Below are 57223 nucleotides of genomic sequence, written 5' to 3'. Positions count from 1 at the left end.
TCGGCCGTTGATTGGCCTGCAGGGCCGCAAGGAAACACCCTCGATCATCAAATCCCAAATAGTTGGCGTAGTAATCCGATTCCGTAAGAATAATGTTGATATCGGCCAGCGTGCGCCGGAGCCCGGCAAAGTGTAGCGGCTCCGTGTTCGCGATGACACCGTCGAAATCGAAGAGGATGGCGCGCAACGTCTGCATGTCGAATTCCAATACGGGTTGAGTTTATTTGAGCATAGGCGGGGCGCATTATAGCACAGAGGGCGGCGATACAGGATCGTATCGCCGCCCTCTGATGAACCCGAAGAACGTGAGTCTGAGGATTACGGTTTCAAGCGAAGGCGCTTTTCAGCGACCCATCCCTTGACGCCATCGTCGCTGCGGACAGAGTAGACCCATCCGTTCTGTTGGAGGTCGCCGTCAAGAATGGTGAGGCCGGTTCCCGGACGAACGGTCGGGCCAGGCTTCGTGCCGGCAGGATCTTGAGATAACGCGATCATGCCGCCGGCGAGCGCAGGGTCAACCGCAACCGTGACGCGCTGACCTTCTCCGAACATCGGAGACAAGGACGCGGGTGCCGGCGGAGCTGTCATTGCCGGATTCGTCGGCATTGCAGACGGCGCTGGTATCGCGCTCGGTGCTGCGGGTGCTTCGATAGGGGCTGGTGCCGAGGCCATTGGCGATGACGAAGGCGGAGTCGCGGGCATCGGAGCGTTTGCCTGCGGACCGGCCGGAATTGGGGCCGGCGCATCAGACGAGGCTGGCGCTGGCGGTGCGATCGGCGCCGGTCTCGTGGCCATCTGTGGGGCCGGAGTTTCGCCTAGGAACTGATTGACCCAGTCCATCACCATTTCCGGCTCCATGGCTACATAGGCGCCACCGCCGATGAGGGCTAAGAGCAGAATCCAGAGGACGGGACGTCCGCCTGATTTCTTGGGTGATTTCATGGGTGAGGACGAACGGGTATTTGACGTTTGTTCCAATTCTTCTTCGGTGAACTCTAAATCCGGCTCCGGTTGGCGGGCAAAAAAGAGATTGGACAACACATTGCCTGCGAACGACGGACCCCCAGCGACTGCGAACATCGGGCACCTCCCTGTAGCGATCATCGGGACACGGTCATATTCTGTGAAAGTACTTATCACCTAGGTCCGATGGAGTCAATTTTGTGGGGAAATTATACCAGCGGGATGAGCCGTTGGATCGGCGCGGACGCGTCAGCAGGATTGTCGTTGTGAACAGGAAAGCATCTGATCGGGCCGGCTCCCTGAGCGAAACACGGTGAGTCCTTTGCATCCGAGGCGATGGGCGAGTCGGAAGGCCTTCGCGACGTCTTGAGGCGTCGCCGTGGGCAACGCGCCAGAAAAGCTGCGCGGCGGTTTCCGTCACGGTGCCCGTAGGGTTTCTTGCGGGGTATCGTTGGGCCAAGATGGTGTGAGCGTGAGTAGAGAGCGGGTGAGATAACACGGAGGGTGGCCTCTTGGCCATGATCCTCATTTATAGTCTGTTTCGGGTCAGGGGCGAATCGAGTCGCTGATTCTTGCCTGCCACTTGAATCTCGGGCGGACCGTTCGGCAGAATGCCCGTCGAGACACACACGAATAGGCTAGCTGATGAAGTCGTATCGAGAGGAACTCTGGTTCGAGACTAAGACGCGCCGCGCCTATCTCAATATTACGCCTCAGGTCGAAGCCGTGCTCAAGGCGAGCGGAGTGACGGAAGGGTTGGTGCTGGTGAACGCGATGCATATCACCGCCAGCGTCTATATCAACGACGACGAACCGGGACTGCTGCGAGATTTCGATGATGTGCTCGAACGACTTGCGCCGCACGACGCGCGGTATCGGCACAATGAGACTGGGGAAGACAACGGCGATGCCCATGTGAAACGCCAACTCATGGGGCGTGAAGTCGTGGTGGCGGTAACGGATGGGCGGCTTGATTTTGGTCCCTGGGAACAGATCTTTTACGGTGAATTTGACGGATGTCGAAGGAAGCGTGTGTTGGTGAAAGTGATTGGTGAATGATGGGTGCCGTACCCCGTCATTGGTGCCGGATGCAGGGTCGCGGGAACTGTCTTCGCCCTTGCTCCAGCACAGATTCTTTGGCAACATGGAGATCGTGTGATGTCGGTGAGCAAGAATCTTTTTCCGGTTATCTGAGGAGCGTCTGATGTTGGCTTGGTCTCGTCCCGATCCGCTCACCCGCGACCTCATCCATTTGATCAATGCGCGCCGGCATGATCACGGCGACACCGATGCGGCGATTGATACGTTGCAAGCTTTTTTAGAGCAGGGACGCGAGTCCGATTTACTGACCGTCTTGGCGGCGCTCGATGAGGAAATGGCCGAGTGGTTGTTCGATCTGCTGGCGGAAGCCAGCTGTACCTTGGCCCTGGATGAATCGACGGAAGAAAAGCCGGTCTACGCCACGATGGCGGCGTTGGAACTCCCGCTCCAAGCGAATCTTACGGCTCCACTCAAGCTCAAAATCGATCCTATCGCCACGGCGGAGTTGCTCCATCGGCATCTGCGCTTGTCGGCCGGCACGGTGGTGCGGGTGGAATCGAGGCTGTTGACCGATGCGACCCTGGAACCGCTCAATCTCCAGATGCTGCACGATCATTTGACGTCGGTAGCAGATTCGGAGCGGACGCAAGCGATCGCCGCGCGATTGTATCCGCCGGTGGAAAATACCGCGTTCTTGCTCTTCGAGATTATCGGCGCGTCCGATCCTGGGTTGCCCGATTCCTGGGAGGACCGGCATCGGCGGGCGATTCTTGAAGGGCTGGTCGAGCAATGTCCTGAACTGGCGCTGGCGCCGGATACCATCGAGGTCCCGGTCTACGCGGCCTATGCGATGTTCGATGCGCAGAATGCGGTGCGTATCCATCATCTGGCCGATGAAACCGCGGCAGTGTGGCGGGATTTGGATCCGTTGGTCCGGTCGAGGACGGTCGTGCATCTGCATACGCAATGCGGCAACGGTGTCTATATGCCCGTGTGGACCGATCTGTTCGATCCGGAACTGCCGGAGGAGCATGGCCCGGTCTGGACGTCTCCTGATGTCTGGGTGTTCACGGCCGACCTGCCGATCGAATGGCCCGGCGAAATGCTGACGAACCGATTGTTGGCAGAGGGCTGTACGAGGTTCGAAAATCACATCGTCGAAACGTCGGAGAATTAGTCTCCGCACGATCGTTCTGCCTGGCGCGTTGTTCGAAATCTCACCTTTCGATGCTTTTCTTCAGATGTTGCCCTATCCTAGGCCTACATCATGCCGAAACCATCGCCGTCATCAAGCCGCCTGACCGCCATTCTTGTGACCATAATCGGGCTGGGACTCGTGTGGGGGCTGGTCTGGGCGAATATGCCCACCAAAGATCAACTCCATGCATCCGCAGTCTCGTCCCGATCCATGAAGGTCGCTCCTCCGACGCCCGCGCTGGATCTGAGTATTCCAGGGGTGCCGGCCCCGGATGCGCCGGGATCGCATCGAGTCGTGGTCAACGGTGCGGAGATCATTCAATCTGAGCAGGGTGTGAGAGGGGCAGGCGTTGCGTTAGATCCGCGCACAAAGCAAATCGCGGAGATGAAATGCGAAGCTGAATTGCAGCAGGCCTGTCCGGATAGTCTGCAAGGCGAGGGGCGCCGACGCTGTATAGAGCGACGGGCCAAGCAGCTTCCATCCCTCTGTCAGTCGGTGATCCGTCAGCAGCTCGTGCGGTGGAAGGAACACTCCGGCCATGCGCTGGCGTGCGCGGAGGATGTGAAGCGCTTCTGCCGCGAGGTGCCGTCAGGCGAGGGGCAGATGTTGCAGTGCTTGCAGGACCACGCCCAGGATGTGTCGGATGGGTGCTACGCGACATTACCCAAAGGCGCACTCACTCTCAGAAACTAGCCGTTCAGACTGAACCGCTCAACGATATCTTTCAGATTCCAGATCATTCGAACTGGGCGAACCGGGGCTACGCGACCTACTGCGCCGGTCCTATGATGTCCCGGTGGGTGGGATGTTGTTACCTGGCCAGTCGCTGACGGCCCCGATGCTACATCGGTTGTTCCGTGGCCTCATGGACAGCGATGGTGATGACGGTTGTATTGTCGTCTCCGCCAGCCTCATTGGCGAGGGCGACCAAGCGCCGGGTTGCGCCGATCATGTCATCGGTGTGTGTCAGGACATTGAGGAGCCGCGCTGTCTCGACGCCTTTTGTCAGGCCATCCGAACAGAGCAAGAGCCGGTCGCCTTCCTGTAACTCTGCCTCGCCGATGGTGATGTCGACTTCCGGTGCCACTCCCAAGGCGCGGGTCACGAGGTTGCGCCGTGGCGATTGCTCGGCTTCGGCTTCAGTCATCAGGCCAGCGCGCACCTGTTCAGCCACCCAGGAGTGATCGGTTGTCAGGGGCTGAATGGCACGGGCGCGGACCAGGTAGAGGCGGCTGTCACCGACATGAGCGAACGACATCAGTCGGTTGGTGAGCAGTACTGCGACGACGGTCGTTCCCATCCCGGCCCAGTCAGGATTTTTGTGTCCCTCACGATGAATGACGCGATTGGCATCGCAGATCGCGCTGAGGAGACGATTTCCTGATGGCGAAATGGTTGGGTCGGATTGACCGATCATGGGGAACGCAGCGTTCTGTGACGCTTCATTGATATGACGGTGAATGGTTTCAACTGCGAGGCCGCTGGCAATCTCGCCGGCCTTACTGCCGCCCATGCCGTCGCAGACAAGGAAGAGGCCTAAGGTAGTGTCGGTGCAGCAACGGTCTTCATTGTGCGATCGTCTGCGACCGATATCAGAAAGTGCACTATGGGTAACGGCAAGCGGCATGGGCATCTTTTTCTAGCGGACTGCTGAACACCTCGGGCGATGCCGAAAATATGGCTGACGGTTTTCGTATGAGAGCGATGCGACCGGCCTTCGAGAAGGACTTCGGCGACGGCAGGGAGCGCCGCCGACTGATTTTTTCAGCATCCTGTTAGACGGTCTGGCCTTGCAGGCACGCGCGCAATTCCTGGGCGACCTCGGATGCCCGTCGAAACCGTAAGGCTGGATCTTTTTCGAGCATTTGCTTGAGCACCAGTTGGAGGGCCGAGGGAATATCAGGACGAATGATCTTTATGGAGGGGTGAGGATTATGGGCAATCGCGAAGAGCAAGGCGGATAAGTTATCCGCCGTGAAGGGGGGACGGCCGCTCAGCATTTCAAAGAGGACGACTCCCAGCGAGAAAATATCGGATCGTCCATCGACCTTTTTCCCGGCAATCTGTTCCGGTGACATATAGGTGGGGGTGCCGAGCACGATGTTGGTTTGCGTCTTCGACGACGAGGCCATTTTCGCAATGCCAAAATCCATGACTTTCACCGTCGCGCCTTTGGTGATCATGATATTGGCCGGCTTAATGTCGCGATGCACGACGCCTTGTTGATGGGCATAGTCCAGGGCCTCGGCGACGGTGGCAATGATTGGAATCAGTTTGTCGAGCGGCAGCAGGTTGGGTTTGCGCGCCCAGTGCTTGAGCGTGGTGCCCTCCAGCACCTCCATGGCGATGTAGCCGAGGTCCTGCTCTTCGCCCGCGTCGTAAATCGTGACGATATTGGGGTGTGCGAGCCGGCCGGTCGATTCCGCTTCGCGGAAAAACCGGGATTTCACTTCCCGGAGCTTCTCCGCATCGTCGACCTCATCGAGTCGCATGGTTTTGATGGCCACGAATCGTTGAATCGTGGGGTCTTTGCCGAGATACACGACCCCCATGGCTCCGCGTCCAAGTTCCTTCAGGACTTTGTATCGTCCAAGCATGGCGGGGGGAGATCCATTGTCGAGCGAATCTGCGGAGGCTGAGTCAGAGGTATCGGATGGACCGGAACTTTCAGAAGTGTCATGACTCTCGTCGGCGGTCTGGGGCGTCTTCTTTCGACCGCGTGTCTGTGCAGGGGCGGTGACGTAGAGATGGAGGGCCTCGATATTGAGTAGCCAGGCGACAGTCAACCAGAGCCCGGTGATGACCAGCGCGGTGGCATAGCCGAGGCTGTATCGCTGGATGCCGACTTCTTCAATCAGCGTTTGTCCGGCTACTTGGATGGTCTTGTCCCCGACAATGAGGACGACGATCGTGATCAGCGGAAGGATGATCCGGCTGAGAAAGGTGAAGCCGCGTCCGTTGTCCGGCATGTGGCGAAAGGCATGAAAGGCCAGAATCCAGAGCGAGAGGAGGCCGGTGCCTTCAACGACCAGGCGAATCGTTTGTGGTCCTGTCATGCTGAGGAAGGTTAGGGGGAAGTGCTCGGCAAACGGCAGCTTGCTCAGGAGCGGACCTGCAAAGAGGGCCACGAATGAGACGATTGCGAACTGAATGAGCCAGCTGGATGCGTGTGTCATGGATAGATTCAGTGAGAAGCTGCCCAAAGTCTAACGGATAGGTCTGAAGAGTCAACGAATAGCGGGAAACGCACAGGGAGCGCGGGTTAGCAGGCTGCGGAAAAACTTATGAATGAGTAAACGTGGCAATGAGGCTTGTATTGGCATCGCGGCTTCAGCATCCCGCTAGAGCCTGGCGACGGCATCTTTGAGTTTCGGAAGCAGATGATCCGGCACATGCAGCGAGCCCTTCCCGGTTCCAACTTCGATATCGGGCTTGGTCATACCGTGAAAGTCGCTGCCGCCCGTGACCAAGAGCCCCAATTGCTTCGCGAGACTCAAATAGGCGCGGGTCTGTCGTGGGGTGTGGGTGCTGTAGTGGACTTCGACTCCGTCCAGGCCCTGCCCTTTCAACTGACGGGCTAAGTCAGTCAGCGTACCTTCGGGTGTTTTGACCCAGGTGGGGTGCGCGAGGACTGCCAGCCCTCCGGCATCCTTGATCCAGCCGATCGCATCGACAGGGGCGGGGAGGTCTCGCGGGACATAGGCGGCTTTGCCTTCGGCGAGAAATCGATCGAACGCTTCCTTGGCTGTTGTCACGACCTTCTTCTCCATAAGCACCCGGGCGATATGCGGGCGGCCTACCGAATCGCTCCCTGCGACGGCTCGCACTTCATCGTAGGTGATGTCGATGCCGGCAGCTTGCAGCAACTCGATGATCTTGGGATTGCGGCGATGCCGGCCCTCTCGAAGCGTCATCAGGCGTGCGTTGAGTTGGGCATCCTCCCATTTGAGAAAGTAACCCAGGACATGCAGTTCCGACTCACCGTGGCGTGAGCTAATTTCGATTCCTGGGATGATCTCAATGCCGAGTTCCTGTCCCGCCGTGATGGCTTCAGGAAGGCCGGTGGTGATGTCGTGATCAGTGATGGCCAGGGCAGAGACGCCTGCCTCATGGGCGAGTCTGACTACTTCAGCTGGGGACTGGCTGCCGTCTGAATGGGTCGTGTGTAGATGGAGATCGATACGGCTCATGTCGAGGGAGCCGATCGCAGCGGCTTGCGGGCTACCAATTGTGCGGTATAGGTCGAGCGCGGACCTTCCACGCCGTCGTGAGCCCCTTCATCGTAGTGCAGGATTTGAAGTGTCGATGTCATACGCAGCAGTTCATTGTGGGCCAGGCAGAACTCCCACCGGCGCGGATGTTTGTGATGGGTGTAGTTATCGATCGTAAAGGTTTCATAGATCAACAGGCCGCCGGGTTTGAGGGCATCAATGAGAAAGGGAAAGAGCGATCGATGCAGATAGAAAAAGACGATGACGACATCGTAGGTCTCATGGCCGAATCCGGGATCGAACGGCGCCGGTTGCTCCAAGTCGATTGTTCTGGTCTTGATCGGAGGGAGTGCGGTTGCTGCAGCGGCTGCAGCGAGTTGGGTAAGAGCAGCTTCGTCGCGGTCGATGGCATCGACGTGATACCCGCGAGCGGCGAGAAAGAGCGAGTGCCGCCCTCCGCCTGCCGCCACATCCAAGGCCCGGCCTTTGGGAAGTCGGTGTAGTTGCTCGACCAGAAACGAGGCTGGTTTCGGCTCGATATGGCTGAGTTGTTGCGCGAGCCTGGTGCGGTTGATCCTGATGCCGACGGAGCGGGTGACATGCGGAATGGGCGGGTGCAGTTTACGGATCCAGAGGTTTGCCCGTTTGATGGGAAAGTCTGTAAACAGCATGGCCAGGAATCGTTCCGCCAGAGTTTCTAGTAAGCAGGCTTCCTGCGTCGTACCGATCTCGACGAGGCGTTGTGCGATCTTCGCATAGTCGATGGTGTCGACGAGATGATCCGAGTGGCCGGCCGGCTCGAAGGCCGCATCCAATTCCACATCTACTGCCAGTGGCTGGGGCTTCGCCCGTTCTTCTGCTGTGACGCCGCAGCGGCCACGGAATTCCAGCCGTTCAATGATGATGTGTGCTGACATGCGGGCATTGTCGAGGATCGGATTTCAAAGAGTCAAGGAGGGCGGGTATGCTCCGGCTGCCTTTCTTGCTCGCTGCCCGCGCACCGGGGATCGATTTAGATGTGAAATCATTGGCGGTGCTCGGTCAATGCGCGCAGGGAAAGCCAACCGAGGCACACTCTTGGGGGAGGGGTAAGAAGAACCGGATATGTGCAATTGGATCGCCTTCGTGCTCGCTGTCCGCTTTCTTTCGTCTTGAACGGTACGTGTCTTGTCGCGTGTCGTATGTGGCTGTCAAACTTCTCCTGCGTTTACTTGCCGGACTCGTTCAGCCGGGACGCTGAGTGCCGCTAAGAGATAGTCTTTCAATTCGGTACTGTATGGCTGGGCGGCAAGGGCTCGCTGCATGCACAGCAGCCAGGCGTCGCGTTCCTCGTATCCGATCGAGAACGGTTTGTGCGCGTCGGGAATGCTGATCGGCCCATAGTGTTGCTGAAACAGCTTCGGGCCTCCAAGCCAGCCGCTAAGAAAATAGGTCAATTTCTTGCGCGCGACAGTGAGATCCTTGGGGTGCATGTTCCGGATGGTCTGAGCTTCTGGCAGCGTATCCATGTTGACGTAAAACTCGTCCACCAGCTTTGTGAGGCCCTCAAGCCCGCCTGCCGCCTGGTAGGGGGTGAGATCGACGCGATTGTCTTGCTCGTTGTCTGTCATATCATATGAATATGTAATGATGGTCAGCTAATAGAGGGAGTTTTTGAGATCGCGCCTGTCCCACTGGAATTTCCGATGAAAGTGCAAGGTTCGGAACTATCCCGCATTTTCTTGCGCAGTAACAAGGAAACAAGGTGATTGTGCTGTCATCTGGATATTTCAAACGGCGAACAATCTAGGAGTTCTGCGGCAGCTCGCTGGGTCGTCCGCTCAAGGCAAAGATTTGGGTGAGGACTTCATCTCTTCCTGCTGAGCGTCTCATCAAACGACATGACGTCGCCGGTTGTAATGAAAGCTTTCACGATCCACGCCGGCACAAGGTTGGCCAGGCCCGAGTTCTCCTCGAATACGACGCGAGGGCGCTTCGTGTGCTCGCTTACCGCGATTTCTTTATAAGGAATAAAGGACGAGACGACTCCGACTAACATTTCCTGGCGCACGATCTCGGCGCCATCGGTGGAAACGTCACCTGTCTTGGACATCGGGACATACACAACGGGGCCTCCGCTGTTCCCGGGGAAAACAAAGAGGTCGGCGAGAACCATCAACGGGTCTGCTCGACCGACCATGCCTCGTCGAGCAATAGGCTTGTAATGATCGACAGACCTGAGTCCCATGGGGAATCCCAGCGCGGCGAGGGGGGTGCCAGCTTCAACCTGGGGTTCCTCGACGAATCGGTCTAACGGAATGGCTTTGACTGGAGATTCCTGAACAATTGGCAGGAAGCGTACGGCGAGATCGTGCTGCGGAGATAGGAACCAAGATCCGACTCCTATCTGTGCAAGGTCAGCGTCCCTCACTAATTGTGTTGATCCACCAATGCGGTTGAGGCGGTATACGAGATCGGAAACCAGCTTCTCGTCAGAGTCGATCACCACATGCTTTGCCGTGACAAGGATCAGATGGTTCCGACTGGAACGTACAATGAAGCCAGTGCCTACCGGGATCTCTTTGTCGGGTGATGGTCTCCGTTCGATCGAGACGACGGTCTCAAGCACTCGCTGATCAAACTGTGAGGTGCGGAGCACAGGGGGCGGAGCCGTTTGTGCCTGGCAGATTTCCTGGGATATGGTCAGCATGATTGCGGCCACGACGAGGGGTTCTCGGAGTCCATGGAAGTGCATCGTGTTTTAGCCAACTAGTAGGTGAACTGGCGTAGGATACATCGCTACCTAATAATATAGGCGTGCGATTCTTGCGGAAGGGTGTTCACTTGTCAACCTTTCCCATTGTCTGATTGTCTGATTGGTGTCCAATACAGATTTGCATAGTTCCATTATGCATAAGCAAGAAGATGGCCTTGGAACCGCGGCCATCTTCTGTTGTGCCCGCGGGGCCTGGCTCGGGCCTAAGCTGAGCAGGCGATCAGTGTGTGCGTATTTCAGAGTAGGAAGATTCCCATGCGCCCTCTCAAATTCTCGTCTATTGACTCTGTTTTCTGCCGCTTTCTATAATGACCGATCGGCGCAATGTATAACCAGCTGATTCATTGAGAGAAATGGCTGAGTTCACACACTTTAACGAGTCGGGCCGGGCGCGGATGGTCGATGTCAGCGCGAAAGACTCGACCGAACGGGTCGGGACTGCGCAGGCGACTGTCTTGATGCTTCCGGCCACGCTGGAGAAGATTCAGCGCGGGAAGATCGCCAAGGGCGATGTGCTGGCGGTAGCCCAGGTTGCCGGGGTGATGGGGGCCAAGAAGACCCCAGACCTTATTCCCATGTGCCACCCTCTCCTGATTACCAGCGTCGATATCTCTTTCAAAGAAGAATCTCAGCCGAACCAGGCAGGCCTCTGTGCCATCCATATCTACGCCACGGTCAAGACTACGGGGCAGACCGGTGTGGAGATGGAAGCGATGACAGCAGCGTCCGTAGCGGCGCTCACCATCTATGATATGTGCAAGGCGATCGATCGCGGGATGAGCTTCACGAATGTGTGCTTGCTCTCAAAGTCAGGCGGTAAGTCGGGAACCTATACGAGGCCTGACTGAAATCATGGTTACGATCAAGCTGTTCGGCATGACGAAGGTGCTGGCCAGGAATCAAGGGTCTCTCTCTCTGGCCTTGACGAATGGGCGGCGAGTGAAAGATTTGGTTGAGATTCTTGATCGCGAATATCCGCAGGTCGGGGAGTTGATTCATAAGAAGAAGGTCCTGGTGTCGGTCAATCAGGAGATTGCCCACGAGGAGACAGAAATCAAAGACGGTGATGAGATTGCATTGCTTCCTCCATTCGCAGGTGGATCAGGTATGGAACCGATAGACGAGAGCCAGTTCGTTCGGGTGCAGCGGGAGAATTTCTCCATCGACCAAGAGCTTGATCGGGTGAAGAGCCGGTCGAAGCGGATCGGCGGGATTGCGACGTTTCTGGGGATCGCCCGCGATCGCTCGAAAGGTCGGGATGTCGATAGCATCACCTTCGAGCATTACGAAGGGATGGCGGAGAAGAAGCTACGTGAGATCCGCGAGCGGGCGCTGAAAGATTTCGACATTTTGGAGTTGCTGATCATTCACCGCTACGGCGAAATTACGATCGGTGAGAATATCGTGCTGATTATCGCCGGTGCCGAGCATCGGGCGGAGGCGTTCCAGGCCTGCAAGTGGGCGATCGATGAGTTGAAGCAGATTACTCCTATTTGGAAGCTCGAACGCACGCCCGAGGGTGAAGTGTGGGTGGAAGAGCATCCGTAGTTTGTCGTGCGCAACGGGCGATGAGTTACACGCATGTCGCAATTGCCTGACAGTTTCTCTTCTTTCAAAAAAGTAGTGGATACCCACGACCGCCCACTGGGCAGTTTGCGGCTCTCCGTTACGGATCGGTGCAATCTTCGCTGCCAGTACTGCATGCCGGAAGAAGACTATGTCTGGCTGCCGCGCGAAGATGTCTTGAGCTTCGAGGAGATGGCGACGCTGACCGGCTATTTTGCCGATTTAGGCGTCGATAAGGTCCGGCTGACCGGCGGTGAGCCTCTGTTGCGTCGTGATTTATCCCGTCTCGTTCGTCTGCTGCTCCAAGACCGGCGGATTTCGGAGATTGCGCTTACCACAAATGGCATTTTGCTCGCGGATAATGCGCAGGAGTTGTACGAGGCCGGGCTGCATCGTGTGACGGTGAGTCTGGATACGCTGCGCCCCGAACGGTTCCGTCAGCTGACGCGGCGGGATGAGTTTGCGCGCGTCATTGAAGGGATTGAATCGGTCGGACGAGCGGGCTTTACCGGGTTCAAGCTCGACACCGTGGCGATCCGGGGATTTAACGATGACGAGCTGGTCGCCTTGATCGAGTTTGCGAAGCACTATCGGGCCGAGGTGCGATTCATTGAATATATGGATGTCGGCGGGGCCAATGATTGGGCGATGGCGAAGGTGCTGTCGCAGGCGGCGATTCTTGAGACCTTGACGCAGCACTATGGCCCGATCGTTCCCTTGCCGGGGCGTGGGACCGCGCCGGCCCAGCGGTTCCTGTTGCCTGACGGAACCACCTTCGGCATTATCGCGTCGACTACGCAGCCGTTCTGTGCGACCTGCGACCGAAGCCGCGTGACTGCCGACGGGATGTGGTATTTGTGTCTCTATGCGGCGAAGGGAACGGACCTTCGGCAACCTATGCGCGCCGGTGCCAGTCCTGACCGGATGCGTGAGTTGATCGGCGCAGGGTGGCAAAACCGGCGCGATCGGGGGGCCGAATCTCGCAAGGCGTTGGAAGAGGTCGGGTTGCGCAACGGCAAGCTCATCGGCATCGATCAACTCCGGGGCGATCCGCATCTGGAAATGCATGCCCGTGGCGGCTGATCCTCGGTCCGCACAACCGATGTCTGTGCATTACCCCGGTAAGGGGCTTCATGTTTGAATTCAACCTGCTGACCTTTCTCACCGTCGGATTTGTCCTTGGGCTGCGCCATGCCCTCGACGCCGATCATTTGGCGGCGGTGTCTACGGTCCTGGCGGAGCGTCCCTCCATGCGCGCCTCCGGTCTGGTGGGTCTTTGGTGGGGAGTGGGGCATACCCTGACCCTGCTGATTGTCGGTGCTGTGGTATTGGTGTCAGGAATTCATATTCCTGAACCATTGGCTCTGCTGGCCGAATGTGGGGTGGGGCTCTTGCTTGTTGTGTTGGGCGGCACGCTGGCGCTCAAACTGTTTCGTGAGCGATGGCATCTCCATCGTCACGTCCATGACGGCGAGCCGCATGTGCATTTGCATAGCCATCAGCGGCGTGAGGATCATGCCCATCCGCATTGGACCAGGCAGTCGCTCCGGCCGCTCTTGATCGGGATGGCCCACGGAGTGGCAGGGTCTGCAGCCTTGATGCTGGTGATCGCCTCGAATACCAGCGGCATCGCGCAGGGGTTACTCTACATCGCGGTGTTTGGTCTCGGTTCAATCGGCGGTATGCTGATGATCGGGCTGACGCTGAGTGTGCCGGTCATCTATTCACAGGCTGTCGGCCAGCGGGCATTTTTTGCAGTGCAAAGCGCGGCGAGTCTGGGGAGTGTCGGGCTTGGATTGTGGATGTTGTATCGATTGGTTCTCTCTCCGGACGGCCTCTAGCTCCCGTTCCTCTTTACGTGTTTCCCGTTGAATTGCGCGTGCGTCATTTTGGCGGCTATGCTATTCTTCGGTGCCCTGTGAGGGGTGTGTGACGTGCGCGTCTGATCGTGATCGTTCGAGCGAAGAGGATACGACTATGGCCTGGTTTAAAAAGCAGAAAACGACCGGCTCCGAAGTGCCGCCGCGATCCAAAGGCGCTGAAGGGATGTGGCTCAAGTGCAACCACTGCCGGGAAATCGTCTATCGCAAGGAAGTCGATCGGAACAACAAGGTGTGCCCGAAGTGCGATTATCATTTTCCCATCTCCGTGATGGAGCGGATCGCGTTGCTCGTCGATCTTGGCACGTTTAAGGAGTGGGATGCGGAGTTGGAAGCCAAGGATCCCCTCAATTTTCACGACACGAAGTCCTATCGAGATCGGGTCAAGGCGCAGCAGGAAAAAACCGGACGCAAGGATGCCTTAATGATCGGCGAAGGATTGGTCGATGGACAGCCGGTCGTTTTCTGTGTGTTCGACTTCAGCTTTATGGGCGGCAGCATGGGATCGGTCGTCGGGGAAAAGTTTTGCCGGGCAGTCGATCGCGCACTGGAGAAGAAGCGTCCCGTGGTCTTGGTGACCGCGTCGGGCGGCGCGCGCATGCAGGAGGGCATTCTCTCGTTGATGCAAATGGCGAAAACGTCGACGGCCGTGGCGAAGCTGGGTGAATCCAAGCTGCCGTTTATCTCCATCTTGGCTGATCCGACCTTCGGGGGAGTGACGGCGAGCATTGCGATGCTGGGCGATGTGATTATTGCGGAACCGAAGGCCTTGATCGGGTTTGCCGGCCCCCGTGTGATCGAGCAGACGATCAAGCAGCAGTTGCCCGATCAGTTTCAGCGGGCGGAGTTTCTCCTTGAGCATGGGATGATCGATATGATCGTCGAGCGGAAACAGTTAAAAGAAACCCTCGGCACTCTCGTTGCTCATTTCTAGTGCAGTGCATCCTGCCCGGCTCAGTGCATGACCTATTCATCCGCCATCGAGTATCTCTACGGACTCCAGAAACATGGAATCAAGCTGGGGCTTGAGACCATGCGGACGCTCTTGGGCCGGCTGGGCCATCCCGAGCGCCGGTTCCGGAGTCTGCATATCGGCGGCACCAACGGCAAAGGGTCGACGGCGGCCATGACGGCGGCCATGCTGCAGGCGGCCGGTTATCGGGTGGGGTTATACACGTCTCCGCATCTCGTCGATTTTCGCGAGCGGATCCGTGTCAATCAGACCATGATCGCTGAAGCGCAGGTGGCGGAGCTCACTGCACAGCTTCAGGCGAGCGTGCCATCCGGCCTGACCCCGACGTTCTTTGAGCTGACGACGGCGATGGCGTTTCTCCATTTTGCCGAGTCCGGAGTCGATGTGGCGGTCTTGGAAGTTGGGATGGGCGGCCGGTTCGACGCAACGAATGTGGTGGAGCCAGTGGCTTGTGCGATTACCACGATTGCGCTGGACCATCAGGAATATCTTGGCACGACGGAAGACGCTATCGCATTTGAAAAGGCCGGGATTATTAAGCCGGGCATCCCGGTCGTCGTGGGTCGCATCGACGGGCCGGCGTGGGAAGTGATTCGTCGGACGGCGATGGATCGCGAGGCGCCACTCACGCGACTGGGGACCGATTTTTATGCAGCCAGTGCTGGGCTGGGAGCCGTGTCGTATCGCGGACGATCCAGGGAGTTCGACGGATTGACCAGTGCGCTTGCCGGACGCCATCAGCTGGATAATGCTGCCTGTGCTCTGGCATTGCTCGACGCGGCCGAAGGGCGTGGGATATCGGTTGATGAGGCGGCGGTGCGCCGGGGGCTGGCGTCGGTGCTCTGGGAAGGGCGATTGGAAGTGGTGGAGCGAGGTCCGGTTCTGTTGCTCGACGGAGCCCACAATCCGGCCGCAGCCCATGTGTTGGCCGAATATTTGACGGAGTGGTGCGCATCGCGACCGGAGTCTCGGTTGATTCTTGTCTTGGGCATGATGCGTGACAAAGATCACGCGCGCTTTGTCGAGCCGTTCTACCGGCTGATCTCTGAAGCGATATTGACGCAGGTGGATATGGCCCGTTCGGCGTCTGTGGAGGAACTGCGAGAGACGGTTGGATTCCGGTTCTCTCCGTGTCACGTCGCTCCGTCCACGGCGGATGCGCTGGCGCTGGCAAAAGCCCGGGCGACCGTGCAGGATCTGATCTGTGTCACCGGATCGCTCATGCTGGTGGGCGAAGTGAAAGCGTTGGTCCGCGGCTGTGGCTTGTCTCCGCTCAGGGGTTAGCATGGTGAGTGGACGGTCATGGACAGCGGGCAGACTCTGTGTTTTCGCGGTGGTTTTTCTGTTCTGCTTTCCCTGTCTCGTCTGGGCTAAATCCAAGTCGGTTGTGCCGGGTACCTCGGCATCCGGTTCTGCTCCTCTCGATGTTACGGCCAATCGAATCGACTATCGGCAGGACCAAGAGGTATACGAGGCGGATGGGTCTGTGGTGATCCTGCAGGGCACCATGCGTCTGACCGCCGACCACGTCACGATTGAAGCGCTCTCTGGGGTGGTTCACGCATCGGGGCACGTGCATTTGACGGATCCGCAGGCCGACGTGACGACGGAGCGGATGGACTTCAATGTGAATACCGAGGCCGGTGTCATTACCCATGGGCAGCTCTATGTCCCTCAATCCAATACGCTCGTGGGTGGGCGTCTGCTGCAGCGGTTCTCCGAATATCACTATCGTGTGAAGGAAGGGGCGTTTACGAATTGTGACGCGCAGGACGGGGAGGTGCCGGCCTGGCGGTTCAAGTTTGACGATATGGATTTGAACGTCGGAGACACGTTGGCGTTGAAAGGGGCCTGGCTGTGCGTTGCGGATGTGCCGGTCGTTCCGTTTCCCACGATCACCTATCCCTTGTCGAACCGGCGGAGCGGGTTTTTGGTCCCTCAGGTGGGTTTCGATAGTCGATTCGGCGTACACCTCCAGGACAGTTTCTACTGGGCGATCAATCCGAGCCAGGACTTGACCATCGCGCCGTCCTACTACAGTAAGCTTGGCTACGGGAGCGATGTAGAATATCGCTATGTGATCGACCAGAAATCCCGGGGTCAGTGGTACGTGAGCTATCTGCAGCAGACTGCGCTGCCGAATGTCACCGGGGTCGATCAGACCAGTTCGGATGTGAAGCAGGCGCGCGCGCTTATTGCCGGGACGCACACGCAGCAGTTTACCGAAACGCTGCTGCTACGGGGGAATGCGAATTTTGTCACCGATCCCAACTACCTCCAGCAGTTGAGTAACTCAGGCAGCCAGCGAGCCTTACCCAGCAACGAGTCGAACCTGCTGCTGAATCAGCGGCTGCCGTACGGCAATGCGTACATCCTCGGGCAATACCTGCAACCGCTTCAGTCCGGAGGAAGGGATACCTTCCAGCGGCTTCCCGAGACCGGCTACACCTTGCCGAATGTCCCGCTCTTTAACTCGCCCTTGTTGTTCGGGATGGAAGGGGACTTCGTCAATTTTTACCGGGAAGAAGGGTTCTCGTTGAATCGCGTGAATGTCGTGCCGGGGATTTCCACTGACGTCATTGATTTGGGGCATGTCGTGGGTCTGACTCCGCAGGCGAAGTTTCGTGAAGTCTACTATACCCGTGGCGCGCAATCTGATGCGTCGCTCCATCGAGAAACTTTCTGGGCCGGAATCGATGCCACGTCGAAGTTGAGCCGGCGATTCGGCTTGGACGGTGGCGGCAGTCTTCTTCATACGATTGAGCCGACGGTCATGTATGAATATGTGCCGGGGACCGATCAATCGAAGATCGCGCAGATCGATCAAATCGATGATCTGCCGAAGAAAAACCTTCTGACCTATGCGCTGCGCAATCGTGTACTGGAGCACGATGGAACGAATACCTTCAATTGGCTGGATCTGACCGTCGCGCAGAGTTACCATGCCGGGGCGGTGCAGACGAGAGCCCGCGACTTCGGTCCGGGTGTGACTCCGCCGCTGGGCTCCCTCACACAACCGTTGCAGCCTGCTACGGTGGCGGTGCAAGGTCGAAAATTCTCCGATGTGTGGATGCGGGCGGTCATCGGCAATACGGCTCCGCAATTCACTCAATCGCAAATGGCAGCTCAGGCGTTCGGGCGGGGAGCCGGAAACTTCGGGACGCAGCGCCCGACGATCAATCAGTATCTGACGGTTGATGCGTTTTTCGATCCCTATCGAGGGCAATTGAGCCAGTGGAATACGGATCTTCGAATTCAAGAATCGACCAATTGGTATCTTGAAGTCGGGCAGCGGTTTTCCCGGGATGGCAATCGCGAGCGGCGGGGAGATATCTGGAACCCTATTTCGTTCAACGAAGTGTATGCCCCGACGCCGGAGATTCAGTTTGCGACGGCGGGAGGCGGGTTCAGAACTCCTTGGGGATGGACGATCGGGGCGAAGGGCTACTACGATCTCAAGACGAAAAGGAGCCCTGAGTATGACATCGTGGCCTTGTATCAGAACCCCTGCAAATGCTGGTCTCTTGGCCTGTTCTATCTTCAATTCCCGGATCGGGCGCAGTACAACTTCATGCTGAATCTGACCGGTATCGGTTGGACGGAGAACTTCGGGACCCAGGTGATGCGGTCAATCCTCAGTCCGCTGCTATGGGGCGAGCGCGGATTGCCATGGGCCTCGCCGACTGGTCCCTACGGACGGTTTCAGTCTGGCGCATCGACGGGTGGCGCTCCGGGGCGATGATGGCGTCGTCCGATGAATCTATCTGAGTGAGTGCGGTCCGCACCTCATTTGACACCCTAAATGGGGGTGGGGTACGATGCACTTCTTGATTCTTATCGTCGGTATCTTAGCTGAAGGAGGTTCCGGACGTGGCTGGTGATACATTAAAAGTTGAAGATTCCACCTGGGATGCAGACGTGATGAAGGCCAGTGAGCTTGTCATGGTCGATTTCTGGGCCGTCTGGTGCGGACCTTGCCAGATGGTGGCGCCCATTGTTGATGAGCTGGCCAAGGAATACGCCGGGAAGCTGAAAGTCAGGAAGCTGAACACCGATGAAAATCCTGAAGTCGCCGGGCGGTATCAGGTGATGAGTATCCCGACGATTCTGTTTTTCAAAAACGGCCAGGTTGTGGAAAAGCTGGTTGGGGCGCGTCCGAAGCGTCAGTTCAAAGAAACGATTGATTCATTGTTGGCCCAACACGCGGGGACCGCGTAGGGCGTTCGCACGCACGCAGCCATGCTCACCGAGCTGCGCATCGTCAATTTCGCTATTCTAGAAGAGCTCAGCCTACGGTTTGAGCCTGGCTTTACCGTTCTCACCGGAGAAACGGGGGCTGGAAAATCCCTTCTGATCGATGCCATTGCCCTGCTGGTCGGCGGACGAGCGTCCGCCGACCAGATTCGTTTTGGGACGGAAGAGGCGTCTCTTGAGGCGGCCTTTCATCTGCCCGACCACCATCCCCTCCAAGCTCGTCTCCGAGATCAAGGAATCCTGGGCCCTACAGATTCAGAGTTGATTGTGCGGCGGGTCATTGCCCGATCCGGACGTAACCGGGTCTACCTCAACGGAACCATGAGCTCGCTGCATGCTCTGGAAGAACTGGGCGGTACGCTCGTGGACTTGCACGGGCAGCATGATCAGCAATCACTCTTGGCTACGGCAACACAGCGTAGCGTCGTGGATGCCTTCGGCAATCTCCAAGAACGCTGTGCCGCGTATCAACAAGGGTATGAGGCCTGGAAGGCGGCCTGCGAGGAGCGCGATCGATTGATTCGTGAATCCCAGCATCGGACGCAGCGTGAAGAATTACTCAGGTTCCAATGTGCCGAATTGGACGAAGCTGCGTTGCGGGAGGGAGAGGACGAAGACTTACAAAACGAGCGTCGTCGCCTCAGTTCGTCGCAGCAGATCGGTGCGTTAGCCGCTGAAGCGATGGAGCGGGTGAATGCGGAAGGGCAGGGTATCTTGGCTCAGCTGGCATTGACGGAGCGGGCCTTGGGTCAGTTGCTCCAGATTGATTCTACAATTGGAGAGCTGACTAGGCTGACCGTTGAAGCCAAAGTGGTGTTGAAGGAAATGGCGGGGCAGTTGCGGGACTATGCTGAGCGAGTCGAAGCCAATCCTGAAAGACTGGGCGTGATTGAGGATCGGTTGGCGGTCCTCCAGAAATTAAAAAAGAAGTTCGGTGGGTCGTTACCAGAAGTACTGGGGGCTCATCAGAATATCAAAGCTGAATTGGAACAATTGCAAGGCTCCGATGAACAATTGGTTCAACTGCGCCAACGCATCCATACGCAACAGGCCGATCTGGCGCTTCTGGCGAGGCAATTATTCGTAAAGCGTGGGGAAGCGGCCAAGCGCATGGCCAAAGTGGTGCGTCAGGAACTCGAGGCGCTGAAAATGGGGCAGACTGTCTTCGAGATCCACGTGACCGCGGATGCCGGCGAGCTGGAGTTCGGTCCTGAGGGGATTGATCAGGTGGAGTTTCGTCTTTCGACGAATGCAGGGGAACCAGCAAAGCCTCTCGCAAAAGTCGCCTCAGGCGGAGAGTTGTCCAGGGTCATGCTCGCGTTGAAAACGGTGCTGGCAGAGCGAGATCACGTCCCTGTACTGATCTTTGATGAGATCGACACCGGAGTGGGCGGAGCGGTGGCTGCGGCCATCGGCAAGCGCCTCCGTGGGTTAGGCCGCTATCATCAGGTGTTCTGTATTACCCACCTTCCTCAAGTCGCCGCACAGGGGCAGCAGCATCTCTGCGTCGAGAAGTCGCAGGACGGCAACCGGACTGTGACAGCCGTGCATGCGCTGATTGGTCAGGGACGGGAGAATGAAATTGCCAGAATGTTAGGCGGATTGACGGTCACGAAGAAAGTACGTGAAACGGCGGCAGAACTTATTGCCGATGCCGGGGAATGATGAAGCGGCCGGGGTGATTTTTCTACTGGCCGGACACGCCGCTCGGCGTGGTCGCGATCGCCATGGCTGGAAGCGATGCCTTACATTCGGTCGCGACCCGGGCAAATTGATCCGCCAGCATAGGATCGAAGTAGGTATTGGCCTGAAGGGCAATTTGCTGGATGGCCTGATCCACCGGGAGTGGTGATCGTCCAGGGACTTCAGCGGTGAGGTGATCGAACATCTGGGCGATACTGACGATTCTTGCCAACAAGGGAATGCCTTCCCCCTGAAGTCCATGTGGATAGCCTGATCCATCCCATCGCTCATGATGATAGGAAATAATCTGACCGACTTCAGCCGGATACTCTAGCGGAAGAATCATCCGTGCGCCGGCTTCGCAATGTTCTTTGGAGTAGGCGCTTTCTCCGGAAGGCAGAATCGGCTCATCAGAATAATGATAATTCTTGAGGCTGACCTTGCCGATATCGTGTAGGAAGGCGCCGATAGCCAGGGACTTTTGCTCGGCGAGCGTCAAGCTGAGGCGATTGGCGAGCAACGTGGCGTAGAAGCTGACGCGGCTGCAATGATTCAGCAAGTGCCGATCCTTGGCTTCTAGGAGATCTGAGAGCAGGGGGAGAATGTCTGGCGAGCCAGATGGGCTATCTTGCTCCTCCCGCTTACCAATCGCGAAATAGCTGGTCTTCAAAGTCTCCCACGCGCGCCGTCCTTCTTCATCCCCGGCCCATAAGGCAGCCGAATTGGTCAGGACCTTCCGGAGGAGGTCGAGGCGTTGTTTTTTCTCAAGTGTCTGGCTGATGAGGGAAATCAGTTCGGTGACATTGAATGGCTTGAGCAGATAGCCGGCGGCGCCATGGCGAATGCCTTCCATGGCGGACTTCAGGCTTCCGTAGCCGGTAATGATGATAACTTCGATATCGGCGTGATCGTGCTTAATATCCTGCAGGAGGTCGATGCCCTGGCGATCGGGGAGTTTCTGATCTAGCGTAATGAGGTCGATGGATTCATGGCTCAAGACGTTGAGTGCGGCCTGCGCGTTGTCGGCTGAGCGGATGTTGAAGAAGGGCCGCAAGATGACTTTGAGCGCATCACGCGGTCCGGCCTCGTCATCGACAACAAGAATCGTCGGTTTTGTTTGTGATCCGTCTTGAGAAATTTTTGTGTCCATCATGCTCATGTACCCCCAACTACGTAGCCTGTCAAGCAATACTTGTTCCTTTTCAGGCACTTACTCGGGATGATCAATCCGCAGGGGGGAGTCTACGTAGAAAGTCTATATGTAGATTACTTGAACGTTTGACTACGTAGCTGGCTGGACGAAAGAGTTTCGTCTCTGTGTTGAAAATGACGCGGTCGATACAGGGAGGTGTGTTATTCCTGCACGGGAGGATCTGGCTCTTGGCTGTTCCCACTGTCCGGTCGGCCAATTCCTAAGGTGTCCATCCGGTATTTCAGCATCCGCCGGCTGATTCCTAAGAGATTGGCTGCGTGGGTCTGGACATAGTTTGTTCGTTTTAAGGCATCGAGAATGATTTCCCGCTCGAATTCCATGACCGCTTTTTCAAGAGACATCCGGCCGGCAAGGGTGTCATCGCGGAGTGAGGATGATCGCGAGTCGCTTTTCATGATGGTCGGCAGATGTTCCTGGGTAATCTGCGGGCAATTCTGCGACCAGATGAAGGCCTGCTCGATGATATTTTCCATTTCCCGGACATTTCCCGGCCAAGGATAGCGCGTCAGGACCTCTAGGGCTTCTTTCCCGAATTCGATATGCGGGCGTTTCTCTTCCTCGACTCGTTTGGCAAGGAAATGCTTGGCGAGCAGGGGAATGTCTTCTCCACGTTCACGGAGCGGCGGAAGAAACAGCGAAATGACGTTGATGCGGTAGTAGAGATCTTCTCGAAATTGTCCCTTGCGCACCATGTCTTCGAGATTTCTGTTAGTGGCGGCGACGATTCGGACATCGACCTTGATCGATTGGACGCCGCCGATTCTCGTAAACTCCCGTTCTTGGAGCACTCTCAGGAGCTTGGCTTGCGTCATGGCGCTGAGATCGCCGATTTCATCCAGAAACAAGGTGCCGGTATTGGCGAGTTCAAATTGCCCGACACGCCTGGCTGTGGCATCGGTAAAGGAGCCTTTCTCGTGGCCAAAGAGCTCGCTCTCAATCAGCGTTTCCGGGAGGGCCGCGCAATTTAGCGCAATAAAGGGCCGTTCACGTCGCCCGCTATTGTAGTGCAGGGCTTTGGCGACGAGCTCTTTTCCGGTTCCGCTTTCGCCGGTAATTAGCACCGTGGTTCGGCTGTCCGCCACTTGTTCGATCTTCGCGTAGATTTCCTGCATCCCCTGGCTCTTGCCGATGAGGTTGTGAAAGGCATAGCGCTGGACGACTTGCGCTCGGAGTTGTTTCACTTCCCGTTCGAGCGCTTGCGAGCTCAGCGCTCGATCCACGACAATGCGCAATTCTTCGACATCAAAGGGTTTGGATAAATAGTCGGCGGCGCCCAGCTTCATCGCATCGACGGCGGTTTTGACAGACTTGGTGCCCGTGAGCATGATCACGGGCGTCATCCGGCTTTCAGAACGTAGTGTTTCCAACACGGCCAGTCCGTCGGTCCCTGGGAGAACGACATCGAGCAGAACCAGATCGGGCCCTTCTTTTCTAAACGTATCGAGACCTTCCTGGGCATCCGCAGCCTGGAGGATTTCGTAGTTAGGCTCGAGCACCATCTTCAGTGACGTTCGGACGCGGGCTTCGTCATCGATCAAGAGAACGCGTTTTTTCATGGCTGGACTTTCCACAGTACTCCTAGTCTATTGGGAGGGCCGGAAGATTCACGGAAAACGTGGTTCCCACTCCCTCGGTGCTCTCGACCTGAATTTCACCGTGATGCTCTTGGATAATCTGATGCACAATCGTCAATCCCAAGCCCGTCCCCGCATGCTCACCGCTGGTGTGCTTCGTGGTGAAGAACGGATCGAAGATATGCTCCAGATTGACCTTGGAAATACCCGGACCACTATCTTCAATCTCAATCTGGGTCCACACCGCTGTCCCCGGTTTCGTGATGCGGTGCGTGCGAACCCTCAGCTGCCCGCCACCGTCGCCCATTGCGTCGATGGCGTTGAGCAACAGGTTCAACAGGACCTGCTTTATTTGTTGACGATCTAACATGACACGAGGAAGCTCAGACGCCAACTGTTTTTCAATCTTGATCCGCTTGCTGTCCGCCTTTACTTCGATGAAGTACAGGCAGGAGGTCACGATCTCGTTAAGATCCTCATCCGTCAACTTCGGCTCCATGTAGCGGGCGTAGTCCAGAATTTCCTGAATCAGCCGTTCGATCCGGTGCACGTCGTCCAGCACGATGCGGCTGAAGTCATGAATAAATTCCGAGTCGTCCTTTCGTTCCGGGGCCAACTGGATAAAAGTTTTGATCGACGTCAGGGGATTCCTGATTTCGTGAGCAAACCCGCCGGCGATGATTTCCAACGAGCGGAGTCGGTCGGTGCGGCGCATGAGCGTTTGAGACTGGTGGAGATCGTCGTTCACCAGGATGGAATCCAGGGCATTAGCCCCGCTCTGTGCCAGAGCGGTGAGCAGGTCCCGTCCATCCGCATGATCGAGCGGACGGCCTGAGGGGATACCTAGCAACGCCACGGCGATCAATCGGCTTTTGTTGAGAAGCGGGATGGCCAATGACGAGTGGACTGCCTGTAAGGCGGCGGCTAGTTTCGGCGTGATCGGGGGGATATCCGCTACGTCTGCAATCGAGAGAATATGATGTTCACGGGCGAGTGATTGAATGAGCGGATGAGCCGAAGCCAAGGAGGGAAACGCCGTCGATGAGTTCGACATGCCGAGGGTCATCATACGCTCATATTGATCATGCTCACGATCCAGCAAGTACAGCGCGCCTTGGTGGGAGGAGGTCGCGTCACAGAGTTCGAAAAGAATGCGCTCGGCGATCACGGTGCGGTCCGTGAATGTTCCCATATCCTGGGCAAACCGGGTTAGTCTCTGGAGGGGAGTGAGCGTGATGGATGAAGGGGTAACCTGGCGAAGAGGGTGGTCAGTCATATCTATCCAGAGGAGTAGTCGTGCTTCCTCTTTCCAGGCATGAGGCCGGGGAATCGGGGAAGAAGAGGATGTTTGGTAACAGGGGCGAGTATACACACCGACTGAGGTTTCAGCCAGCGGATTTCCCCTTTCGGGCGGTAGCGAGGAGGAGTTGTCCATTCAGGACGGGCACGATTCGAATGGGGGTTGCCCCGGCATGGGTCAAGAGGTCGGACAGTTGTGCTCGATCAAAGGAGTGCAGCAGTCCATGGCGAATCGCTTCGTGGAGCCGTCCGAGATAGTGGAGGAAAATTTGGGCTGCAGGGGACAACTCATCCTGCCCGGCGTGATGAAGTTGTTCACGATAGAGCGTGGCCAGGTCTGTGTGCGGCTGCACACAGGTCACGATGAGGCGTCCCTCTTGCGTGAGCGTCCGGACCGCTTGCCGTAGAAAGGTGAGTGGAGAGGAGGTAAAGGATAGCGCGAGATGACTGACGATCCGGTCGGCGGAATCATGTGAGGACGGGATGTGGGTTCCCCACTCAGTCGTCACCCCGGCCGTCGGCGCGGCGACCTTGGAAAACATAGATTGTAACTCTTGATGCAGCACTGTGAAGGCTTGTTCCGCCGAGGCTACCGTTTCCTGAGACTGGTCGATGCCGACATAGTGGATGGCGCGTTGCGGTGCATGTGATGCGTGGAGCAGGTGATACATATGATTGATGACGAGGGTGTGCGCGAATTCTCCCGCGCCGCAGCCGATATCCAGAATGCGCATGCCCGGTTCAAGCGGAAGAGCCTGTTGATACAGTTCTTGCAGCAGTCTCGCATGGGAGTGCAACGCGCCGAGCTGCGGAAGCTGGGCAAGATGCGCGATCCATAAGGCGTCCCGAGTTGATTGTGAGACGTGGTGACGGATCCGAATGCGCTCACGTTCGAGAAGATACTGTTTGGAAATATCAGCATTGGTCGGTGTGTGTATGGCTGGCTGGGCGTCTCCGGAGAAGCATACGCGAGCAATCTCTGTGAAGAGCGCGCGGAATGACGCGAGTAAACGGGCGTCGAAGGTCCGACCGGTAACCGACAACGCGCTGGGAATTGAGACGGTGGTCGGCATCGCCGGTAAGGCTCGAAGTGATTCGTCCGGGCTGGGAAAGGAATGCCGCATCGAGGGTGCCGCTGACGGGGAGTTCAGAATGACCAGCGGGACGGTTAGTGCGGACAGATCGGTCACCGTCGTTGCCAGCGTGTCATAGTGACCGGCGATGATGTCGCTCAGAAACTGATCGAGATTGACATTGAGACCCCACACATTTCCGCTGCCGCGTCGGAGGCCGTGCTGGTAATCGGCCAGGAGATCATGATGGTGCTCCGTGGATAGAGCGGTCTGAATGTCGAGCACCGGGTTGGCCAGCAGCAGTAGATGGGCTACAGGACGGTGCGCGACGACTTTCAGTGCGACTCGGGCCGCGACATCTTCGGCCAGAATGACGAGCGGGGCCGTCGGCCACGTCGTATGGGCAAACTCGAGCACCGTTTGGAGATCGGCTTGCATGCTCCGCAGGGTGGTCTGGAGGACATCGCCATCGCTTTGTCCAACATGGTTGCTATGGTCATAGCGCAGGACGCGGAGCCGATTGAGCGCCAGGAATTCCGACAAGGCCACGTAGTCGGTCTGGGTGCAGCCGAAGCCGGGAGAGAGAATGACGATGGGCGTGTTCGGAGAAATCTGATGGCGCGCGTGATCATCGGTAATGGCGATGACTTGGCCGCGCACATTTCGACATTCTCGTCTGGCGCTGACAACGGCCGCACGGCCGGCGATCCCATCCAAGTCGATGGACGAACCGATGTGTTGGGCGACGACGCGATTGACCTCGCGCTCGGCAAAGGCCGGCAGTTCAATGAAACGGACGCCGAAGCGTTGACCCGGTTCCGTGTGGGTCGGGCGTAGCTCGGAAGGCGTGGTGGCGTCTGGAGCAGTCCACACGATTTGTGCCGGGAGGACAGCGTCGGGTGCGGCGGGCTCGTGCGGTTGCGAATGACCCTGCCCGTTGCCGTGAGGAAAATGCAAGACGATCGTCTCACCCACGCGACCGGGAAGCGTTTTGGCCTGCAGGCAGGCTCCTCCGCGTGAAAAGTTCACGGCCAGTCCGAGTTGCCGAGCGGCAGGGTTCTGTTCATGAGCCCCTTCAATCCGTACCGGAAGCGCGACCCGGACCCGGATGCCTTCTCGATGGTCGACGAGCCTGCCGTCAGGACCGCTCTGGTCGGGAAGCGCGACATCATCCGGTTGTGACAGCAGCGCCTCAAGGCTGATCGCCAGGCTTCCGTCTTGAGCGGCTTCGATAAAGGAGCCGAGGACCTTTCGTTCAGTCTCGCCGGGCGGAGAAAATTCGAATGCGAGGACCGGGCGCTCTCCTGCGTCATCGGATGGTTTGGTCTGCATGCCGCGTTCGTGGATGGTGGCGTGAAGTTCCAGGATTCCGACGACGGTTTTGAACACCAAGTAGGCCGATTGCTCAGACAGATTCGGGAGCGGTCCCGTCAAGGTAACGGTAGCTCCGGTCAGGCTCAGCGTGTGAACGGTTCCCTCGCGTACTGAGGGCCCGACGGTCACTCGCGCAGGAAGTTGGACTGCTGCGCGGACGGCCATCCTTCGATCCTGGAGTGGGGTGTCTGAAGGTGGCGGCAGTGGAACTTCCACGGGAGTGTCGACGGGTGCCGCTGCGGGTGGCTCGGGCGGGCTTGGCGCCGCTTCTTCCGGTGTCTCCGGTGTCTGAGGCGCTTCATGAATTGGCAGCCACAAGCGGATTGAGAGCGGCTGTCTCGCCGGGGCCAACCATTCCATGCGGCCCTGTAGTTGGCCGATGTCTTCATAAGCTTGGATAAGATCCGAGGAGACTGGTAGTAAGTCGGCCGTGAGAGTGGCCGCGGAATCGGTTTCTTGAATCAGGATCTCGACCTCCCGGGGTGCCGGAGCCGGAAAGAGGCCTGGCGCCGAATCGATCGGTGCACCGGTAGCCGTAACGATTTGCGTGACAATGTCCAGTCGATGCATCGTGTGGCGGGCGGCCATCTGGCGAATCGCCTGGATCACCACTATCTGAATGACCCGCACCCAGATGGTTCGTACACTGCCAATGTCCGAGAGCCCGGTGGTATCGCGGTACTGCACGATGTTGAGATGAGCAACGGGAGCCAGGGCTTCGGCAATGGCTTGATCCAGCGTATCTTCAGTGAGCCCGGCATCAATGACGGCCTGAGCCAGTGCGTCTCCATATGCCGAGGCCTCCCGCGCTTGCACGGTCAGGCTTTCCAGGCGGGTATCCAGCTGGGCCTCACGAATTGTTTCCAGGAGTCGCTGGGAGTGGGTCAACACGGCGGAGAGGGGCGCGTGCAGATCATGGGACAAGCTGGTCAAACGTTGCGCGATCGCGCGGTGGCGATCCGATTCGAGCAGTCTGGTTTCAAGGCGCTGAATGGTCTCGGTCTGTGCGAGATGCCCAGTCATGTCCCGGATGAGTCCGAGAGTGCCGGTATAGTGACGGCGTGCATCGTAGAGCCCCTTGGCGCTGATTTCCGTCTGCACGCGAGTGGGGCCGGAGTCTGTGGCGTGATGTTTTTTGAGCAATTCAAGTAGGACTCGGCGCGCGGCCCGCGGGCCGGTACGGCGGTCATTGATGCGATATTTTGCGTGCGCCTGTTGATCGGAGGGAATCAGTTTGGAAAAAGGTGCGCCGGTCAGTTCTTCAGGCTGGTAGCCCAGGAGTGCGGTGATCCCGGGGCTAATGAAGACAAACTGCCCATCCTTGTCGACTTCGTAGAACACATCGGTGAGCGTTTCCAGTAAGCGAGTATGCCGATCACGCGTCTGTGCGAAGGTGGCGCGGAGATGGCGTTGTTCAATGGCGCTTTTGGTATAGAGCACCAATTCGGTCAGAAACGCGGGTGATTTTTTGAAGAGGAGAAAATTGGCGCCGGCTTGCAGCGCCGTGACTGCGGCGGTCGAATCGCTCCGGTCGGTCTGAAGCACGATCTCGGTGGTGGGGAGGCGCTCTCTGAGGGTTGTCACCAACGACGGACGACTCTGGAGCCCGAGTCGTTCATCAATCAGGATCAGATCCCACTCAGCACGATTCACCCACCGGAGGGCTTCTTCGGCGGAATAGACCGATTCAACCCGGCAATCGGGGAAGAATCCGCGCAGGCTCAGTGTGACGAGCTTGATTTCGTCAGCCTGTTCATTGACGACCAGGATAGCAATGGGCTCACTCTGCGGCATGGACCACTTTCGTGTTGCTGGGGACGCCGAGTCGGCCCAGTCCCAGAGGGATAGATATAAAAAATCCTCTGCGTGCGGTGATGCGCGAGCTGTCCCCTAGGGGATGGACTTCAAAGCGGCACCCCGCGCCGGTTTACCGTCTTGAATACCATATCGCGGCGTCTCAATCACAGCCTCAATCAACATGTAGGCGCGGTTCTTTCGTAGGGGGTGATCGACGCGCACTTTTCTGAACGAACAATTTGGGACGGAGGCTGGTGTGTGACGCGAAAAAAGAAACGCCTGCCGGCCTCACGTCACAGGACGAAGGCCGGCAGGCGTCATGAGCGAGGGAACGGCGCGCTTAGCGAATCGCTCGTGCGATATCGGTGGTGTGGCAAGCACCCGGAGTCATATAGAGGAGATAGTTGCCCATGCCGTGTTGGAATTCGGTCTTCTGCAGCGGATGATGATGGACCATCACCATATCGTACTCGCCCGTTTGCATGACGGAGAATCCGTGACTGTCCTTATAGACCTGGTGGGGTGGGAATTCCCGGAAGGTGCCATCAAGGTCCACATCCGGTACGGTCCGGAGCAGCGTGCGCTTGTTCACTCTGTCTTCGAGCGCAATCATCAGCAGTTCATCGTGACCGTGCGGATATGCAAATTTGACGCATCCGTCCATGGAGAACTTCAGCGGCGCCGTATGGACCTGGACTCCCGGTCTGATTTCAATGCCTTCGTCCGTTTGATCCGCGCCGCGTGAGCCGAATTTACTGTAGCATACGATATTCACGCCTACCTGATAGACCTCCATTTCCTTCACCGGCTTTGATTTCGGCGCCATATACATGGTGAAGGACGCCATCACATTTTTCGTCGGCGGAGCTTTGTGATAGAAGGCGACGACGGACATCAGATGATCGCCCTTTGCCAGCTTGACCCCATACCCATCCGGGAAACGCGCCTCGGTCATTTCCAGGCCGGCGCCTGCAAAGAATAGCGGTTCCCCTTGGCAGGAGACGCTGGGTTTAGTGTTGTTCATCATCAAGATATGGTGAAGATAATTTCTGGGGAGTTCCTTGCCTTCTTTGGTGAAGACCGCTGATTTATATCCCACCATGTACATATCTTCGGGAAGCTGGAAGTTATGTTTGGGCATCGAGGCGGCCAGGTCGCCATCGTGGCTGGTGGGGAGATCGATGGGGCCGAAGGTTAGGGTGACGGTGTCGTCCTTAATCGTGACGGTGGTCGTGGTCTGATTCTTCAGCGTCGGCACGGCATGGTGGTCATGGCCGCCGTCGGCAAATGCGGGAGCGCCCATGAGCATCGTGATCATAAGAACAAGCATCCAATACATAAAGTCTCCCAGAGGTGGTGAAGCGATCGGAAATGTCTGTGCGCGGGTATGCGGAGAAGCAGGAATGCCCGGTGCGGAAGAATCCTTCATGGGTGTGCAGGGGGCTGCGTGAGCCGCTTCCATTGATAGGAACCGCCATGTTCCCGCGGGGGAATATTCTTGTGTGTGCCGACTCGGGAATACCACCAGACGCCTTTGGCCTGTGTGCCATCCTCCGACAGCAAGAGTTCAAATGCCCCTTCGCGGTCATTGCCCGGTTGCTGCCAGGTCCCTTGCCAGAGACGGTCGGCAATCTTGGTTGTGGTGAAGTGTCCGCCGTGCTGGGTGTAGGGGCCATTGCCGGACTTATCCAGCGTGGCTTTGTAGCGCTTATCATCCTCGACTTCGAGGATTTCCCACTCGCCGCTGAGGTCTGTCACGGGAGCACGAAGAACTCCTGGGTCGGCCACCAGCTGTGGAGCCGGAGCCGCAGGTTGCGCATGAGCCACTGCGGGCCAGTTGGCAGCCCGGAGCGATTCATGCCATGAGACCAGGAGCCATTGCCCCTGGCGTTTTTCGAGGACGCCGCTTTCCCGTAAGGGGATCACGGTATGGTGAAGCTGTCCGCCTTCGTTGACGTAGCGGATGTAGTCTAGCTCCATTGCAAACCAGGCCAGGCTGCCTTTGGTCCACACTTTCAGGTCCGTGATGGGCATTTCCAGTTTTTCTACGAAGGCGAACTCGTCGCGAATGTCCCGCTCCAGTTCAGGCCAGCCCACGTATTTTCGCCCGCCGATGGTATAGCCGGTCGCATCGGCATCGTGCGCCATCAACCGCGACATGCCGTCGAGGTCGCGTGCCGCATTGGCGTCGACTAACGCGCGGATCGCCGATTCCGGGCCCGCACTATCGTGAGCCAATCCGGGAGAAGCGGTGAAGAGAAGACATCCTGACAAGGCGAGGAACACGATCCGAGAGAAGTCGGGCATTACGGAATCCTTATGATGCTCAGCGTAGGAATTAAGCGCAAGCTGGGGAACATTTCTACTGAATAATTGGTCAGGCTACATGGCTGGAGAGATCTTGTCAACGAGATAGGTAGGGGGGGCGGTCAGCGGTGCGCGATTGCGACGACCGTCACATTGTCTTCACCGCCGCGTGCGAGTGAGTGTTCAATCAAACGATCGCACACGAGAACCGGATCGCCCTGCGCATCCTTCATGATGTCGGCGATCGCGCTATCGTCCAGCATTTTGGTGAGGCCATCGGAACAGAGCAGTAGGATGTCGGAGAGTTGGAGCGGCAGATCGAGGAGATCCGGTTTTGCAGAGCGGGAAATTCCGATGGCTCTAGTCAGCACATGCCGATCTGGATGGGTCTTGGCCATTGCCGGGGTGATGATTCCGCGGGCGAGATAGGTTTCGATCAATGTATGGTCACGGGTCGATTGTGTGAGACGGCCGTCTCGGAACAGGTAGCCGCGGCTATCGCCCACATGGGCAAGATGCGCAATCGGCGTGGCTCCGGCGGTCATCAGGAGCGTGACCAGCGTCGTCCCCATTCTGGCCAGCCGAGTATCCGATCGGGCGCGCGTTAGGACGGCGTCGTGCGCCTGCATCATGACATCCTGCAGAAAGTCCTGCGGCGTACAGCGACCGTTGCGGAGCGGATCGGCGAACAGCGCGGCCCGCGCGGCGGCGGTGGCGATTGCGGATTGGGCGGCGACCTCTCCGCCGGCATGACCGCCCATGCCGTCGGCTACGGCCCAGAACCCGAGATGGTCTACCGTGACGAAGGCATCTTGATTCATCGCGCGGACGAGCCCGATGTCGCTCCGTCCGACTCCCACCCAGGCGCTCATATGTGACCGACCTGCTTTTCCCGTTGCAGGGGCATCGAGGCTCCCACTGATGCCGGGCCGAAGCGAACGAGAATATCCTCGAACACGTGCTTCGCCAGTGGCGCGAGGTTGGCGGTATCGGCTTCGTTGTAGGCCAGCAGCAGCGCCCGCGCATCGGCATCGCCTGCGCGCCATTGCATCCAGAGGCGTACGGCATCCCATCCGTCCAGGCCTTGCAAGGCTGAATCCCGCTCGATCCCAAGCTCCCGTTCGATCTGTTTGAGTCCGCCGCGCAATCCCAACCTCCGTGCGGCGAAGCAGAGATCGAAATGCGGCATGGAGAACCTAAGTGTGGGGAATTTGGCGCGCAGGTACGGCACATCAAAACTCGTTCCGAAAAACGTGACGAGGAGCGTGCAGGCATCCAATTCCGCCTGGAGCCGTTCCGTCGTCAATGTTTCTCCACGGACCAGACAGACGGTCTCGCCTCGCCGGTGCAATCCGACGACAGTCACCTCGCCGTCATGCGGAGAGGTGCCGGTGGTTTCGATGTCCAAATACAGCGTGCGGGGCTCGCAGAGGTCGAAGAACCGCCAATGATCACGGCTGGGCAATCGTGTGGTGAAATAGTCGAGGAGGCCGGAGTCGAATGCCGCTTGAGCCTGAGCGAGTTCCTGGTCGTACCACTGCTTGCGGTGAGCCGAAATTCCGGGAACCCGTGCCTGACTCTGAAAATCATTCCAGGTCAGCAGGCCCTCTTGCCAGAGCCGCCGTTCAGTCCCAGGTCCGATGCCCGGGAGGATCACAAAGGTTGAGGGTAACATGCGGCGGCATTCTAGCAGGAGCCTGAAGGCCGAGGCTACTCCGCTGCCTTGATTTCACCCAGGAGACCGGTTAGAGTTCGACCTCAAATTTGCAGGCCGCAATCAATGCGATTATCCATACCAGCACACGCAATATAATATGATGACAGATCCAGCGAAGCGCATTCGTATCACTGTGGGCGGAGTACAACTTGAAGCCGAACTGAAGGGGTCGAAGACTGCCGGGGAGGTATACGCCGCCTTGCCGGTCGATGCGCCGATCAACACCTGGGGCGAAGAGTTTTACTTCAAGCTGGCTGGGGTCAAAGACTATCGTGAAACCGCGACCAATCAAGTAAAAGTCGGCGATGTTGCGTACTGGGGCGCGGGGCAGGTGCTGGCGATTTTCTTCGGTCGGACACCGATGAGCATGGGGCCCGATCCGGTGCCGGCGGATCGTGTCAATGTGATCGGAAAAATTGTGGGCGATGCGACACAGTTCCGCCGAGTCATGGAGGCGACCACCATCCGCGTCGAACGAGTCTAGGCTATGCGCATATCCAAAGACCGGGTACATCACATGGCTGAGTCGGTGGTCGCGCACCTTCAGCAGGACGGACAGCTCGACGTCACCGGCGATCGCAAGGCGTTTGTCGAATCGTTAGTGCAGGTCATTACGACGGAGCTGTCGATCGAAGATGTGTTGAATGCCGAGGTTCGGCAAATGCTCAAGGCCTATGAAAAGCAAATCGAGCAGGGGCAGGTCGATTATCAACGAATGTTCACGATGATCAAAACGAAACTGGTCCGTGAACGGGGCATCATTTTGTGATGCGCGATCGGTGAGCCGCTAGTTATGTTGAGCGAAGATAAAGTCAGCCATCTCTCCCACATCATCCTGCAGGCGGTGAAGAAGAGCCCGCTGGCCAGCCAGAAGGGCGATGATGCCCGCATGCTGAAAGACATCAAACGGGTGCTGGCGGTTGAGCTGGCGCAGGAAGAGGGGGTCGACCGGAAAGTACGCGCGAAACTGGCCTCCTATTCTCGCGGCATCGTCGAGGGGAGTTCCGAGTGGGACGTGCTGTACCGGAAAACCTTCGAGGAAGAACTGCGGAAGCATGGGAAGGGATAGTGGCATGCAGGGAGGCACCGTGAAACTGCTGATGATCGTCTGTGTGGTGTGTGCGCTGGTAGGGATGGGGGCCTGTTCCTCGAAGCCGAAACCGCGTGTCTTCGTACCACTGGCGCTCATAGATGGCGGCGTGAAGCCTCAAGCGATTACCGCGACGGAGCAAGGCACTCAGGCGTACCAGGCGAAACAGTTTGAGGACGCCAAGAAATATTTCGAGCAGGCGGTGACCGTTGCGCCGCAGTCGGGCCAAGCCCATTATAACTTTGCGCTGGCGCTCAATGCGCTGGGCGACACCGAAGCCGCCCGGCAACACTTTCTGGAAGCGGCGAATCTGGCGCCCGGTGACAAGACTATTTGGGACTCCCCGGCGTTGTCTCCTTACGGCAATCCGAATGTGCCTAAAGTGCATAAAGAGCATCAGTATGGAACCTCACGACCTGGAATTGGCAGCGGACCACGGTAGCGTCGCCTAAAAAGGAATCGTCAGCATGGCCAAGGAACTCGCAGTCGGGATGAAGGCGCCGGCATTCTCGTTGCCGGATCAGGATGGGAAGACGGTTGCGTTGAAAAGCCTCAAGGATACGCAGGTGGTGCTATATTTTTATCCGAAAGACGATACGTCCGGATGCACCAAAGAGTCCTGTGGGTTTCGCGATGCGATGGCGTCGATCAAAAAGGCGGGCGCGGTCGTGATCGGGGTGAGTTTCGACGGCCAGACGTCTCACCAGAAGTTTATCGCCAAATATGACTTGCCGTTTACGCTGCTGAGCGATCTCGAAAAGGCAGTGGCGACGGCGTACGACGTGTATAAAGAAAAGAGTATGTACGGCAGGAAATATATGGGCATCGAACGGAGCACGTTCGTCATCGATACCGAAGGCAAGCTGAAGGCCATCTTTCGGAAAGTCAAAGTCGATGGTCACGTCGACGAGGTCCTGGCCGCCTTGCGCGCATAATGCCCGTGCGTGAGATCATGCGTCACTTGTTCCATACGGTCTGTCTCTTTTTCCTTATCATAGTTTTCAGTCCTCCTGGTGCTGCGAGTGCGGCAGGGACCACCCCGGCGACGCTCCTCGTCACTGACAGTTTGGCGTCACCCAATCAAACGGCCATGGTTGAAGCGCGGCTGATGTCGCGCGGGCCCGCCCCTACAGGGCTGGGAGGCGAACCGCTTGAATTGCTCGTCTATGGCAAAGTGGTGGCCACCGCGGTGACCGGCGAGGACGGGACAGCCCGGTTGCCCTTCACCCCGAAAGCGCAGGGGGTGATTCCGGTGCAGGTGCGAGTCGGTGAAAGTATGCGGGTGGCGCCGACCGAAGGTCTAGGGCACCTGGCGATCTGGGAACGGCGCAATCCGATCGTGGCCGTGGAGTTGGCCGCGCTCATGGCCGCGCCGCAGGCGAAGCCTGCCGCATCGGATGCGCGCAGCAAGCCTGAGCCGGAAGGGACGCCGCTGCCCGACGCCGCTGATGAGCTCGGGAAGCTGACGCAGTTTTATTATCGCGTGATGTATGTCGTGCCGTCGGCCTCCTTCGGCGGCGATCGCTTTCAGGCCAGCGAGTCTTCGCGGGAATGGCTGAAGCTGCACAAGTTTCCCACGGGGTATGTGCTGGTTGTGCCGGTAGGCGAGCAGGCGTTCGGAACCGCCATCGATGCGTTGCATGCGGACGGATGGAAAACCGTCAAGACCGGCATCGGCCGGACCAAAGCCTTCGCCGAAGCTTTTCTCCAGCGACGATTAGATGCCGTGATGGTTCCAGAGCCGGCCAAAGGGGAAGCTCCGCGCAAAGCGAAGGTGGCGAAGGAATGGAAAGAGATACGGAAAAAGTTATAGCGGGCGGGCTGAGGTTCATCTCCTTCCTTTCAGTGGTTTCTTTCCATTAATATAGCGTCCGATCGGTTTCGCTAAATTTGAGGCCTTGTCCCATGCGTGCGAAGACCAGTTTTTCCTGCCAGTCCTGCGGGCATCAATCGCCGCGGTGGATCGGGCGTTGTCCCGATTGCGGCGGCTGGAATACGATGAAAGAAGAGCGGCAGGCGCCGACGGGCAAGGGGCGTCCGGTGGCCATGAAGATGGCGCAGGCCAAGGCCACGCCGATTGCCGAGATTGAAGTGGTGGGGGAAGACCGCCGGCTCACGCGGATCAGCGAGTTCGATCGGGTCTTGGGCGGCGGGGTCATTCCCGGCGCAGTCATTCTGATCGGCGGCGATCCCGGTATCGGCAAGACTACGTTGTTGTTACAAGCGTTACCGCGGTTGGCCTCGAAGGAAGCGCCGGTTCTGTATGTGTCTGGGGAAGAGTCTCCCCGCCAGATCAAAATGCGCGGGCAACGGCTGGGTATCGAGCATCCGAATCTGTTGATCCTGGCGGAAACGTCACTGGAGCAGATCCTCAAAGCCGTGCAGGAAATTCAACCAGCCGCGCTTGTCGTCGATTCCATTCAAACGGTCTATACCGAACAGATCACGTCGGCGCCAGGCAGTATCAGCCAGGTGCAGGAAGTCGCCGGCCAGCTCATGTCGTTTGCCAAGCGGGCAGGCGTGCCGGTCTTCATCATCGGGCATGTGACGAAAGAAGGGGCGATCGCCGGCCCCCGGCTGCTGGAACACATCGTCGATACGGTACTCTACTTCGAAGGCGATAAAGGTCATAGCTATCGGATTCTCCGTGCGGTCAAAAATCGCTTCGGCTCGACCAATGAGATCGGTGTGTTTGAAATGAAGGATGGCGGCCTCGAAGAAGTGGCTAACCCTTCTGAATTGTTTCTGGCCGAGCGGCCGCAGCACAGCACCGGGTCAGTTGTGGTGTCGAGCCTGGAAGGAACCAGGCCGATCCTCGTCGAGCTGCAAGCCCTGGTGTCGTCGACCAGCTATGCCATGCCGAAACGTGTGGCGAACGGAGTGGAGTTGAGCCGGGTTTCGCTACTGCTGGCGGTGATGGAGAAGCGCTTGGGAATGCATCTGTCCGGGCAGGATGTCTATGTGAATGTCGTCGGCGGCATGCATATCGATGAGCCGGCGATCGATCTCGGGATTGTCGCGGCGGTCACGTCCAGTCTCCGCGAAGTGGCAATTGAGCCGGGTTTATTGGTATTGGGAGAAGTCGGCCTTGGCGGAGAGGTGCGGGCCGTGAGCCAGGCGGAATTGCGGATACGGGAAGCGGCCAAAATGGGATTCAAACGCTGTCTGTTGCCGGAACGGAACCTGGCTAAGGTCGATCCGATCGATGGGATTGAGTTGATCGGCATCCATGAAGTGGGAGACGCGCTCGATGTCGTATTTGCGTAGTACGGTGATGCGCGTCACGGGTCACGTTGTTCTCATCCTGCTGCTCTGTGTCTTGGTATTTGGTTGTACGACGACGCCTGCTCCGGAAGAGGCGGTGGGGCTGAAGCAGGCGACAGCCGAGGAGCTGGCCACGCTGCTGCGTCAACGCGAAGCGGCGATTCAGACGATGAAGGGCCTCTTCAGCGCGAGGGTGCGCGGCGGCTTGATTCCGATTTCCACGCGCGTCGAAGGCGCGGTCTACTATCGCCGTCCGAACAGCATGCGGTTGCGTGGCTTTACGCCGATTGGCGGGGAGCTCTTTGAATTTGTCCAGGCCGATGAGCTGTATATGCTGCGATTGCCGACGATGGGACGAGTGTTGAGCGGTCGTCAGTCGGACATGAGTGAGATGGGCAAGCTGGCCCGGCCGTTTGAACTCAGTGTGTGGGCGATGGGCGGCGTGCTGGGCACCAGCGCTATTGGGAAAGACGAGACGACGAAACTGGTCGAAGAGGGAACGCGGTATCGATTGGATGTGTTTGGCCCGCGACCCGGTGTGGCCTCGACGGACCGGCCCCTGCTCCGGCGGATGTGGTTTGACCGCCGTACGCTGTTGGTGGTGCAGGAGGAGCGGTTGAACGGCGACGGGGAAATGGATGCCTCCATCCAGTATGAGGATTTTCGTTCAATCGGGGAAACAGCGCTGTCGGCCAATGGCAGTCCCGATTCTCGCCTGTTGCGCCCCTTTAAGATTTCTCTGGAAGATGGGCGGGGGCAGGGCAGCGTGCAGGTCACGTTCCATGAAATCATTTCCAATCAGGAATTGAAGAGCGAAGAGCTCGGGCGTGTGTCACGCCGGCCGTCATTGTCGGAGCCGGCATCATGAAAATCTTGGCTGTCGAAACGGCAACGTCCTGGCAGAGCGTCGCACTTCTCGACGACGACAAGGTGCTGGCGCGGGAAGATCAGGAGGCCACCGGTGCGCATGGCACGCTCTTGCTGCCGGCGATCACCAGACTGTTGGCTAACGCCGGACTCACGCTCATGCAGTTGGACGGGCTGGCTTGTTCCAGCGGGCCCGGTTCGTTTACCGGTTTGCGTGTGGGAACGGCGACGTTGCTGGGACTCCGGGCGGCCACCGATCTTCCGCTGGTTTTAGTTCCGACGTTGGAAGCCATGGCCTGGTCGCTCAGAGGAACATCCGGTCCGATCTGCCCCGTGCTCCCCAGCCGTAAAGATGAAATCTATTGGGCCGTGTTTCGTTGGGGCACCGATGGCCTGGTTGAGCGTCTCGTTTCTGAGCATGTCGGTTCGCCGCAGGCATTGGCACAGGCACTCACGGGTACGACCACCATGTTCGGGGAAGGATGGACGATGATGGAGCCGGCTATTCGAGCGGCCCTTGGCCCGGACGTCACGATCATTCCGGTCTCCGGAGATCCGGTGCGACCCTCGGCCGTCACCGTCGGTCAGGCCGGCATCGAACGGCTGCGCCGGGGTGAGATTGCCGGCGATCACGTCGCGCCCTTGTATGTCCAGCGAACCGAAGCAGAAATCCGCTACGAACAATCGGGCGGCGTCTCGCCAGTGGCCCGCCGGCAGGCCCGCGTGGCCACCAAAACCGCTGCCAGAGCGGCACGCCAACCTCGATCAACGGGGAAGACGCGTGGATAGCGCAATCCAGATCATACCGGCCACCCTGGCCGATCTGCCCGATTTGTTACGCCTGGAAGAAGCTTGCTTCTCGGCCCCCTGGACGCGCAAAATGTTGGAGGCGGAACTGACCGGCAACCAGTTTGCACACTTTCTGGTGGCGCGTGAGACAGCGAAGACAGCGACAACGGATGGGCCGATCGTCGGGTCCCTGTGTTTTTGGATTGTGTTTGAAGAAGTGCGCCTGATGAATCTTGCCGTAGCGGAGCAGATGCGACGTCGAGGAATTGCCGCGGCCCTGGTGGATTCCGCCTTGCACACCGGGCTCATGCAAGCCGCCACCCGCGCCGTACTTGAGGTGCGGGCCTCCAACCAGGCCGCGCTCGCGCTCTACCGGCGCTTCGGATTCACGCAGGTGTCGGTCCGCCCCGCATATTATTCCAATCCAGTCGAAGATGCAGTGCTCATGGAGATGGAGCCGATTGTGATTCCCGCCGGCTCCGGGCGCAGGTCTGCGCCCGTCAACAAGGGAGGCTCAGTTCCCGCTCACTAACCGACCAGGAGGTGTGGCATGCAGACTGAACAGGGACTCGCGGACCAGCTTCGACAGACCAGCCGTGAGTTCAAATCGCTTGAGGAAACCCATCACCGGCTCGACGGTGAGCTGAACGAATTGCAACGACGTCATGTGCTGACGCCCCAGGAAGAAGTCGTGAAGAAGCATCTGCAAAAAGAAAAATTGGCAATGAAAGACAAGATGGCGGAGTTGCTCCGTCAATATCGCGAGCAAGGCACCGTCCACGCCGCGCACTAAGGAATGTCCCGGTCGCCGGTCGGTCCGGCGGCCGGGTGCCCACACACCATGGCCCAGTTCATCAACCCGCTTGCCGCCCATATCAGTACCGTCAAGCGGCGATTGATCATCATCGCGGCCACGTTATTGGCCGCGCTCATCGCCACCTTTTCCTTTTCCGCCGATATGATTGCCTGGCTGAACCGGCCCTTCCCCAATCAGCTGGTGTTTTACGGACCGACCGAAGCGCTGTTTGCGTCCATCAAAGTGTCCTTTCTGTCCGCGGTGATCGTCAGCCTTCCGGTGATCTTCTATCAATTCTGGAAGTTCGTCGAGCCGGCGTTGCTGCAGAAGGAACAGCGCTGGGCGATTCCGTTGTTCCTGCTGGCCGGAGGGCTATTCATTCTGGGGTTGGTCTTTTGCAATCTGGTCATCCTGCCGCTGGTGATCGACTTTTTCGTCAGCTTCGGAATGGATCGGGATATCACGCCGCAATTGAGCGTGGGGACCTATATCGATTTCAACGTGAAGTTCCTGCTGATTTTTGGTTGCGCCTTCGAGTTGCCGTTGGCCCTCACCTTGCTGGCCGTCGCCGGTGTCGTCACGGCCAAACAGCTGGCGCAATATCGCAAGCACGCGATTATGGCAGCCTTGATCATTTCGGCGATCGTGACGCCGGATGCCACGCTCTTTACCATGCTCTTGATGGCGGTGCCGATGATGGTATTGTATGAGATCGGCATTTGGGGCGCATGGATGTTCGGGCGCGGGAAGGACGGCAACGGCGGCATCGACCTTCCGCTGGATCCTGATTTGCCGATGGGATCCGCGGGAACGCGGATGCGATAAGGAAATAGCGCTGATGAAATCCTTCACCTGCATCGTCTCTGCCTGTTTACTGCTCTGCGGATTGGCTGTGTCTTCTTCCGGTGCAGAGCCGCCGGCTCCGCCACTGGATATGCCTTCTCCGCATGGGCAGGTGCCGGATAGCGACGCATTCGGGCCGGATGGTCCCTTCGGGCAGACCATCGCGAGCGTGCAGGCACTCACGCTCTCCGGCAAAGATACGATCTATGCAGGCTCTTTCGGGAACGGCATTTTCCGCAGCAGCGATCGGGGCGCCACCTGGACCGGCGTCGGTGCCGGGGTCAACGATCCCTTCATCCTCTCCATGGCGACCGGGCGTGACGGAACTATCTATGCCGGAACATTCAGGGGCGGCGTGTTTCGGTCTAAAGATGAGGGCAAGTCCTGGCAGTCGATCAACGACGGGTTGAAGCGGCTGGAGGTCAAGGCACTGCTGGTGACGAATGACGGGATTTACGCCGGGACCTCTGGTGGAGCCTATCGCTTGAATGCGGCCGGTGATAAGTGGACGATCGTGACATCCGGATTGGACGACGTGCTGGTCCACTCACTGGTGCGGTCGACAGACGGCACGCTCTTCGCGGGTACCTCGGGGAAAGGCATTCTCCGGTATAAGCAGAACGCCACCGGATGGGTCCGTATGCAACAGGGTCTCAAAGACCATGAGGGCATGATCGAGAATTTTATCCGGGTCTTGGCCATCGACCGGGAACAGGGGATTTATGCCGGTACCTTCGACGGTGGCGTGTTTCGCAGCGGAGACGGTGGATCCAGTTGGAAGGCGATCAGCCGTGCGTTACCCAACGATTCCATTCGGGGCATCGTGATCATCAATGAAGGGCTGATCGTGGCGACGGGTAACGGCATTTTCAAGACGGTCGACAAGGGGCGGCAATGGACGCCGCTGAACAAAGGGCTGACGAATCTTTCGATTCAAGTCATGACCGGTGGCGGGACGGGGCCGCTGTATGCCGGGACAAGTTCCGGGGTGTTTCGCAGCGACGATGGACAGAGTTGGATGGCAGTGAACCAGGGATTGGACGCGGGGTTGGCTCCGCCTCCATTCCGTTTTCGATAATGGCAGGCTGTTGATCAAGACCGCCAGCGTCGTTCTCGGAGTTCGCTGCGGCCTTGCCCGGGGAATGGCGTGTCTTGGCACGCCGAGGTGGGCGGGTGTGAACAGCGATCTTTCTGAACAGCCTGCAGAGAGTTCATGACGCCGGAGAGCGTCGGTAGTTTCTCACTAACTTGTTAACGGAAAGGATCAGGACATGGCAGACGCAGGCAATACGACGAAGGCGACGATCAGCGTGGCGAGCAAGGGGCAGGCGTTGGGCGACATTGTGTTGAATTTTTTCCCCGACGTGGCGCCGGGCCATGTGAAGAACTTTATCGATCTCGCGAAGAAGGGCTTCTATAACGGGACGACCTTCCATCGCGTCATTCCAGGATTCATGATTCAGGGCGGCGATCCCAACAGTAAGAATCCAGACCGGTCGACGCATGGCATGGGCGGCCCCGGTCATAAAGTGAAGGCGGAGTTCAACAGCAAGCCGCATAAGCGCGGGATCGTCTCGATGGCCCGGTCGAACGATCCGGACAGCGCCGGCTCACAGTTTTTTGTCTGCGTGGCCGATGCCAATTTCCTGGATTGGCAGTACACGGTGTTTGGTGAAGTCGTCAGCGGGATGGATGTCGTGGATAAAGTCGTTGGCATGAAGCGCGATGGGAACGACAATCCTTTCGAGCGCGTTGAGATGACGGTCGCCATCACGGAGTAACGTACGGAGTCCTGAGCGATGAGCGCTGAGCGGGAAAGCAAGTCCACGCGCACCTGGATGTCGAGGTGCGTCCTCTGCCTCGCCCTCAGCGCTCAGTTCGCGGGACTGCTTCTCCTGACCGGCTGCGCGATTCCACAGGTGCCGTCACGGACGATTTACGAAGACCCCGTGAACTATGTGCGCCTGGAAGAGGATCGCGGCTATCTCGTGGAGTGGCCGCCGAGCCATAACAGCCATCCGGCGACGCTGGGGCCGGATGTGCTGCGGTCTCTGTTGCAAGGGCTGGTCATTCAAGAGCACCGGATCTGGTTGCAACGGTGGATTATGGGAGACGCGCCGTTCCAGGCGGCATTTCAGGATCAGGAAATTACGCTCTTATCGGCCCAGCTGGCGGAGGCGCTGGCTCAGGCCAAGCCCAATGAGCGGGTGACCTTTTATCTGAGCGAGCCGCAAGCGTCGACTAAGCGTGTCGTGACGTCGGGCGGCCTGTACGTGAAGGGCACGGAGCTGCATCTGATTCTGGGGAACTGGCAGATCGTCTACGGAATTCCTACCTATGGGATGATCTATGACCGGCGCTATCCGATGCGGCCGACGGCGGCGAAGGGGTTTGATTTGTTCTTTCAGCCGCACGAAGCCATGCGGCGTACGGAGAGCAGTTGGATCGACGGTGTGCTGGCCAACGGGGCGGACGAAGTCGTCATCGATCTCAGCAAGTTGCCGCCACCTCCGGCGGTCTCCTCCACGATTTCCGGCAACCTGCCGGAGAACTGATCTGACCGGCGGACTTTCTTAACATCCTGTTATCGAATAGTCGGGTCGATTTGTAGCTGCGCACTACCGCCTGCGGCATAGGCGAGTGTCACCTCGGCGATCTTGTAATCGTACTGTGCTTCGGCCAGCTTCGTTTGTGCCGTGGTTAACCCCACTTCAGACTGTGTCACTTCCACGATCGTGCCGAGGCCGAGTTTGTACCGCTGCTTGGCAAGACTCAGGGCTTCCTGCGCGGTCTTCACCAGCTCCTCCGCCAGCTTGATTTGCTGTGTGAATGTAACCGCATCGAGATAAGCGTTCGTGACCTGTTGCGTGAGGGCTTGCTCGATGTTGCTGCTCTGGGCCTGGGCTGCCGCCTGTTGCGCCGCCGCTTCTTTCACCTGATTTTCGATGAGCCCGCCTGTAAAGAGCGGCATGGACACCATCCCACCGGCCGCCCACCAGCCGCCGGTTGCCACATTGCGGTTGGGGTCGAAGGTGTCGTAGTACCCGCCGCTGGCAATCGCGGAGACCGTTGGCAGGTATTGGCTCTTCATGGCCCGTTTCTTCGCCTCGGCCGACGCGGTCTGCTCCTTCGCCCGTTTCAACTCCGGATGGGTCAGGCTGTCTGAGATCAACTCAGTGAGCGCACGCGGAACTTTTACCTCGGTGGTGATGTCTTCCAGCGTGTAATCCTCCGATCCGGCGACACCCATCGTGCGGTTGAGATCGGCAAAACTGGACTTCAAATCATTCCGGCTGCGGACGAGCAGCGATTCCGCGTTGACCAGTTCCACCTTCACCAGATCCAGATCCAGTTTGGACTTGAGTTGCTGGCGATAGAGCGTTTCGATCTGGCCGGTAATGATCCCGCGTTCCCGCACCGTTTCTTCCGCGATGTGGACAAGCTTCTGACGCTTGAGACTGTTCAAATAGCTGCGTTGAATGGAGACGATGACGAGCGCGCGCCGGGCGTTGACGTCCTGCTCTTGGGCCCGCTCGCCGTATTGGGACGATTCCACCAGATTTTTCGTAAAGCCGAAATCGTAGATCCGTTGGCTGGCGAGGACACCGGCCGTATAGGTGCTCAAATTGGGTTGGAGTAAGGCGCCGCCGACCAAGAAGCGAGGATTGATGCGTCCGGATCCCGCCGACCCATCAGCATTGGCATAGACTTGCGGATAGTAGAGCGACTTGGTCTGGTCCGTCCTCGCACTGGAGGCGGCAAGGCCGGCGTTGGCTTCCTGCACGACGGGATGGTTTTGTAGACCTGTTTCAATCGCCTGCTGTAGGCCGAGAAAGCGGCCCTTGGTTGTCACGTCGCCGGACCCGGTCGGTTGAGCCATTGCCGGCGCGGGAATCGTCAGCAGCAAGGCAAAGAGAAGTGCGGTCGATCGAGTAGTTGTCATGGTTTCACTCCTTCGTATGGCGTAGGCGGCTGGCCTGCCGAACGTCGCTCAAATTTCTGTTGCGCGGGTTTGCCTTCAGGCAATTTGAAGGGGGCGGCTTGTACCGGGGATCCTTCCAGGAGTCTCCGCTTTCCGACCACCACCACATCCTCCGTGCCATCCAATCCGTTGGTGATCTCCATCCAGGTTCCGTTCGTGATGCCGGTCTGTATCGGTATGGATTTGGCTGTGCCTTGCGCAACGATAAAGACGGATGTGCCCTTCGCCCCGCTGACCACCGCTTGCGGCGGCAGGGCCAGGGCATTGGGAATTTCGCGCAGATCCAGCGCGAGTTCCGCATACGTGCCCGGCCTGAGAGCATGATCGGGGTTAGGCAGATCGAGTTCCACGAGCAGGCTGCGGGTGGACGGATCGAGGGCGAGCGTCGAGCGGGTAATCGTGCCGGTGAAGGAGCGATCTGGCAGTTCTTTCAAGAGCACCCGCGCCTTGGTCTTGCCGGGCGCGATCCAGGCGGAATCGTCCTGCGGTACATTCGCATAGACTCGCACCGTATCCAGATCCATGACGGTGAACAGCGGAATGGCGTTTGTCGCGGAGGAGGTCGCGATCTGGATCAGGGCTCCCGGATCGGCGAAGCGGGCGGTCACGATGCCGTCATAGGGCGCGCGCACTTTCGTGTACTCGCGCATGGCGGCCCGCTGTTGCATGAGATTCTTCGCGCCCTCGTAAGTCGCTTCCGCCACATCCACATCCTGCTTGGCGATGACGTCCGGCGATTCGTGCAGCACCTTGTCCAATCGTTCGAACGTGATCTTCTTGATCTTGTAGTCGGCCACCGCCTGCTGGTACTGCTCTTCCACTTCGGGCGCATCGATGATCGCCACTACCTGGTTCTTTTTCACGTGATCGCCCTTGTCCGGGCCGATCCATTTCAGATAGCCGGAGACTTTGGCATAGAGCGTCGTTTGGTAGCGCGGGCTGATATTGGCCGGCAGCGTGATGGTATAGATCAGCGTCTGTCTGGATGGTTTGGTGACCTGGACATCGACGGGATGCGTCGGGTCGATCTCCACGGAGGCGCCGTGCTCACCGGTTCCGCCACTGTCGTTCGTCGCCTGGGTTGCCGGTTTCTCCGGACGCGACGGAGATTCCTGCTGGCATCCGATCGTCGGGACGAGCAGGGTAAGCAGCGCACCGGTCAATAATCTGAACATATCCTAGATCTCCTCCGCAGTCTCAGGTCCGGCCGGCGGCTGGATCGGTTGTACCCGGCGTCTCAGCACCAGCGCATGCATGACGGGCACGACGAGTAAGGTCATCACGGTGGAGACTGCGAGTCCGCCGACGACCGCGCGCGCCAGCGGCACCATGGTTTCGTTCCCTTCGCCGAATCCCAGGGCGAGCGGCAGCAGGCCGAGAATTGTCGCGAGCGCCGTCATCAAAATAGGCCGGATGCGCCGCTTACCCGCCTCCAACACGGCCCGCTCCGCCGAGGCTCCGGCGTGCACCATGCGATTGGCAAAATCCACGAGCAAAATACTGTTCGAGACGACGATGCCCATCATCATGAGGGTCCCGATCATCGATTCCACGTTGACCGATGTGTCGGTGAAATGGAGGATGAGAATCGTCCCGATCCAGCCGAGCGGCACGGCCACCAGAATGATCAGCGGGTCGATGAACGAACGGAACAGGCCGACCATCACCAGATAGATCAGCAGCACCGCCAGCGGCAGCGCGAGCGCGAAATTGTTGAAGGCGGAACGCATGTTGGCGACTTCGCCTTTGAGTTGGATCGTCACGTCTTTCGGCAGGGTCACGGTCGCGAGGACGCGCTCGATGTCCTTGGCGACATGGCCGAGATCGTTGCCGACCGGTGTCACCAGCACGTTGATCAGCCGGGAGAGGTCGTAGTGATCGACGGAGTCTGGGCCGGTTTTCATGTTCAGGGTCGCGACGTCACGGAGCAGGACGGGCGGGCCGCGCCGCTCGTCCGCGGCATAGAAGCCGTTCGAGAGATCCAGGTTGCGTCCGGCAAAGGGCGTGTTCTGCAAGGCGACGATCGATCCGCCGCTGCCGGCGCTCGTGAGCGAGGAGGTGGGATTCAGCAGAGTGCGCGCGCCGATGATCGGAATGTTCAACAGATCTTCCGTTTTGGTCAGCGACTGCTCCGGGTATTGAGCGAGCAGGTAATAGCCGTTGGCGGTCTTGGGGTCGATCCAGAAGTTCGGGCTCAAGGCGATGTTGGAACTGATTCCGGTGATCACGTCTACGATCACGCGATCCTGGGTGATGCCGTAGTAGGCGGCCTTGGTCCGGTCCACGTCGATGTGCAGCTCGGGGTAACTCTTCCCCTGCTTGATGCGGACATCCACGGTGTTGGGCACCTGGGCGATTTTCTGCTGGATCTCTTCCGCGACCGGGCGAATGAGATCCAGCCGGGGGCCTTTCACCTGGATGTCGATCGGCGCGCGCAGGCCGAAGTTCAGCACGTCGCTGATGATCCCGCCGGTTTGGAACGACACCTCCACGCCGGGCAGTTCGTGCCGCAGTTTCTCCCGCATCGCGTTCACGTAGTCCTCGGTGTTGCCCTCATGGCCGGTCATGAGATTCACCAGCACAAAGGCGGTGTGGTTGCCGGTGTTGGGCGCGAAGCGCGCGGCGTCGCCGAAATAGAGACCGGTGTTGGAGATGACTTCTTCCAAGTCCTGCTTCGGGATCGTCTCCTGCACCAGCTTCTCGATGTCGGCGACGATGGCGGTCGTTTTTTCGATGCGCGAGCCTTCCGGCGCGCTGACGATCATGGTGAAGTTGCCGGCATCGACCTTGGGGAAGAACTCGCTGTGGAGGCGCGGCAGGAGCAGCGCGCCGGTCCCGAGCAGCGCGAGCAGCGCCAGGAGTATCACCACGGCTTTGAAGCGCACGCCGGCGCGGAGCAGCGGCTCGTAGACGGCCAGCACGAAGCGAAACCAGTCTTTCTGGTCGGCCTCTTCCTGTGAGCCGCTCCCGTGCCCTCTGTGGTAGAGGCGCGAGAGCACGACCGGCGTCACCGTCATGGAGACGGCATAGTCGGCCAGCATGGCAAAGGCCACGGTCATGGCCAGCGGGACGAAGAGGTACTTGATGATGCCGGAGAAGAACATGATCGGCAGATAGACGATCAGGATGCAGATCGTGGCGACCAGGATCGGCAGCGTGAGTTCGATGGCGCTGTCTTCTGCTGCGGAGCGGCCGTCTTTGCCCATTTCCAGATGGCGATGCAGGTTTTCTTGCACGACGATGTTGTTGTCCAGCAGGGTGCCGATCACCAGCGCCAATCCGCCGAGCGTCATGATGTTTACCGATTGGCCGGTCAGATAGAGCGCAACCAGCGCGGCGGTGAGCGAGAGCGGGATGGCGAGGGCGACGACCAGCGCCGCCTTGATGCTGCGGAGAAAGAGAAAGATCATCAGGCCGGCCAGCCCGGCGCCGAGCAACCCTTCCTTCTGCAAATTGGCGATGGCTTGCCGGATGTAGAGCGATTGATCGTAGAGGAACTTCACCGTGGTGCCGGCGGGAATTTCGGTCAGCTTCGGCAGCTTCGCGCGAATCCCGTCCGTCACTTCCAGTGTATTCGCGCCTTCCTGTCTGGTGATGGGAATGTAGGTCGCTTCGCGCCCGTTGACCCGCACGATGGAGGTCTGGATCGCCGCGCTGTCCGCTGCCGTGCCGATATCGCGCACCAGGATCGGCGTGCCGTTCACGACCTTAATGGGGATGTCATTGATTTTGTCTACCGCGTCGATGAGGCTGTTGGAATAGACGTAGTAGTCGAGGTCGCCGATCTTGATGTCGCCGGCTGGGATGATCGCGCTCTGGGAATTGATGGCCTTTACCACGTCGGAGGGCGAGACGCCGCGCGCCATCATCCGCGACGGATCCATGAATACGGTGATCTGCCGAACTTTGCCTCCCAGCGGAGGGCCGAACGAGATGCCGGGAATCGTCGCGATCTGCGAACGGATGTTGAAGTAGGCCAGGTCGCGGATTTCTTTCGGGCCGAGCGTGTCGCTGCTCACCGAGAGCAGGCCTATCGGCAGGCTCGATACGCCGAACTTATAGACCGAAGGCGGATAGACGCCAGGCGGCAACTGGCGGATGATGCTGAAGGCGAGGCTAGTCAGTTCCGATTGCGCCGAGTCGATACTGTATTCCGGCTGAAAGAAGACCTTGATGTAGCTCATGCCCGCGAGCGACTGCGACTCGATGTGTTCAACGTAGCTGGCCTCGACGAAGCGCTGCTCTAGCTTGAGCGTGATGGCGCCTTCCATCTCGCTGGGGCTCATGCCGCGGTAGAAGGTGGTGACGAGGATCGAGGGAATCTTGATTTCCGGGAAGATGTCCACGCGCATTTTCTGATACGACACCCCGCCCAGCACCAGCGCGATCATGCAGATGGCGAAGACGGCGTAGGGATTTTTCAGCGCGGCGCGGGTCAGCATGGGGTTCCAATCGTATGCGGCACGCGGTTTCTATCCAGCCAGTATCGGCAGATATCAGTGGCGCATTGAATGAGTTCAGTAAAGGTGCTCGGCTTCACGACGTAGCCGGTTGCGCCGCTGGCATAGGCGAGGGAGAGGTCGGACGCATCGTCTGACGTGGTAAAGACGACGACGGGGATGGCGGCAAGGCGGGTGTCTGTCCGCAGCCGTTTCAGAAACGCATCGCCCCGCTGCTTGCCCAGGTGCCAGTCGAGAAGGATTACTGTGGGAAGAGCTGTATGGGTGTTCAAAAAGTGAAGCGCCGCTTCGGCATCTTGCTCAGTGGAGAGCGCGACATCTAGGCCGGTCTGCGCCAGCGCCAGACGAAATAATTCCTGCTCGCCAGGGCTATCTTCGATCAACAAGATGGAGGAATGTGACCCCATTATAGAGAGGGGTCACAGCAGGGACCGTGCCGGAGGAGAGCAGGGCGTAGAGTGTGACGGAAATGTCTGTTGAAATAGTAGGTTACGGTGAGAATCTCACTTGATCGGCGAGTAGTCGTCTGCGCTTGAAGGGGGAATTGCACTGGAGAAATTCCATGGAGCAGGGGAATTTCTCCAGTGTGAATAAACCGGTGGCTGGGTGGTACTGAGGCCAGATACCATGATCTGGCCTCAGCAGCCGTTCGAAAGAAGACACTTCAGCGCGGAGTGTTTTAGTACACCAGCGGAATATTTGAGGCCAGTTCGAATTTGATTAACGCGCGAATCTTGCTTTCCATCTGGATGTAGCGGGCTGTTTTTGTCGCGGGCAATACCTTGCCGACTTTCTCCGCGCTGGAACGCTTCAGTTTCACTTCGGCCTCGTCGATCGCCAGCGCTTCAGTCAATAATTTTTGAGCCGTGTCATTCGTAATCATGCCCTTTCCCTCGTTGTAGGCTGAGGCATAGTCGGAGATGACTTTTCCGAGTCGGTCATCTAACTGGTTCAGATCAGTCTGATACGCATCGTACAGTGGCCAGAACGCTTTGGCCTCGGCATCCGTGAGGACCATATTTTCGGCCACGAGCAGTTTCTTGTCCGCTTTCAATTTTTCTTTCAGAATTTCCATGTTCGGCCCTCTGCCCGCGTTACCAGCCTCTTGAGCCAGAACCGGACTGGCCGCTAGCATGAAGAGCCCGCACACAAGCGCTGCTGCTACTCTCATAACGAAACCTCCTTAAAATTTAACGTGGAACAATCTGTTTGGATTCTCCCTTGTCTTCCGAGGCGACTGTCGCGATCGGATGGCAAGGGCTCCAATCTACACCTAGGGAGCGTGCACACACAAATACTCCTGTCGATCGTCTGAGGGTGAGTAACCAACTCATTCAGGATCAAGTGTCCGAGTGAGCTCTGGGGCGTAATGGTCTGGGTAAGGACATGCGGCAGGTAAGCGGCATGTCTTCAATATCCCACCGTAAAGCGTTGCCGACGGTGCATCGGCTTTTCCACTTCGTCGATCATGGCCATGGCATAGTCTTGGGTCGAGATGTGGCTCTTTCCGTTCGCGTCAGTCAGCAATTGGTCTTTTCCGAGCCGGAACCGCCCGGTCCGCTGGCCGGGGGATAGGTCGGCCGAAGGCGACAGGAAGGACCAATCCAAAATCGTTTCTTTACGCAGCAGATTCAACGCCTCGCGGGTTGCCAGTGCCCCCTGCTTCCAGTCTTTGGGAAATTCCGGAGTATCCACCAACTGGACGCCCGGCTTGATCTCTAGGCTGCCTGCCCCTCCCACCCAGAGGACGCGTGTGATGCCGGCCTCTTTCACGCCTGTGATGATGGCCGCGGTCCCTTTCAGCTGCTGGTTGTAGAGATCAGGATTGCTCGATCCTGAATTGAAGGCGCTGATCACCGCATCATGGCCTGCGACTAAGCGAGCAACCTCCTCGGGGTTGTACGCATCGCCTTTTTGCGGGCGAAGCCTCGGATGCGGTTGTAACTTCTCTGGATGCCGGGCGATCGCCGTGACGTCATGGCCACGGTCCAAGGCCTCTTTCAAGATGGCTGTCCCGACAAATCCGGTGGCTCCGATCAGCGCAATCTTCATGAGACATCTCCTTCTTCATTGCTGATGCCGTCTTCGTGTGGGGCTCGCTGTTGGAGGCGCAGGTAGTCGTCCGGTGTGTCCACATCAGTCGCGCCTCCTGGGAACGGCACGCGCACCACGTCGGATGCGTGAGCGGCGATGACGGTCTTCGCTCCTCCTGCGCCGCTGAGCGCCGCGAGTTCGGCGAAGGACTCACGTCCAAAGAGGGCCGGCACCCCCAGGGTTCCGTCATACTCCGACGCCATGATTCCTTTGTCGTTCGAATGATAGGCCGTGACAAGGCGGTCGATGACGCCGGCCGTCACATAGGGCTGGTCGCACAACATCAGCACGAGGGCCTCCGTCGCCTGTTGGCGGTCATCTGTCGTGAGGGCTGTGAGACCGGCGCGGATGGAAGACCCCATTCCCTCGGCCCACTGCTCGTTCAGCACAAGGTGGACGGGCAGATCGTCGATCTCGCTCCGGAGTTGCTCAGCATACGCGCCAAGGACGACGAAGACCGGGCGGCATACTGATGCGAGGGCAACCAGTGCCGCGTGCCGCAGCATAGTCTGGTCGCCATATCGCAGCAATTGCTTTGGGCTTCCCATGCGCGCCGATGCTCCCGCGGCGAGGATGATGATGGCCGTTGACGGGCTGCTCCGTTCGTTGTGCACATCGAATGCATCGATCCTGTGGTCAGTACTCGAGGCCACAATACATCGTCCCCTGCGTGGTTCCGGACGCGGCGATCACATTGTCGTCCACGTTCGGTTCGTGCAGCGGACCCTCTCTGGTTCTCAACATGCCGCCTAACCGGCCGGTGAGAACGGCTTTGATCTCAGCGACGGCCGCGAGTGCAATCTCTTCGGGGGTCTCGGCTCCGATATCGAGGCCAATGGGGCTGTACACCCGGCTGAGATGGTGTTCGCTGAGTGAGACGCCGGCCTGCTGAAGGTGGTCCAGCAGTCTTCGCGTTCTCCGCTTTGACCCAAGAATTCCTACATAGCGCACTGGTGACGGCAACAAGACTCGCAACAGCTCTGAGTCATGGAGAAAGTTATGCGTCATGACGGCGGCTACGGTACGCCCATCTAGGGTGATGTGTTCGAGCATCTCCTCCGGCCGGCAGGCGATCAGGACATCTGCCAGAGGGAAACGCGTGCGAGTCGCATGGCCCGGACGGGGATCGGCCAGGGTGACATGCCACCCTAGTTCTTTCGCTAGGCGAATGAGCGGGAGGGCATCGTGTCCCGCCCCGAAAATCACCAGCGGAACCGGCGGCAGAATGACCTCGATATACACGTCTGCGCGACCTGCGGCCAGCTCATACCGTTTGGCTGTGGAGGTGCTGCTTTCCAGCGCGCACGAGGAGTCCGCAAGAATGGCGTCCGCAAGCTCGCCGTCTCCGATGTCGTGTACTGCCGGTCCGTGTTCGCTCAGGAGTAAACGATTTCCGATCTTTGCCTTCGTTGTACCTTCTATTCCGAACACGACCGCGACAATTCCCGTTTGCCGGTGGCGGAGACAGTTGGCAAGAAATCCGAGGTGATCCTGCTCCTTGTCGTGAGTCATCGGCTCAATGAGCACATTCACGATCCCGTTGCAGCCGAGATTGAATTCCCACGCCACGTCATCATCGGACATCGAATCGTACGTGACCACACGGGGTTCGCTCCATTGAAGGACCCGCCTGGCCTGGTTCAGGACATCGCGTTCGAGACATCCGCCGCTGACGGAGCCGATGGTGTGGCCGTCGGCGGCAATCAGCATCCGTGCGCCGGCCCGCCGGTACGCCGATCCCGCGACTTGCACAACGGTCGCGAGCGCGGCTGGGGCGTTCTTTCGCAGCATGTCGCTATATGCATCGAGGATGGCTTGGAGCTCGCTCATGTTTCCCTCGGGGCTGTTCGATTCGTTGTCCTTACGGCGTGTCGGTGCGATTGATTCCCTGATAAGCCGCCAGGTCGATCCGGGTGCTGTCCGCAACGCCTGTCGGTTCATGCGGGGGCAGGATCAGCCAGCCTCCGGCTGTTATCAGCACTGCCACGGGCAGTATGAACAATGGGCACTCCGCGAGCGCTTCACGGGATGGTCCTTCTGAACCTATGTGGAACGCAGCTCAAGCCGGTTCACCGGCAGCTTCCGGATCCGTGTGCCGGTCGCCGCAAAGATGGCGTTCATCAACGCCGGCGCCAGCGCCGCCGTCCCTGGTTCACCGATGCCGCCCGGCGCTTCAGCGCTCTTCACCAGATAGACCTCGACCGCCGGGGCCTCATTGATCCGCAACATTTGGTAGTCGTGGAAATTACTCTGTTCGACACGGCCGTCCTTGAGCGTAATTTCGCCGTACAGAGCGGCCGTGAGACCGAACATGATGCCGCCTTCGATCTGCGCTTTCACGGTATCCGGGTTGACCGTCACTCCGCAGTCCACGGCGCAGACCACGCGGGTGGCGCGCACGTCGCCATCCTTGCGGACCTCGACTTCGACGACCTGCGCAATGTAGCTGCCAAACGCGAATTGCACGGACACGCCGCGGCCATGGCGCGCAGGCAGCGGCGTTCCCCAGCCCGCCTTCTTTGCCGCGAGGTCGAGCACGGCCGCGGCACGCGGCGAGTTGTCGAGCAGCGCGCGCCGGTATTCAACGGGATCTTTCTTCGCCGCCGCCGCCAGTTCGTCGATGAAGCTCTCGACGACGAAGATGGTGTGAGTGGGGCCCACCCCGCGCCAGAATCCGGTGGGAATACCGGGCGGTTCCTGGCGGACGTACTCCACCAAGATGTTAGGGAGGGTGTACAGTGGTTTGTCCGCGCCTTCCACGTCGGGATCGAACCCGTCTTTGAAGGCTGCCGGCATCCATCGCGCGTAGACCGAGGAGCCGGCGATGCGATGCTGCCAGGCGACAGGCGTGCCTTGTTCGTCAAGGCCGGCCGCGATTCGGTCGTAGTAGTAGGGGCGATACATGTCGTGCCGGATGTCTTCTTCCCTTGTCCACACGACTTTCACCGGGTAATTGACGTGTTTCGCGATCTGCACAGCCTGGGTGATACAGTCGACCTCCAGGCGCCGCCCGAAGCCGCCGCCCAATAACTGATTGTGGACGTGGACTTTCTCAAGCGGCAGACCCGTCACTTCGCTGGCTGCAGCCTGGGCATGCGTGACGATCTGCGATCCCACCCACACGTGGCACTCGTCTTTCCCGACGTGCACCGTGCAGTTCATCGGCTCCATCGTCGCATGCGCGAGGAACGGCATCTGATACACGGCTTCAACCTTTGTTACCGCGCCGGCCATGGCCTTGGCCGCATCTCCGGCTTTGCCCGCAACCGCAGCACTTTCTTGCCGCGACGCCGCGTCGAGCTGCGCGACGATATCGGCACTGTTGATTTTGGCGTGGGGGCCTTCGTCCCAGGTAATGGTGAGCGCGGCCAGACCTTGCTTGGCGGCCCACATATGGTCGCCGATGACCGCGACCGCATTGTCGAGGCGCACGACCTGACGGACTCCCTTGATGGTTTTCGCCCTGCTGTCGTCCACACTCGCCAGCTTGCCTCCGAAGACGGGACAGGCTGTGACGGTGGCGATCTTCATGCCGGGGAGTTTCACATCGATGCCGAATATGGCCTTGCCGTTGACTTTGTTCGGCGCGTCGAGGCGCTTGGCGGGGGTGCCGATAAGGGTGAAATCCTTCGGGTCTTTGAGCACGATCTTGTCCGGCATCGGCAACGTCGCCGCCGTATCGACCAGCGCTCCATACGCGAGCGTGCGGCCGCTCGCCGTATGCGTCACCTTGCCCTTATGGGCTCGACAGGAGGCCGGATCTACTTTCCACTTCTGCGCCGCCGCGGCCACGAGCACCATGCGCGCGGCAGCTCCGGCACGGCGGAGCGGCTCCCAAGCCGCTTTCACAGATGTTGACCCACCGGTGACTTGCATTTGCAGGAGGGGATTCGCGTAGTGCCGGATGTCGGGCGGCGCCGCTTCGAGGGTGACCTGCTTGAGATCGACTTCCAGCTCTTCGGCAATGAGCATGGGGATCGATGTGTAGGTGCCCTGTCCCATCTCGACATAGGGCATGATAAAGGTTACCAGACCAGTACGACCAATGCGGATGAAGGCGTTGGGCGCAAACTTCGCTTCGGCCTTGGCCTCAGCCGTTGCCGTGCGCCAAATTTTCTCAGGCATGATGAAGCCCAACAGTAGGCCGCCGCCGGCCGCCGCACTGATCTTCAGGAATGTCCGGCGGGACACGCCGCTGCCGGACTGGAGTTCTGGGTCGTCCTTCGCTGTATTCGAGGATGGTTCACTATTCATCGTAAGACTCCTTGCCTATCAGTGAAATCAGGACGGCTGGCCCGCCTGCTTGATCGCGGCGCGAATACGCACATAGGTCCCGCAACGGCAGATGATGCCGGCCATGGCCGCGTCGATGTCGCTATCGCTGGGGTTCGGATGGGCCTTCAGGAGCGCCGTGGCCGCCATAATCTGGCCGGACTGGCAATACCCGCATTGCACCACTTCCAGATCCTGCCAGGCCTTCTGGACTTTTTTGCCAACCGGCGTCTGGCCGATCGCCTCGATTGTGGTGATGGGTTTCTTGCCGACCGCAGCCACCGGCATGATGCAGGATCGAATCGGGTGGCCGTCCAGATGCACCGTGCAGGCTCCGCACTGCGCCATACCGCAACCGAATTTCGTGCCCGTCAGTCCAAGGACATCGCGCAGCACCCACAGGAGCGGCATGTCGTCCGGGACATCCACGGTCTTCTCTACCCCATTGATTCGCAGGGTCACCATTGTCGTCTCCTCTCGTGATAACGCGAGCGATGTCGCTCGCGACTGTTCTTGATTCAAACGGTTCCGTCTGTCTCTGCCGCACCATGCCGAGCCGAAGACCGGCTATCGGGCGCCAGCAGAGCCATGTTGCGCGGCTGCGAGATTGCCGTTTTGAGCGGGACGAACCGCCAGTGCCAGCATGATCCACCCCCAGCCGTTAAAAACCATGTCGATGCCGATATACATCCCGATGAACCAGAGGCCGGATTCCGGCCATTCCATCATGAGGAGCAAGCCGAAGAGGACGCTGACGATGCCGCTGGTCAGCGCCCAACCCCAATTGGGAAACCGGAGCGATAGGGCGGCAATACCTCGGAACAGGCCGCCGGCGAGGAAGAAGGCCGCCAGTAGGAGCGTCAACGCCAGGGCACTCGCCATTGGGTGAGTCACCATCAGGAGGCCGATCACCAGATCGAAGATCGCGGCAATGAGGCGAAGCGCAAAGCCGTCGGACTGCCGAGTTTGGAATGCGTGAACGACTTGGATGATGCCACTGATGAGCAGCAGGATGCCAAACAGCAGGACCGAGGTGAGCGTGACCGCAACGGAAGCCCAGAGAGCGGCAGTGCCTAACACCAGTAAGCCGATGCCGAGCGCGAGGAACCACTTCCACAGCCGTTGCATGTCATTGATCGAGGAGGTCCACGGTGATTGAATCATGGTGCCATTCCTTTCTATTCGATCACGGTTGCGGTGCTTCCGAATGAACGCTCTTCGAGGAAGACGTTCCTTCGGGAGGATGGTGAGACATTGGATAATGCGTGAACCTCACCACCTTTCGGGTAGGTGGGAGGAGCGACTGTCGCGGCGGTGTTGAGGTTACCTGACACGATGGCCGGGATTGCCGATAGCTCAATGTCTCGCGATTCAGGGGGCAGGACTTGTACTCGAACATTTGAAGGATGGGAACAAAAGAGGTGAGGCGGTAATCCTGCGACTCTAGAGAGAACCGGTCGGAATGATTTCAGCGATTTGGCAAGGTGCGTGCGCACCGGCGTCTGGAGGCCTGTGTTCTGTTCCGCCTTGCGGGGATAGCGGATAACATCCTGAACCATGGATTTCCTCGGTTGTGTTCAGTGCTATCGGAAGCGCGGGAGAACAGTACCATGAGAGTGAAAATAATACGACCCCTCATATCCGGTCAGTGATGAGAAGCTCGGGTAATTAGGTATGCAATCACGAATTTTAAAAATATCAGTAGATAGAGGTGGGTAAAGAGTTATTGAGTAAGTTCGGTGGCAGGAGCCATTCAGTTTGAACGGATGGCAGGGCGCTGCGGGGATTGTGGGCAAGGAGGATGTGGGGCCGGCAATAGTCAGAGGGGCTTGCGGTGAGTTGCTGCTGTTTTGCTTGCTGAGTTTTCGGCGATGAGGTAATGGTTCCT

The 57223-nt window shown here is 58.6% G+C and carries 54 protein-coding genes and 1 pseudogene (1 of these 55 cut by a window edge); 27 read left to right on the top strand and 28 right to left on the bottom strand.

Translation table 11 applies throughout. The annotated features are described in order from the left end of the window. Positions 1–196: the 5' portion of an HAD family hydrolase gene (locus NITLEN_RS17415; protein WP_121990922.1), read on the bottom strand. Its footprint begins 503 nt before the window's first position; only the first 196 of its 699 coding nucleotides appear in the window; the start codon lies at positions 194–196; the stop codon falls past the left edge of the window. Positions 197–318: 122 nt separating this feature from the next. Then, positions 319–1080, bottom strand: a complete 762-nt coding sequence (locus NITLEN_RS17410) for an SH3 domain-containing protein (protein ID WP_121990921.1) — start codon at positions 1078–1080, stop codon at positions 319–321. A 528-nt stretch (positions 1081–1608) separates the two neighbouring features. On the opposite strand from NITLEN_RS17410, the gene NITLEN_RS17405 reads away from it, so the two are divergent. The 3 genes from NITLEN_RS17405 to NITLEN_RS17395 all read left to right on the top strand — a co-directional run bounded on the left by NITLEN_RS17405 (position 1609) and on the right by NITLEN_RS17395 (position 3895). Continuing rightward, on the top strand, positions 1609–2022 hold the full coding sequence (locus NITLEN_RS17405; protein ID WP_121990920.1) for a secondary thiamine-phosphate synthase enzyme YjbQ: 414 nt from the start codon (positions 1609–1611) through the stop codon (positions 2020–2022). Between the two features lie 145 nt (positions 2023–2167). Continuing rightward, a complete protein-coding gene (locus NITLEN_RS17400) occupies positions 2168–3181 on the top strand; it encodes a hypothetical protein (protein WP_121990919.1) in 1014 nt (337 codons plus the stop codon). Positions 3182–3271: 90 nt separating this feature from the next. Next, positions 3272–3895: a cysteine rich repeat-containing protein gene (locus NITLEN_RS17395; RefSeq protein ID WP_121990918.1), complete on the top strand. Its 624-nt coding sequence runs from the start codon at positions 3272–3274 to the stop codon at positions 3893–3895. Positions 3896–4043: 148 nt separating this feature from the next. Here NITLEN_RS17395 and NITLEN_RS17390 read toward each other — a convergent pair whose 3' ends face one another. From NITLEN_RS17390 to NITLEN_RS17365, 6 genes are all read right to left on the bottom strand, one after another. Continuing rightward, positions 4044–4829 carry a Stp1/IreP family PP2C-type Ser/Thr phosphatase gene (locus tag NITLEN_RS17390; protein WP_181416971.1) on the bottom strand — a complete coding sequence of 262 codons (786 nt, stop codon included), beginning with the start codon at positions 4827–4829 and terminating at the stop codon, positions 4044–4046. Between the two features lie 148 nt (positions 4830–4977). Beyond that, a complete protein-coding gene (locus tag NITLEN_RS17385) occupies positions 4978–6378 on the bottom strand; it encodes a serine/threonine-protein kinase (RefSeq protein WP_121990916.1) in 1401 nt (466 codons plus the stop codon). A gap of 165 nt (positions 6379–6543) precedes the next feature. Next, positions 6544–7392 (bottom strand): PHP domain-containing protein, encoded by an 849-nt coding sequence (locus NITLEN_RS17380; RefSeq protein ID WP_121990915.1) that lies wholly within the window; start codon positions 7390–7392, stop codon positions 6544–6546. Beyond that, positions 7389–8330: a dihydroneopterin aldolase gene (gene folB / locus NITLEN_RS17375; protein ID WP_121990914.1), complete on the bottom strand. Its 942-nt coding sequence runs from the start codon at positions 8328–8330 to the stop codon at positions 7389–7391. The genes NITLEN_RS17380 and folB overlap by 4 nt, the downstream gene beginning before the upstream one ends. A gap of 273 nt (positions 8331–8603) precedes the next feature. Next, the gene (locus tag NITLEN_RS17370; protein WP_121990913.1) at positions 8604–9023 is read right to left on the bottom strand and encodes a group II truncated hemoglobin; all 420 of its coding nucleotides are present in this window, start codon (positions 9021–9023) and stop codon (positions 8604–8606) included. A gap of 236 nt (positions 9024–9259) precedes the next feature. Continuing rightward, positions 9260–10114, bottom strand: a complete 855-nt coding sequence (locus NITLEN_RS17365; protein WP_181416970.1) for a S1 family peptidase — start codon at positions 10112–10114, stop codon at positions 9260–9262. Positions 10115–10521: 407 nt separating this feature from the next. Between NITLEN_RS17365 and moaC the strand changes: the two genes are divergently transcribed. From moaC to recN, 9 genes are all read left to right on the top strand, one after another. After that, entirely contained in the window at positions 10522–11016 is a 495-nt protein-coding gene (moaC, locus tag NITLEN_RS17360) for a cyclic pyranopterin monophosphate synthase MoaC (RefSeq protein WP_121990911.1), read from the top strand. 4 nt (positions 11017–11020) lie between these two features. Beyond that, complete coding sequence (locus NITLEN_RS17355) at positions 11021–11716, top strand: molybdenum cofactor biosynthesis protein (RefSeq protein ID WP_181416969.1); 696 nt, start codon at positions 11021–11023, stop codon at positions 11714–11716. 33 nt (positions 11717–11749) lie between these two features. Then, positions 11750–12817: a GTP 3',8-cyclase MoaA gene (gene moaA, locus NITLEN_RS17350; RefSeq protein ID WP_121990909.1), complete on the top strand. Its 1068-nt coding sequence runs from the start codon at positions 11750–11752 to the stop codon at positions 12815–12817. Positions 12818–12867: 50 nt separating this feature from the next. Next, complete coding sequence (locus NITLEN_RS17345) at positions 12868–13575, top strand: HoxN/HupN/NixA family nickel/cobalt transporter (RefSeq protein WP_121990908.1); 708 nt, start codon at positions 12868–12870, stop codon at positions 13573–13575. A 136-nt stretch (positions 13576–13711) separates the two neighbouring features. Continuing rightward, positions 13712–14548 carry an acetyl-CoA carboxylase, carboxyltransferase subunit beta gene (gene accD / locus NITLEN_RS17340; RefSeq protein WP_121990907.1) on the top strand — a complete coding sequence of 279 codons (837 nt, stop codon included), beginning with the start codon at positions 13712–13714 and terminating at the stop codon, positions 14546–14548. Between the two features lie 27 nt (positions 14549–14575). After that, on the top strand, positions 14576–15871 hold the full coding sequence (locus NITLEN_RS17335) for a bifunctional folylpolyglutamate synthase/dihydrofolate synthase (RefSeq protein ID WP_121990906.1): 1296 nt from the start codon (positions 14576–14578) through the stop codon (positions 15869–15871). Position 15872: 1 nt separating this feature from the next. Beyond that, positions 15873–18329: an LPS-assembly protein LptD gene (locus NITLEN_RS17330; RefSeq protein ID WP_121990905.1), complete on the top strand. Its 2457-nt coding sequence runs from the start codon at positions 15873–15875 to the stop codon at positions 18327–18329. A 128-nt stretch (positions 18330–18457) separates the two neighbouring features. Continuing rightward, positions 18458–18805, top strand: coding sequence for a thioredoxin (gene trxA, locus NITLEN_RS17325; RefSeq protein ID WP_121990904.1), 348 nt, complete (start codon positions 18458–18460; stop codon positions 18803–18805). Between the two features lie 21 nt (positions 18806–18826). Continuing rightward, positions 18827–20506: a DNA repair protein RecN gene (gene recN / locus NITLEN_RS17320; protein ID WP_121990903.1), complete on the top strand. Its 1680-nt coding sequence runs from the start codon at positions 18827–18829 to the stop codon at positions 20504–20506. Between the two features lie 22 nt (positions 20507–20528). Here the strand turns inward: recN and NITLEN_RS17315 are convergent, their stop codons facing one another. The 8 genes from NITLEN_RS17315 to NITLEN_RS17280 all read right to left on the bottom strand — a co-directional run bounded on the left by NITLEN_RS17315 (position 20529) and on the right by NITLEN_RS17280 (position 32836). Further along, on the bottom strand, positions 20529–21677 hold the full coding sequence (locus tag NITLEN_RS17315) for an HD domain-containing phosphohydrolase (protein ID WP_181416967.1): 1149 nt from the start codon (positions 21675–21677) through the stop codon (positions 20529–20531). Positions 21678–21877: 200 nt separating this feature from the next. Beyond that, positions 21878–23293, bottom strand: a complete 1416-nt coding sequence (locus NITLEN_RS17310; protein WP_121990901.1) for a sigma-54-dependent transcriptional regulator — start codon at positions 23291–23293, stop codon at positions 21878–21880. A gap of 22 nt (positions 23294–23315) precedes the next feature. Continuing rightward, complete coding sequence (locus NITLEN_RS17305; RefSeq protein WP_181416966.1) at positions 23316–24587, bottom strand: ATP-binding protein; 1272 nt, start codon at positions 24585–24587, stop codon at positions 23316–23318. Positions 24588–24696: 109 nt separating this feature from the next. Beyond that, positions 24697–28851 (bottom strand): PilZ domain-containing protein, encoded by a 4155-nt coding sequence (locus NITLEN_RS17300; protein WP_121990899.1) that lies wholly within the window; start codon positions 28849–28851, stop codon positions 24697–24699. Positions 28852–29194: 343 nt separating this feature from the next. Continuing rightward, a complete protein-coding gene (locus NITLEN_RS17295) occupies positions 29195–30193 on the bottom strand; it encodes a hypothetical protein (RefSeq protein WP_121990898.1) in 999 nt (332 codons plus the stop codon). 86 nt (positions 30194–30279) lie between these two features. Further along, positions 30280–31161: a nuclear transport factor 2 family protein gene (locus NITLEN_RS17290; protein ID WP_121990897.1), complete on the bottom strand. Its 882-nt coding sequence runs from the start codon at positions 31159–31161 to the stop codon at positions 30280–30282. A gap of 122 nt (positions 31162–31283) precedes the next feature. Next, positions 31284–32033 (bottom strand): protein phosphatase 2C domain-containing protein, encoded by a 750-nt coding sequence (locus NITLEN_RS17285; protein ID WP_181416964.1) that lies wholly within the window; start codon positions 32031–32033, stop codon positions 31284–31286. Further along, positions 32030–32836 carry a ribonuclease H-like domain-containing protein gene (locus tag NITLEN_RS17280; protein ID WP_121990895.1) on the bottom strand — a complete coding sequence of 269 codons (807 nt, stop codon included), beginning with the start codon at positions 32834–32836 and terminating at the stop codon, positions 32030–32032. Before NITLEN_RS17280 ends, NITLEN_RS17285 begins: the two co-directional genes overlap by 4 nt. 139 nt (positions 32837–32975) lie before the next feature. Here NITLEN_RS17280 and NITLEN_RS17275 point away from each other — a divergent pair, with 139 nt between their 5' ends. The 14 genes and pseudogenes from NITLEN_RS17275 (at position 32976) to NITLEN_RS17205 (ending at position 43082) form a co-directional block, all read left to right on the top strand. Continuing rightward, positions 32976–33362: a cyclophilin-like fold protein gene (locus NITLEN_RS17275; protein WP_121990894.1), complete on the top strand. Its 387-nt coding sequence runs from the start codon at positions 32976–32978 to the stop codon at positions 33360–33362. A gap of 3 nt (positions 33363–33365) precedes the next feature. Then, positions 33366–33947: pseudogene (locus tag NITLEN_RS18960) on the top strand (DUF507 family protein). Between the two features lie 19 nt (positions 33948–33966). Next, complete coding sequence (locus NITLEN_RS17260) at positions 33967–34410, top strand: tetratricopeptide repeat protein (protein WP_181416962.1); 444 nt, start codon at positions 33967–33969, stop codon at positions 34408–34410. A gap of 25 nt (positions 34411–34435) precedes the next feature. Next, positions 34436–34903 (top strand): thioredoxin-dependent thiol peroxidase, encoded by a 468-nt coding sequence (gene bcp, locus NITLEN_RS17255; protein WP_121990890.1) that lies wholly within the window; start codon positions 34436–34438, stop codon positions 34901–34903. Between the two features lie 17 nt (positions 34904–34920). Next, a complete protein-coding gene (locus NITLEN_RS17250) occupies positions 34921–35781 on the top strand; it encodes a hypothetical protein (RefSeq protein ID WP_146216239.1) in 861 nt (286 codons plus the stop codon). Positions 35782–35873: 92 nt separating this feature from the next. After that, complete coding sequence (gene radA / locus NITLEN_RS17245; protein WP_121990888.1) at positions 35874–37235, top strand: DNA repair protein RadA; 1362 nt, start codon at positions 35874–35876, stop codon at positions 37233–37235. Beyond that, a complete protein-coding gene (locus NITLEN_RS17240) occupies positions 37219–38100 on the top strand; it encodes a hypothetical protein (protein WP_121990887.1) in 882 nt (293 codons plus the stop codon). Before radA ends, NITLEN_RS17240 begins: the two co-directional genes overlap by 17 nt. Next, positions 38097–38888, top strand: a complete 792-nt coding sequence (tsaB, locus tag NITLEN_RS17235; RefSeq protein ID WP_121990886.1) for a tRNA (adenosine(37)-N6)-threonylcarbamoyltransferase complex dimerization subunit type 1 TsaB — start codon at positions 38097–38099, stop codon at positions 38886–38888. The genes NITLEN_RS17240 and tsaB overlap by 4 nt, the downstream gene beginning before the upstream one ends. Then, positions 38881–39420: a ribosomal protein S18-alanine N-acetyltransferase gene (gene rimI / locus NITLEN_RS17230; RefSeq protein WP_181416961.1), complete on the top strand. Its 540-nt coding sequence runs from the start codon at positions 38881–38883 to the stop codon at positions 39418–39420. Before tsaB ends, rimI begins: the two co-directional genes overlap by 8 nt. Before the next feature lie 18 nt (positions 39421–39438). Next, positions 39439–39681, top strand: a complete 243-nt coding sequence (locus tag NITLEN_RS17225) for a DUF465 domain-containing protein (protein ID WP_121990884.1) — start codon at positions 39439–39441, stop codon at positions 39679–39681. A gap of 3 nt (positions 39682–39684) precedes the next feature. Continuing rightward, complete coding sequence (gene tatC, locus NITLEN_RS17220) at positions 39685–40509, top strand: twin-arginine translocase subunit TatC (RefSeq protein WP_121990883.1); 825 nt, start codon at positions 39685–39687, stop codon at positions 40507–40509. A gap of 13 nt (positions 40510–40522) precedes the next feature. Further along, positions 40523–41605 (top strand): ligand-binding sensor domain-containing protein, encoded by a 1083-nt coding sequence (locus NITLEN_RS17215; RefSeq protein ID WP_121990882.1) that lies wholly within the window; start codon positions 40523–40525, stop codon positions 41603–41605. 193 nt (positions 41606–41798) lie between these two features. Beyond that, positions 41799–42308 (top strand): peptidylprolyl isomerase, encoded by a 510-nt coding sequence (locus tag NITLEN_RS17210; RefSeq protein ID WP_121990881.1) that lies wholly within the window; start codon positions 41799–41801, stop codon positions 42306–42308. An 18-nt stretch (positions 42309–42326) separates the two neighbouring features. Next, positions 42327–43082 carry a hypothetical protein gene (locus NITLEN_RS17205; RefSeq protein WP_121990880.1) on the top strand — a complete coding sequence of 252 codons (756 nt, stop codon included), beginning with the start codon at positions 42327–42329 and terminating at the stop codon, positions 43080–43082. 29 nt (positions 43083–43111) lie between these two features. On the opposite strand, the gene NITLEN_RS17200 is transcribed toward NITLEN_RS17205, so the two are convergent. The 8 genes from NITLEN_RS17200 to NITLEN_RS17165 form a co-directional block, all read right to left on the bottom strand. Beyond that, positions 43112–44470 (bottom strand): TolC family protein, encoded by a 1359-nt coding sequence (locus tag NITLEN_RS17200; RefSeq protein ID WP_121990879.1) that lies wholly within the window; start codon positions 44468–44470, stop codon positions 43112–43114. Next, entirely contained in the window at positions 44467–45684 is a 1218-nt protein-coding gene (locus NITLEN_RS17195) for an efflux RND transporter periplasmic adaptor subunit (protein WP_121990878.1), read from the bottom strand. The genes NITLEN_RS17200 and NITLEN_RS17195 overlap by 4 nt, the downstream gene beginning before the upstream one ends. 3 nt (positions 45685–45687) lie before the next feature. Then, on the bottom strand, positions 45688–48951 hold the full coding sequence (locus tag NITLEN_RS17190) for an efflux RND transporter permease subunit (RefSeq protein ID WP_121990877.1): 3264 nt from the start codon (positions 48949–48951) through the stop codon (positions 45688–45690). Beyond that, a complete protein-coding gene (locus NITLEN_RS17185) occupies positions 48945–49376 on the bottom strand; it encodes a response regulator (RefSeq protein ID WP_121990876.1) in 432 nt (143 codons plus the stop codon). Before NITLEN_RS17185 ends, NITLEN_RS17190 begins: the two co-directional genes overlap by 7 nt. A 272-nt stretch (positions 49377–49648) precedes the next feature. Then, complete coding sequence (locus tag NITLEN_RS17180; RefSeq protein ID WP_121990875.1) at positions 49649–50140, bottom strand: hypothetical protein; 492 nt, start codon at positions 50138–50140, stop codon at positions 49649–49651. A gap of 239 nt (positions 50141–50379) precedes the next feature. Further along, a complete protein-coding gene (locus NITLEN_RS17175; protein WP_121990874.1) occupies positions 50380–51021 on the bottom strand; it encodes an NAD(P)-dependent oxidoreductase in 642 nt (213 codons plus the stop codon). Next, a complete protein-coding gene (locus NITLEN_RS17170) occupies positions 51018–51716 on the bottom strand; it encodes a nucleotidyltransferase family protein (protein ID WP_219999492.1) in 699 nt (232 codons plus the stop codon). The genes NITLEN_RS17175 and NITLEN_RS17170 overlap by 4 nt, the downstream gene beginning before the upstream one ends. After that, positions 51700–52893 (bottom strand): XdhC family protein, encoded by a 1194-nt coding sequence (locus NITLEN_RS17165; RefSeq protein ID WP_121990873.1) that lies wholly within the window; start codon positions 52891–52893, stop codon positions 51700–51702. Before NITLEN_RS17165 ends, NITLEN_RS17170 begins: the two co-directional genes overlap by 17 nt. Between NITLEN_RS17165 and NITLEN_RS17160 the strand changes: the two genes are divergently transcribed. Next, a complete protein-coding gene (locus tag NITLEN_RS17160) occupies positions 52892–53104 on the top strand; it encodes a hypothetical protein (protein WP_121990872.1) in 213 nt (70 codons plus the stop codon). The two genes, NITLEN_RS17165 and NITLEN_RS17160, sit on opposite strands and share 2 nt — an antisense overlap. Before the next feature lie 2 nt (positions 53105–53106). Here NITLEN_RS17160 and NITLEN_RS17155 read toward each other — a convergent pair whose 3' ends face one another. From NITLEN_RS17155 to NITLEN_RS18345, 4 genes are all read right to left on the bottom strand, one after another. Continuing rightward, positions 53107–55317 (bottom strand): xanthine dehydrogenase family protein molybdopterin-binding subunit, encoded by a 2211-nt coding sequence (locus NITLEN_RS17155; RefSeq protein WP_121990871.1) that lies wholly within the window; start codon positions 55315–55317, stop codon positions 53107–53109. A 27-nt stretch (positions 55318–55344) separates the two neighbouring features. After that, positions 55345–55800, bottom strand: a complete 456-nt coding sequence (locus NITLEN_RS17150) for a (2Fe-2S)-binding protein (protein WP_121990870.1) — start codon at positions 55798–55800, stop codon at positions 55345–55347. Positions 55801–55902: 102 nt separating this feature from the next. Then, positions 55903–56499, bottom strand: a complete 597-nt coding sequence (locus NITLEN_RS17145; RefSeq protein ID WP_121990869.1) for an HdeD family acid-resistance protein — start codon at positions 56497–56499, stop codon at positions 55903–55905. Positions 56500–57033: 534 nt separating this feature from the next. Beyond that, the coding region (locus NITLEN_RS18345) for a hypothetical protein (protein WP_219999491.1) at positions 57034–57223 on the bottom strand (190 nt) is incomplete at its 5' end.

The organism is Nitrospira lenta (assembly GCF_900403705.1).
Classification (GTDB): Bacteria; Nitrospirota; Nitrospiria; order Nitrospirales; family Nitrospiraceae; genus Nitrospira_D; species Nitrospira_D lenta.
This window is presented reverse-complemented; position numbering and strand designations above follow the sequence as displayed.

Bases quoted from the DNA above. Each gene is read 5' to 3' on its own strand.
- NITLEN_RS17390 (WP_181416971.1), bottom strand. From the start codon at position 4,829: ATGCCGCTTGCCGTTACCCATAGTGCACTTTCTGATATCGGTCGCAGA.
- NITLEN_RS17305 (WP_181416966.1), bottom strand. From the start codon at position 24,587: ATGACTGACCACCCTCTTCGCCAGGTTACCCCTTCATCCATCACGCTC.
- NITLEN_RS17180 (WP_121990875.1), bottom strand. From the start codon at position 50,140: ATGAGAGTAGCAGCAGCGCTTGTGTGCGGGCTCTTCATGCTAGCGGCC.
- NITLEN_RS17315 (WP_181416967.1), bottom strand. From the start codon at position 21,677: ATGATGGACACAAAAATTTCTCAAGACGGATCACAAACAAAACCGACG.
- NITLEN_RS17155 (WP_121990871.1), bottom strand. From the start codon at position 55,317: ATGAATAGTGAACCATCCTCGAATACAGCGAAGGACGACCCAGAACTC.
- NITLEN_RS17275 (WP_121990894.1), top strand. From the start codon at position 32,976: ATGATGACAGATCCAGCGAAGCGCATTCGTATCACTGTGGGCGGAGTA.
- bcp (WP_121990890.1), top strand. From the start codon at position 34,436: ATGGCCAAGGAACTCGCAGTCGGGATGAAGGCGCCGGCATTCTCGTTG.
- NITLEN_RS17370 (WP_121990913.1), bottom strand. From the start codon at position 9,023: ATGACAGACAACGAGCAAGACAATCGCGTCGATCTCACCCCCTACCAG.
- NITLEN_RS17185 (WP_121990876.1), bottom strand. From the start codon at position 49,376: ATGGGGTCACATTCCTCCATCTTGTTGATCGAAGATAGCCCTGGCGAG.
- NITLEN_RS17225 (WP_121990884.1), top strand. From the start codon at position 39,439: ATGCAGACTGAACAGGGACTCGCGGACCAGCTTCGACAGACCAGCCGT.
- NITLEN_RS17380 (WP_121990915.1), bottom strand. From the start codon at position 7,392: ATGAGCCGTATCGATCTCCATCTACACACGACCCATTCAGACGGCAGC.
- NITLEN_RS17300 (WP_121990899.1), bottom strand. From the start codon at position 28,851: ATGCCGCAGAGTGAGCCCATTGCTATCCTGGTCGTCAATGAACAGGCT.
- NITLEN_RS17165 (WP_121990873.1), bottom strand. From the start codon at position 52,893: ATGAGCGAGCTCCAAGCCATCCTCGATGCATATAGCGACATGCTGCGA.
- NITLEN_RS17240 (WP_121990887.1), top strand. From the start codon at position 37,219: ATGTCGTATTTGCGTAGTACGGTGATGCGCGTCACGGGTCACGTTGTT.
- NITLEN_RS17290 (WP_121990897.1), bottom strand. From the start codon at position 31,161: ATGCCCGACTTCTCTCGGATCGTGTTCCTCGCCTTGTCAGGATGTCTT.
- NITLEN_RS17330 (WP_121990905.1), top strand. From the start codon at position 15,873: ATGGTGAGTGGACGGTCATGGACAGCGGGCAGACTCTGTGTTTTCGCG.
- NITLEN_RS17335 (WP_121990906.1), top strand. From the start codon at position 14,576: ATGACCTATTCATCCGCCATCGAGTATCTCTACGGACTCCAGAAACAT.
- tsaB (WP_121990886.1), top strand. From the start codon at position 38,097: ATGAAAATCTTGGCTGTCGAAACGGCAACGTCCTGGCAGAGCGTCGCA.
- folB (WP_121990914.1), bottom strand. From the start codon at position 8,330: ATGTCAGCACACATCATCATTGAACGGCTGGAATTCCGTGGCCGCTGC.
- tatC (WP_121990883.1), top strand. From the start codon at position 39,685: ATGTCCCGGTCGCCGGTCGGTCCGGCGGCCGGGTGCCCACACACCATG.
- NITLEN_RS17150 (WP_121990870.1), bottom strand. From the start codon at position 55,800: ATGGTGACCCTGCGAATCAATGGGGTAGAGAAGACCGTGGATGTCCCG.
- NITLEN_RS17385 (WP_121990916.1), bottom strand. From the start codon at position 6,378: ATGACACACGCATCCAGCTGGCTCATTCAGTTCGCAATCGTCTCATTC.
- NITLEN_RS17145 (WP_121990869.1), bottom strand. From the start codon at position 56,499: ATGATTCAATCACCGTGGACCTCCTCGATCAATGACATGCAACGGCTG.
- NITLEN_RS17345 (WP_121990908.1), top strand. From the start codon at position 12,868: ATGTTTGAATTCAACCTGCTGACCTTTCTCACCGTCGGATTTGTCCTT.
- NITLEN_RS17310 (WP_121990901.1), bottom strand. From the start codon at position 23,293: ATGAAAAAACGCGTTCTCTTGATCGATGACGAAGCCCGCGTCCGAACG.
- moaA (WP_121990909.1), top strand. From the start codon at position 11,750: ATGTCGCAATTGCCTGACAGTTTCTCTTCTTTCAAAAAAGTAGTGGAT.
- NITLEN_RS17400 (WP_121990919.1), top strand. From the start codon at position 2,168: ATGTTGGCTTGGTCTCGTCCCGATCCGCTCACCCGCGACCTCATCCAT.
- NITLEN_RS17175 (WP_121990874.1), bottom strand. From the start codon at position 51,021: ATGAAGATTGCGCTGATCGGAGCCACCGGATTTGTCGGGACAGCCATC.
- NITLEN_RS17285 (WP_181416964.1), bottom strand. From the start codon at position 32,033: ATGAGCGCCTGGGTGGGAGTCGGACGGAGCGACATCGGGCTCGTCCGC.
- NITLEN_RS17295 (WP_121990898.1), bottom strand. From the start codon at position 30,193: ATGTATTGGATGCTTGTTCTTATGATCACGATGCTCATGGGCGCTCCC.
- NITLEN_RS17195 (WP_121990878.1), bottom strand. From the start codon at position 45,684: ATGTTCAGATTATTGACCGGTGCGCTGCTTACCCTGCTCGTCCCGACG.
- NITLEN_RS17355 (WP_181416969.1), top strand. From the start codon at position 11,021: ATGGTTACGATCAAGCTGTTCGGCATGACGAAGGTGCTGGCCAGGAAT.
- NITLEN_RS17395 (WP_121990918.1), top strand. From the start codon at position 3,272: ATGCCGAAACCATCGCCGTCATCAAGCCGCCTGACCGCCATTCTTGTG.
- accD (WP_121990907.1), top strand. From the start codon at position 13,712: ATGGCCTGGTTTAAAAAGCAGAAAACGACCGGCTCCGAAGTGCCGCCG.
- NITLEN_RS17250 (WP_146216239.1), top strand. From the start codon at position 34,921: ATGCGTCACTTGTTCCATACGGTCTGTCTCTTTTTCCTTATCATAGTT.
- NITLEN_RS17205 (WP_121990880.1), top strand. From the start codon at position 42,327: ATGAGCGCTGAGCGGGAAAGCAAGTCCACGCGCACCTGGATGTCGAGG.
- NITLEN_RS17210 (WP_121990881.1), top strand. From the start codon at position 41,799: ATGGCAGACGCAGGCAATACGACGAAGGCGACGATCAGCGTGGCGAGC.
- NITLEN_RS17160 (WP_121990872.1), top strand. From the start codon at position 52,892: ATGTTTCCCTCGGGGCTGTTCGATTCGTTGTCCTTACGGCGTGTCGGT.
- NITLEN_RS17405 (WP_121990920.1), top strand. From the start codon at position 1,609: ATGAAGTCGTATCGAGAGGAACTCTGGTTCGAGACTAAGACGCGCCGC.
- NITLEN_RS17410 (WP_121990921.1), bottom strand. From the start codon at position 1,080: ATGTTCGCAGTCGCTGGGGGTCCGTCGTTCGCAGGCAATGTGTTGTCC.
- NITLEN_RS17190 (WP_121990877.1), bottom strand. From the start codon at position 48,951: ATGCTGACCCGCGCCGCGCTGAAAAATCCCTACGCCGTCTTCGCCATC.
- NITLEN_RS17200 (WP_121990879.1), bottom strand. From the start codon at position 44,470: ATGACAACTACTCGATCGACCGCACTTCTCTTTGCCTTGCTGCTGACG.
- NITLEN_RS17215 (WP_121990882.1), top strand. From the start codon at position 40,523: ATGAAATCCTTCACCTGCATCGTCTCTGCCTGTTTACTGCTCTGCGGA.
- radA (WP_121990888.1), top strand. From the start codon at position 35,874: ATGCGTGCGAAGACCAGTTTTTCCTGCCAGTCCTGCGGGCATCAATCG.
- moaC (WP_121990911.1), top strand. From the start codon at position 10,522: ATGGCTGAGTTCACACACTTTAACGAGTCGGGCCGGGCGCGGATGGTC.
- recN (WP_121990903.1), top strand. From the start codon at position 18,827: ATGCTCACCGAGCTGCGCATCGTCAATTTCGCTATTCTAGAAGAGCTC.
- NITLEN_RS17280 (WP_121990895.1), bottom strand. From the start codon at position 32,836: ATGTTACCCTCAACCTTTGTGATCCTCCCGGGCATCGGACCTGGGACT.